This is a genomic window from Desulfoconvexum algidum, from assembly GCF_055382125.1.
Genome location: NZ_AP042394.1, coordinates 4,033,701 through 4,091,371, shown reverse-complemented (window position 1 = coordinate 4,091,371; position 57,671 = coordinate 4,033,701). Strand labels below are relative to the sequence as shown.

Genomic DNA, 57,671 nt, shown 5'->3' with positions numbered 1-57,671 from the left:
TTTTCCGGATATACCTGTTACCCACAATTATGCTGAACTCAAAATCATGCTCACCTCTCTATTGGATTAATTTTGATCTGGTCAATTTAGACAAATCCGGGCTCTGGTAATCGGAGACCTGGTTATCATTGAGGCAAAGACCTGTCTTGTTTGAATCGGGGAAACGACGTTTCTATACGTGTAGAAAGTTTTTTTTGAAGGATTGTCGTAAAAAAAATGAAGTTTCCAGTGGTAAGTGTAAGTGTCTGTATCCGGATGGTTTGAAAAAAGTTAAAGATTAAGGATTTCCCTGATTGACTTCGCCTCTTTAAATTGATACGAATATTTGAATCCAAAAAAAACAGCTGAGTTTCTATTTACATTCGCACATTCCCTGATTGTTATTGTTTTTATGCAGACACCAGAAAAAGAGCGTTTCGTCTTGTTTGACATTAACTTTTATTCAGGAGTTATCCCAATGGGAAATCCCCTCAAATTACGTTAACCATAGCTGGCCTTGTTATTCATTTGCTTTTTTTGCCACCTAAGGGTTCCCCCAATTTATATTGGCTGTTGAATGTGGTTCCAAATGAGCATGATGTAAAAATAGAGTCCTTTAATTTTTATTTTGGGGCACCTCCGCTGTTCTTACAGATTAGTTCCTTTACTTGAAGGGTCCGCTTCATGCTCGGACCCTTCATCTTTTCTGGCGTCATCTTTTTTTTTGGGTCGTTGAAATTAAAAAAAACATATAAAATCAATTGGTTCTTAGTGTGGAAGGGCTAAAATTATAACACATTTTAAGTCAAGGGAATAAAAACCCTTGACTTGAAATGTGTTTTCCCCTATATTGCGTTTCGTTGTTGCGGGGTGGAGCAGTCTGGTAGCTCGTCGGGCTCATAACCCGAAGGTCGTTGGTTCAAATCCTTCCCCCGCTACCAAAACACTTACAAGGCTCTTGGAGATTTCTTCAAGAGCCTTTTTTGTTTCTGAAATTAAAGGTCCCCACACTAAAAATCCAGGACCATTTTTGATCCTGGATTCGGCTTTTTAATTGTATCCTCACTGATTTTGCTAACTTCAATGGCTTTCAAAACGAAATTCTAAGGGCTGCGTTTCCGCTCTTAATGATTAATAGCCGTAGAAAAAATATTTATTACAACCACACCCGAAATAATTAATCCGATACCTATAATTGTGGGAATATTCAGGGCTTGTTTGTAAAATAGAAAACCAACCACCGTGACCAATACAATGCCGAGACCAGACCAAATTGCATATGTAATGCCTATTGGTAAAACTCTGAGGACAAGCGTCATAAAATAAAATGCTGCGCCATATCCAACAATAACAATCATGGTTGGTATTATTTCAGTAAATTCATCAGATGCCTTTAATGCACTTGTTGCAGTGACTTCTGCAATAATTGCTATGGCTAAAAATAAGTATGTCATTTTTTTCTTTTGTATAAAGCTAATAATTAATCAATCCATGGTTTGTTTATCATTCATCTTATTATGATACCAGCTTTTGATTAGGATTAATTGTTTGGCATTGCATTTATCATAATCATAGCCTCAAATTCAATTTTTGTTACAAATTAAACAATTTTTGTTACAAAACCGCCATTGAATTAAAAAATTGGCGTTATATCGGCGCAATCGAACCTGGCACTCTTATTGCTTTCTATAATTAGAATATGTATCAAGGAAATGGCCAACATGATCATGGGAAGGGTTGCAACGCCGGATAAAAAATGGCAATATAATATCATTATTTTTTGTGATGCCGTTTATTGGTATTCCCGTGAATATATGACCCACATTTAATAGGCGGATGGAAATCTGAATGGCCAAATTTAAATATTTTAAAAAAGCGGGCTTGAATATTGATGGAGATATCACCCTTTCTTCACAAGAATTTCGCCTGCTATCCCTGATTGACGAGAACAAGGAAATAGGGTTGATAGCCCGTGAATCGGGCATGGATTTGGATGATTTTAAAAGGCATATATCAAAATTTTATAAAATGGGCCTCATTATACCCGTTGTTAAACAAATAATACGGCGATACAGTCCCGATTTTCTGCAAGAACTCATAGTGATCCTTACCTATCATGTCGGTCCCATCGCAACTATCATCATGGCCGATATCCTTTCGGATATGAACATCAGGGATAAACAAATACCGGAAGAGGACCTGGGAAAACTGCTTTTCAAAATAACCGATGAAATTTCGGATATAAACCAGAAAATTGAATTCAACAATGAGGTAAAAAACCGGTTGTTGCGAACCTGAGAATTAATCTAACATGGGGTTTTTATGATTGTTACCTGCACGAATTGTGGAAAAGAATACACCGTTGATGAAAAAACATTCACACAAAAAACGTTGCAATTTAAATGCCGTGCCTGCGACACATTGTTTATCGCGGAAAAACCGGTCCAAAGTTATGAAAGCATTGAGTATTCTAAGGACATATCTGTATCAATGGAAAAGGAAGGGAAAGATCGTATTAAGTTCGGACTTTACCACAAGAGCATTCTTCTCATGCTTTTTGTCAGCCTTGTGCCGGTGGGATTGTTTTTCGTGGCAACTTACATTGAAACCGGTAATAGGGTAAAAACAAATACCCAAGTTCTAATGCAGCAGGCCACCTCCGGTCTTTCGGACCATATTGACGAGTGGGTGGACAAAAATAAACGAATGCTGGAAACTGCTTCCAAACTTGCCCCGATCACCTCTCTGGATACAGACGAACAGACAACGACCTTGAGAACAATACACGAACAATACCCGTGGATGTATCTTGTCTTTACCCTTGATAAAAATGGGATAAACACCGCAAGGAATGATGGGAAAGCCTTGAAGGATTACTCGGACAGAAAATATTTCATGGATATAAAAAATGGCAAGGCGTTTTCCTGGCAGACACTGATCGGAAAAACCTCCAAGAAACCTGCGTTGGTGATGGCGGTGCCCATCATGAAAGGGGGAGAAGTGGTCGGTGTGCTCGCAGCCGCAATGACCACCGAGGTCATTTCAAAATCAGTTGCAAGATGGACAAAGGGCAAAACCGGATTTGCCTTTCTTGTTGACGAAAAGAATAAGGTGATTGCCCACCAGGTCAAGGCATATGTGTTAGAAGAAAAAATTCTTTCCGACCATCCGGTTTTTTCATTAACTAAAGGGAAAGAATTCGGTTTCGGAGAATTTGTGGACACGGCAGGGGAACATAATCTTGCCGCTTTCAAGAAAAATGCAATGGGATGGAGCCTCGTTGTTCAGCAGGGAAAAAGCGAGGCCTATACAACCTTGAAAAAATTTCAGGAATATATCTTTTGGGTTTTAGCTTTTACCCTGGGGATTGTAACCGTTATTGCCTGGTTTGCTGCCAGGGGGATCAGCCGGCCGATTCTTATAATGTCAGATGCCGCAACCCGGATGAGTCTCGGACAGTTTGATGTCAAGATCGATATCAAATCCAAGGACGAGATTGGAATGCTGGCCAAGTCAATTATCAGAATGCAGACAAGCCTAGCCTATGCCATGAAACGGTTGAACAAAAATTGATTTGCCCGGCTTCACAGGTATAATACAGGAGGATTATCAATGATCCTAACCAATGAGGAAATATGAAAATTATCACCACCCACAAAGGTTCTGACTTTGATGCCCTGGCAAGCCTTGTTGCGGCCAAGCTTTTGTATCCCGAGGCAAAACCTGTGCTGCCCGGTTCAATCAATGCCAATCTCAAGACGTTCTTATCCATTCACAAGGATTTATTTGATTTCTATTCTCCAGCTGAAATTGATTATGATGACGTGGAGACCCTCATTGTTGTGGATACCCATACATGGGAGCGTCTTGACCGGCGGATGGGAGTTTTGAGGGAAAAACAAAACCTTGAGATCATTGTCTGGGATCATCATCTCAATGGGAACATGGAGACCGACCAGAAGACTATCAGGGAGATAGGAGCAACGGTTACCATGCTGATTCAGGAGATAGAAAAACAACGAAAACTGGTAACTCCCATCCAGGCGACGCTTTTTCTGATGGGCCTTTATGAGGATACCGGCAACCTGTCCTTTCCCTCCACCCTGCCGGAAGATGCCTATGCTGCAGGTTTTTTGCTGGACCGGAAGGCAGACTTGAATATTCTGGCCACCTTTTTAAAATCTGCCTACAGCAAACGCCAGAAAGACATTCTTTTTGAAATGGTTCAAAAGGCGGAACGGACACAATTGGGCGGGTTTTCCTTTAGCTTATCCCAGTTGGTTATCAGTGGCCGGATCCAGAATCTGGCCATGGTGGTGCAAATGTACCGGGAAATCGTGAACGTGGATGTGGCCTTTGGTATTTTTCAGGATACGGAACAAGATAAATGCATGGTCATCGGCCGAAGCGGCGTGGATGAAATCAATATCGGCGTGCTCATGCGAAGCATGGGAGGCGGGGGACATCCCGGGGCAGGATCGGCATTGTTAAAGGGCGTCAATCCTGACACCATCAAGGAGATGATCGTAGAACTTGTTAACGGCAACCAGTATTCCTCGGTCAAGTTGTCTGATATTATGTCCTATCCAGTGGTCACGGTGGACCCGAATACCCCGGTGGAAGAGGTGGCCATGCTGCTGAGGGAAATGGGCTGTACCGGCATGCCCGTGGTGGACAAGGAGGAAAACCTGGTGGGGGTAATTTCCCGGCGGGATTTTAAAAAAATCAGAAAGTCAAATCAGATGCAGTCGCCCGTCAAGGCCTTTATGAGTCGAAAGCTTGTGACCATTTCCCATGAGAAAAGCGCTGTTGAAGCAGCCAAGCTCATGATCAAGCATGATATCGGCAGGATCCCCGTGATGAAGGAGGATAAAATCATCGGCATCATCACCCGGTCAGATGCCATGCTTTATTTTTATGATCTTTTGCCGGATTAATTGACCCGTTGTCCCTGGGTCGACCCTGGGTTGTTTAAAGCTTGAGCATTTTTTTTGCCTTGATGGCCAGCTTTTCCCTGAATATTTTTGAATTGTGACGGATATCCACCGGAAAGGCTCGTTCGATAAAAATGTGCTGGATGCCGGCGGTCAGGGGGGTGGAGTTGGCCAGGGTTAGAAGCTCCTGGATAAAGGCGCGTTTATCCCCTATTTTTGTATTGGGTTCAATAAAGACCACGGGGATCTGATTGGCTTTGGGGCCAACCCCGGTAAGGGCGCTTCTGAAAACCTTTTCATGGTTGTTAAAGATGGCTTCAACGGGAATGGTAAACAGCGTCTCCTTTCCCGTGGTCACCCGGTGATTTTTCCTGCCGCAGAACCAGATCCTGCCCTTTGAATCCTGCCACCCCAGATCCCCCATGCGGTGCCAGACGGTGCCGTTTGCATCCGGAATTTTGGCCAGAAGGTCTTCTTCCCGGTTGTTAAAATATTGTTGGGTCACAAGGTTTGCCTGGACGGTTATTTCCCCTACCTGGTTTTCAGGTACCACCAGGGTATCGCTCATTTGGGCGATGGGGTCATCCATGATTTTCAAAAGCCTGATGCAAGTATTTTCGATGGGCCGACCAATGCACATGCCAAAGCCCTGTTCACTTAAGTGTTTGGTCTCCGATAAAATTTCATGGGATCCAATGGATATGATGGGAACCGCTTCTGTGGCCCCGTAGGGGGTATGGATCTGGGTTCCTTCTGCGAGCATGGTTGAAAATTGTTCAATATTGGCGGGGCTGACAGGAGCTCCCGCCGATACCACCCGTCGAAGTGACGGCAGCTTAATTTTGTTTTCCTTGCCGTATTTTCCCACCCGGTTGAGGAGAGCTGGCGAGGCAAACATATTGGTCACCCCGTGGTTTTCAATTGCTTCAATGATTTTAACCGGATTTACCCGGGCCGGCTTGGTGGGATCCATATCCGGGATCACAGCTGTCATTCCCAAGACCGGATCAAACAGGGCAAACAGGGGAAAGGTGGGAAGATCAATTTCATCGGGTTCAATTTGAAAATGGGCCTGGATTTGTTGTATCTGGGCATCAAAATTTCCATGGGTGTAGACAACCCCCTTGGCAGGGCCTGTGGAGCCGGTGGTAAATACAATGGCGGCTGTTTCATCCCAGGTGGTATGGGCTTTGGGGAAATCTTTCCCGGTGGGGAGCATGAGCTGATCAAGGGTATAGCCCCCCCAGAACCAGCGTTTGCCCACGGTCACCCAGTGTTTGACGGTTTGAAAATAGCGCGGTTTCAGGGTCCGGAGCAAATGGGCCCGTTCAATGCCGATGAATGCCTTGGGCCTGCCCTGCTCAAGGCATTGGAGCATCCGGTCAATTCCCATTCCCGGATCCACCACAACCGGAACCGCTCCCACCTTGAACATGGCAAACATGGTAATAAAAAACTCAATGCCCGGGGTGATCATTAAAATAGTCCGGGTTCCCCGGATAATGCCGATACTTTCCAGCCCAAAGGCCAGGCTGTCGGAAAGCGTATCCAACTGACTCAAGGTGATCTGGCTGTATAATACCCTTCCGCTTTTGTCCCGTCCGTCGGGATAGACCACGGCTCTTTTAAAGGGGTAAAGTTCGGCTGTTTGTTTAAGCCTCAGTGAAATATTGGTGAATTTTGTCATAGAAATTTCTTTTTTAATTTATACAAGGTTCCCTGGAAGATGCCTTCCGGCGCTTGGGGCGCATGGATTTTGATTTTTTTTGTCTGCGCCTGGGCTGTTTCTAAAGCGGCCTGGGCCATGTCGGTTAGTTCCTGTTTTTTTTCTTTAATTCGTGCACGGCCCTGGGCCTCATCCACCTGGAAAAGAACATAGGTTTCTTTAATGGGCTTTTCCAGTTTTGAAAATTCTTTTAAGAGGGTGCTCTTTCCCTTTTCCAACACTTTTTTTTCAGTGTCTGTGATTTTTTTTTGTTCCGGATATTTTTGTGCAATGGCCTCAATACGTTGGATCTCTGCGTTAAACAAAGAGACCTCAGCATTAAAGTCCACCAGACCGGCATAGAGATCTGGAAAGTGATTAAAACTGAATTTCAGCATTTCCTGGGGCAGTTTTACATGGGGAAGCGCAATTTCCTGATATACCCTGTTGTCTGGGCCTTTTGGGGTAAAATACAGGGTGTAGACCAAGAAGGACGAGGCCCCAATGGCTATTAATACCATGAACAAGATAAAAATAAGTTTTTTTGTGATGAATTTTTTCTTTTTTTCCAGGGGGGCCTCTTCAACGACAGCACTCTCCTGGGCCTGGTTCTTGCCTTTTGCCCCGGCATTTTTTTTCGCTGGCTCTGGCGGGTGGGCAGCAGTGGCTTCTTCTCCTTCAGTTTCAGCAGCGATAGCAGCGTCAGCAGCGATAGCGTCTTTTTTTTTCTTTTTTCCAAATCCAAGCATAGATGGTGTTTACCTGACCTGGTTCAAAAAGTCAAAAGGGGCATGACTTTTTAGGTTAAAAAGGAGGTGATAAGATCCAAGGTTTCTTTGGGCTTGTCTTCAAACAGATAATGGCCGGCATCTTGAAACACATGGCCGTCTGCCTTTGGAAACCGTTGTCTGAATTCATTTAAAAATGTCAGATCAAAGACAAAATCCTTTGCCCCCCAGAGGAAGAGAAGTTTTTCTTCATTCAATTTTGTCAGGTGTCTGTCCACATGGTCTACAAGGGAAAAGCTTTTGTCATTTTTATCTATCGGTATGTCCTGGACAAATTTTAGGGTGGCAATACGATTTTTCCATGAATTATAGGGGGCAATCAGCCCTCGTTTAACGGCGGGTGAAAGTTTTGTTTCCGATCCCATATAAAGGGCGCATCTTGCAAAGGCATTCAACCCCAGTACCGCCGGCACCCCGAACCAGCCAAAATATTTGATCAGCCACAACCGAAAAGGAAAGGATTTGTCCTTGGGAAGAAGAAACCCTGCGGTATTGGTGATAACAATTTTGTCAATTCTATCCAAATGATCCAGGGCCCAGGCAAGCCCGATCATGCCGCCCCAGTCATGGACGATGAGGGATATCTTTTCATTGGGGGCAAGGTGCTCAATTAGAATATCCAGATCCTTAATTCTTGAGGCCAGGGTATAGTCATAATTTTTCGGGGTTGGTTTGTCGGAAAATCCGCAGCCGATATGGTCCGGGGCAATGGTGCGGAACCGCTTGGATAAATGGGTGATCAGGTTCCGGTAATAAAAGGACCAGGTGGGGTTGCCGTGGACCATGACAACGAGAGGACCCTCTCCCTGGTCCACATAGTGAAGATCATGACCCCGTATGTTTAAAAAATGGGATTCAAAGGGGTAGAGATCTTGAAACCCTCGTGTCGAAATTTGTTTGTTGTTGAACTTTTTTTTTACCATTCCACACCCAGCATATAACAGTTTAGTCCCGAGCCGATCCCCATCAGGGCAACAAAATCACCGGGCAAAAGAAATCCTCTTTCATCGGCAATGGCTGCGGTAATGGGCAGGGAGACCGAGCCTACGTTGCCCAGAAACGGGAAGGTGACAAAGTCTTTTTTCCGGTCTATGTTTAACGCATTGTAAAGCAATTGATGGTGGCCTTCTCCCACCTGGTGACCGATGAATTTGTCGGGTTTGTCATCTGGGAGATTTAATTCGTGTTTAAAGCGTTTATAGGTTTTTATTCCCAGGGCTATTCCGTTCTCCAGAACTTCCTGGGCTTTTGTCCGCATGATGACCCGGGAAGAGGTGGGCATTCCCTTTTCTTCAAAGCCCCAATAACAAAGCTTGTGGTGCTGGATGGCATTCTGGACCACTCCGCCTTTGAGGGCATGGCGTTGGGTGGCAGGATTACCAAGGGTTCCATCGGTGAGGAGGATGGCAGCAGCGCCGGATCCGCCGGTCATGGTGGCAATGGTGTCTCGATAAAAATTAATATCCTTTCGAATATTGATTTCGTCTATGGTACTCTCCACAATCTGTCTGGCGGTTTCACAGGAAACCACAAGGCCTGCTCGTATATTGCCAAGTTCTATCTCATTGGCCACATGGACCATGCCGGTGACCATGCCCAGGCAGGCGGACTTTAGATCATACACATGGGCATCGGGCCCCAGGTTCAGTTTGTCGGCAATGGCACAGGAGGTGGCCGGCTCGAATCCGTCCTGGCCCACCCCGCAAAAGGTCAGGGCGCCGATTTCTTTGGGGTCGATCCCGGCTTCATCAATGGCCTTTTGTCCGGCTGTGGCGGCATGCTCTGCCAGGGTATGGTCCACGTCCCAAAACCTGCGTTCTTTGATACCGGTCAATGCTTCAAGCTGGCCCGGTCCAAAACCGGCTGAATCAAAAAAGGGTTTGAGCTGTTCTTCTATCTCCCTTGATGTGACAATGTGGGGTGCCAGCTCATATCCAAAGGATTCAATATATACATTTGCGTACTTCATCTGTTTCTCCAAAAAGTCTTAAGATCGTCCTGGGTAATGTTGCAAAGCTTCATTCCCATGTCCTTGTATAGCACAATTTGTAAATCATCGGAAAACATATGTGCATCGGCGATCACATAGGGCTCGGGAGAATATCCCATCTCCTTGATTTCTATCGTATACCTTACGGTCCTGGTTTCCCGGGTGACAGGTCCCCGGCATTTTAAATCACTTTCATTCGAAGGGATCACATCATAGTGGACAGCTATATTCTCGCTGACCCAGCCCATTCTCTGGACAAACACCCTCAGGGTATGGGCACAGCATTCATACATAAGGGTGCCGGGCATGACCATGTCATCAATGAAATGACAGGTTAAAAACCAGTCATCGGGATGGATGTCGGCCTCGGCACTGATGGTGCCCATCCCGAATCGGCCTCCCTGGGGGTCCAGTTCAATCACCCGGTCGATGAGGGACATTTTTCCCCGGGGAAGCCATTGGTTTTTCCCCAGCCGGATTCCCTTAAACAGACTGCCAAAGGCGGTTTCAAGATCCCCTTGTCCCAGGGCCTGTATTTTGGCTGCCGGAAAAGCGGTCTTGTCCATGGCCACAAGGGGGGGCAGGGTCCTCTTGGGAGGGATCTCTTTGAGATCTTCTTGTTTAAGAATAATGCCTCCGGAATTTTTGACTTCTTCTTGGGTGAAAAAACCGGCACACCCGTCCCGCATGGAAATAAACAATTGGTTGTTAATATATCCCTTGTAGTGGAAAAAGAAGAGATAGACATCCCCCTGTTTTAAAAACCGATCAATTTCAATGTGGTATTCAATGGTTTCATTGGGGACGGGCAGGGGTCTGTGAAAGGTCACTTTTGCATCCAGAAGCCTGTACCTGCGTTTCCCTTTAACCGCATGGTCAATGCCCAGATAGGCGCATAAAAAAAGGTCTGCCTGGCCCGCTTCAATGGAAATGGAAACCGGTGCGCGGCCCCCGTCAAGATACCAGGCGTTTTCTCGTACATCATGCTGGGTGATGATTTTTCCCCGTTTGAGGGAGAGCATCTCTCCTTGAATATCCATGATCCGGTCCACCAGCATCAGGGGCTCTGCCGGCAATCTCACCCGGACAGGATAGGTGTCAATAATGTCAAAGGCGGGACCCAAAACATTTCCTGCCTTTCCAATGGCATATTCCAGGCATTTGTCCCGGTCCAGAAATACAGGGGCTTTCCCGGGGGATTCCGTGGGGGATTGCCTGGGGGCGGCCGGGGAAATGGGAGGGGCAATAGTGGGCTGCCCAAGAGTTGCTTTAATAAAGTCCCCCCCAGCACCAGCCGGTATGTCACCGCTTACCCCAGCGGCCGCCTGGACCAGGGCTTTAAATTGGTGTTCCATTTGCGCCATATTTCGGCTTGAAAATTCAAGGAAGCGTTCATGGGTCCTGGCGGTGGTTCGGACTGCATCCACAAAAAGGTCTGGGCCTGTCAGGGATAGGGTCGGCGCTGTTTGACCTGCTTTCCCCTGTTGATCTGGAGGGATGGCGCTGGTCTTATCCATTGCGGTTTTTATATCCATCTCCATTGCTATGGGGGGCCGGGATGTTTTAATCTGAAAAGAAAGATGCTTTTGGACTTTTTTTGCTCTGGGGGCAGGGGGGGCATTCAGGTCAAAAAAGGAAAAGGATTGATCCCTTGTGTGATATTCTTCAACAACCGCATGGGCACAGGCCCCGTCCAGGGTTATGGACCCCACAACAGCCATTTTTGTTTTTTTCTGTGTCTGCCAGGCTTGGCTGGATTCAGGCCGGGTAAATCCATGAAGTGTGTTAAATTTTGATTCTGGGGGCAAGGCAGATCCGGGTAAAATTTTGTGGTAGAGGGAAAGGGATGCTTTTATGATGGAAAAGAGGCTGGCAACCCCGCTGGTGTCGCCAATGGTTGAAGCGGCACAAGAAAGGGGTATCGGGGGTTGTGATTTGGTCTGTGATGAGGCCATTTGATGGAGGGCTTGGGCCTCTGCTGTTCCTATATTCCCCATTCCCGTGGAGTGGGTGTCTATCAAAGACAGGTCCGAAAATTTTATGCCGGCTTCTTTTAGTGCCCGGTCGAGGGAATTAGTATATTGATGGGCCAGGGCGTTGTCAGGCGGCTGGAGTTCTCCGGGCAGGGTTGCACCGCCGGATCCTCCGATCCCTTTGATGATACCATAGATCCTGTCTTTGTCCCGGATGGCAGTGTCCAGTCGTTTTAGGACCAGGGCACAGGCGCCTTCCGACGGGAAAGTGCCTGTGGGGTTTGCCGCTCGGTTCAGGGTAAATTCACGAATATCACCTGCCAGGTCCACACATCCGCATAGAAAGGTGTCAGTTTCATGGGTACAAAGGGAATGGACAGCGGTCTCAAGGGTTTTTATGCCCGAAGCCGCGCCTGCGGAAAGGGTGAAGCAGGGACCGCCCAGTTTGAATTCCCTGGCAATTCTGGATGCTACAATTCCGCCAAGGGCTCCCAATGTTCTGTTAAAGTCGAGTTCCGGACCGATTTGGTCTAAACGTTTTTTGTTTAACAGGTCCTTGCTTAATCGATTTTTGTCTTGGGTCTGAAGTTTCCAGCGCAGGAAAAAATCCGTGGCCCCAAAATCAAACTCAATGCCAATGGCACACCCTGTTTTTATGCGGTCGGGCTCGGTTTTAAGGGGCCTGGGGCTTATGCCGGCGTCTGTAAGGGCTCCCTTTGCCGCCTTGAGCATGACCAGGTGCTGGGGCAAAATATCTTCGAGCTGGTTGGGGGGGATATGGAACTCACCAAGTTCTATACAGATTTTGTCCATGAAGGCGGTTTGGGTTTTAGCAAGCTCTGGTGCCAGGTGGCGGGTATGCCGCCATCGGGACCCGGGACTCCCGGTTTCGGGGTTGGTTTTTCCAAAGATCAAATCTTTAAATGATTCCAGATTTTCAGCGTTTTTGGAAAGGGTTTCCATTCCCACAATGGCACAGGGAACCGTTTTAAAGGTGGTTGGTTCCAGCTCAGTTGGTTCCAACTTAGTTGGTTCCATGGCGTTGGGTACAAAATGCAGGTTGGATTTTTTTAAAAATTCTTCCACCAGAATATGGGCGTTGATACCGCCGAATCCAAAGGCAGAAATACCCGCCTTTCGGGGGATTCCAGATCGTTCTGGTTCCCAGGCTTCCACGTCGGTCTGGACCTTTATACGGCTTTGGTTCAAGGGGCTGTTATCCGGGAGGGCCGTGAAATTTAAGGAGGGGGGAAGGCACCCTTTTCCCATGGCCAATACGGTTTTAATGAAGCCGGCAGCCCCGGCGGCTGTTAACAAATGGCCAATCATGGATTTGATGGACCCGATGGACAACAGTTTATCCGGACAGTCATAAAGATCCAGCAGGTGTTTTATACTGGTGGCTTCCACCTGGTCCCCCACAGGGGTACCCGAACCGTGGCATTCCATGTACTGGATATCTGCCGGGGTGATGCCTGCCTGGTTATAGGCCGCTTGCATGGCCCGAATTTGTCCTTCTGATGCAGGTCCCACCAGGTTGCCTTCAAGGTCATTGGATGCGCCTGTTCCTGTGATAACGGCATGGATGGTGTCCTGACAGGCAATGGCATCCTCCAGTCGTTTTAACACCAGGATCCCTGCGCCTTCCCCCACCACAAGTCCGTTTGCATTTTTATCAAAGGGGGCACAGCAGCCGGAAGGGGACAATGCCCGAAGTTGGGTAAAACCCACCTGGGTGTACAATGGGTCCGGTCTTGAAACCCCGCCGGCCACCATGATGTCTGCTTTTTTAAGGCTCAGGTGTTCGCAGGCAAGTTTTATGGCATATAAAGAAGAGGCACAGGCAGCATCCAGGGTAAAACTGCCGCCGTGAAATCCCATGGCCCTGGCCAGAATTGCTGCCGGCGCTGACACTGCAGCAGCCCTTGCTGCATCGGCAGGAGAAAAGGTGATGGGAGAGGTTGCACACATGATTTCCCAGGAAACCATGGAGGCTGTGTCCGTGGGCAGGGCAATGGCGGCCAGGATGACGCCGGTTCGTTTTTTTAAATTCTCTGTGATATGACAGGATTCAAAAGCATTTCGGCCTGCTGCGAGTGCAAAGTGGTGAACCGGGTCCAGGTTTGCCAGAAGATTTTTATCCACCAGGAATCCAGCAGGGTCAAACTTAAAGTGTGTGATCAGTCCGGCTTTGTCTGAAATGGCCCGGTCCGGTGTGTGAGTAGGACAGACCATTGTGCTTGCCGGGGCGACCCATCTTGCCGGCGGTACGGTTATGACAGACTCGCGTTTATCCAGAATATTTTTTATAAATTGGGTTGTGTTCTCGGCCCCGGGAAAGACACCTGCCATGGAGACAACTGCAATTTTGCTCATCTTAAATTTCATAGGAGGTCATATAGTGTAGAACCGGTTCAAATTCAAGGGAGCAATGTAAAAATTGTGTAAAATTATCTATCCGGTCTCAGGGTCTATCCGGTAAAGATTAGAAAAAATCCCTGGACAATGGAGCGCACCAGAAGCAGGGCAGTGAGAAGCATCAGGAGAAGGCCCAGCACGCTGTCTGATTTGCCTTCCTTTCTTCTGTCATTGTATCCCAGAATCCAGCCAAGAAAAATCCCGCCTAATAGCCCACCGCCATGGCCCCAATTATTGATATTGGGGATAAGAAAACCGAAGATTAAAAGGCTGATAATCCATCCCGAGGTTTGCTTATAAACCCGTTGTCCCCATTCCCCTCCCCTGGATTTCCCAAAATAGAGCAGAGCCCCAATAAGGCCGCACAGTCCGGAAGAAGCACCAATGGTCAGGGGAACATTGCCCAGATAGGAGAGATAAAAGCCTGCTGCCCCGCTGATGGTGTATATGGAAAACATCCGGTAAAGGCCGAATTCATGGATGACAAGAGGTGCGACGGTTCTAAGGGCCAGCATATTAAAAATAATATGGAGGAGGCTGCCGTGGAGCCAGTTGGCTGTAATCAGGGACCACCATGCATGAAAATGGTCAATGGGAATTGTGCCCGAAGCTCCGAGGAAATTGAGCACATCTATGGACGGGGTCAGTGCAAAAAAGGGGTTGATGCTCATGCCCATATCCCTGCCGCTGTAGATCAGGCTGATAATGAACAAGAAAATATTGGTGTAAAGGATGCCTTTTAAGAGCAGGGCCGGGGTAAGGAGGTTTTTTTTGGGGGGGAGCATTATATCCACACTTTTTTTTATTTTTTTTATTGGGATGGTAATATGGGTCAATTGAGCCGGATATCATCAATGAGGACGGTATTGAGATATTCTTTGACGGCTCCCAGGGTCAGGGTGAACATTTTGGTGCCGGTAAGAATGGCAATGGCATTGTCCGGGCTGCCGCAAACACCGGCAAAGACAGGTCCCATAATTAATGCGGGATTGGTTGCCTTGGGGTTTTCCTGCATTCCTTTTACATAGACGGCCAGGCGTTCCTTTAAAATATTGAAATAGTCCACCTGGGTACCGGTGGTGGTGTGGGTCAAATCAGAGATGCTCTGGGATATCTCCTGGATCGTTTCCCAGAAATATTGTGTCACAGGTCCTTTGTTCCTATCGGTGATAGCCATGAAAAAAGAAATACCCCAGCCCACACTGAGTATTTTTAAAATTCCCAATTCATATTCAACCGCAGTGATATTCAGGTCATTCCCCGGGGGAAGGGCTGCCATCAGTTCTTTTAAATCTGTCCTGTCTATGGCAAAATTGGCAAGGTTTTGGGCCAGTTTTTCAACCGTAAGGGTGTCTTTATTTTGGGCTTCCATAAGCAATCATTTTCTGTTAAATCTAGTGTTAACTATTATAGGGATCCGTCAATATATGTCTTTTTAATAACAGCCGGAATGGAAAGTGTAAACACAAATGATTCAAATAGACTTAAAGCTGTTTGTCACCCTTGCTAAATATTTCCCCTTGGACTGGGCCCATGAAATCAAAGAGGGGACCACTGTAAAGGAACTTATCCGAGATCTTGGCATTCCCCCTGATATGGTTAAATTGATCTTTATCAATGGTAAAAAACAAGATGGCAATTACCGCATCCAGCACAAGGATCGGGTGGGGATGTTCCCGCCCGTTGGTGGTGGATAGGGCGTCAATACCTGGGAATGGAGAGATTTGCGTCTGGGAAGGCCGGTAATCAAGGGGAAAATATGGTGAATCAAGGGCGGTATGATCGCAATTTTAATACCATAAGCCATGAAGAACAGGCGCTGTTGGCCCGTTCCCATGTGGCTGTAATCGGGCTGGGAGGGCTGGGGGGTGGGGTGTGTGAAATGCTTGCCAGAACCGGTGTGGGGACCCTGACATTGGTGGACGGAGATGTCTTTGATACCACCAACCTGAATCGTCAGCTTTTGAGCCGGGAAGAAAATATTGATACGCCAAAGGCCAGGGCAGCCAAAGAGAGGGTCTTTGCGGTTAATTCAACCCTACAGGTAAATGCTTTCCAGGCCTATGCCGATGAAACAAATCTTGATGGCATGATACAAGGGGCTGATTTGGTGGTGGACTGCCTTGATACCATTGATACCCGGTTTCTTCTCCAGAAAATTGTTCAAAAGGCGGGTCTCCCTCTTGTATCCGGTGCCATTGCCGGTGTTTGCGGACAGGTGACGGTTATCTTTCCCCAGGATTTAGGATATGAGTTGATTTATGGTAAACGAAGGGATGCCCAATCCTCAGGAGTTGAAACCTTGACCGGGAATGTTTCCTATTGCGCCCTTTTTATCGCCTCACTACAGGCATCTGAATGCATAAAGGTGCTGCTCAAGCGGGGAGATATTTTAAGGAATAAATTGTTGATTGCCGATTTATGGAGCAATTCCTTTGACGTCATGGAACTGATCTGACCAAGGTATTATATGCCAATGTATGCCAAAGCTGCCAAAATTATAAAATCAGCACAAAGATGTGTGGCCTTCACCGGTGCCGGGATCTCAGTTGAAAGCGGTATTCCTCCCTTCCGAGGGGAAAATGGTCTGTGGAATAAATATGATCCTGCGATTTTTGATATCCAATACTTTCACCGGAATACCCGGCAGTCCTGGGAGGTGATCCGGGAAATTTTTTATGATCTTTTTGGCCGTGTTCAGCCAAATATTGCCCATTATACCTTGGCTCAAATGGAGGCCAAGGGCCTTGTTTTAGCAGTGATTACCCAAAATGTGGATAATCTCCATGCCGAGGCCGGGAGCAGGAGGATCCATGAGTTCCATGGGTCCTTGAAAAAACTGGTCTGCCTTGAGTGCAAAACTTGTTACAGTGTTTCACAAATTGATCTGAGTACCTTGCCCCCTGTTTGTTTACAATGTGGCGGAATACTGAAGCCGGATGTGATTTTCTTTGGTGAAGCGATTCCAGAACCAGCCAGGACCCATTCCTTTGATGAAACAAGTCGTGCAGATTGTTTTATTCTCATCGGCACTACAGGGACCGTTGCCCCGGCCAACATGATTCCCTGGGAAGCAAAATCAAATGGAGCCCGTATTATAGAAATAAATCCAAGTCCATCGGAATATACCCAATCGGTAACCGATATTTTCCTCCAGGATAAGGCTTCTGTGGCCATGAAAAAATTAATGAAAGAAATAGAACGCTAAATGTAAAGGAGAATTTAATGTCACATGATTGTTTATTCTGCAAAATTGTAAACCGAGAAATCCCCAGTGAGTTTTTATATGAAGACGATACCTATGTGGTGTTTAAAGATATTAATCCTGCCGCCCCGGTGCACCTGCTGCTGGTCCCTAAAAAGCATATCCGCAGTATCAATGACCTGAGCCCGGAAGAGGGGGATATCATTTCCGGGCTGTTCATGGTTGCCAAAGAAATGGCCAGGGAACAAGGCGTTAACGAATCCGGCTATAAACTGCTGTTTAATGTTGAAAAGGGGGGCGGCCAGGAAATTTTCCATCTCCATTTACATTTGATCGGTGGCTGGCAAAAAAAATAAACGGGAGCTAACTTTCCTTGGAGGCAATATGTTTAAAAGTTTTAGTCTTGCTAAAAAAATAACCGGTGGGTTTGTCATTGTTCTTGTTTTACTGATTGTGCTCGCATTTGTGGGTCGCGTAGGACTGACACGTGTGGTGGAAAAAGTCGATTCAGCCAATCAATTTCAGCTTCTGGTGGATCATATTCTGGATGCCCGACAAAATGAAAAACAATTTATCCTGACCAGTGATGCGGCATCCGTTGATATCGTAATGCGAGACATAAAACTTTTGAAAACAGAAGCCAAAAATATTGTCGATACCACAGGGGAGGAGGGGATTAAAAAACAGGCAGAACAGATCCTGAAAACCTCGGATACCTATTCCAAAGCCTTTGACGATTACGTGAACCTAGCCGGGCAGAAGGACACCCTGATGGGGGAGATGAATCAAAAGGCCAATGCAGCTTTGGCCATTACCTCAAGGATACGGGATGAACAAAAGGCGAGCTATGATTCCCTGATGGCCAAGAGTGAGAAGAAAAAGTTCCAGATGCGCCAGCGGGTGATTGTTGCGGAAAGGATAAAGGAAAATTTTCTTCAGGCAAAGGGGTATCGAATGGTGATATCTGATGCTTCGGAAAATAAGCTCTCCACGCTGACCCCGTGGAGGGGATATCACAAGAATATTGAAAGGGACCTTAAGGAAGTAGAACCCTTGATGTTTGAGCCCATTGCCAAGGAGCGACATGAAAAAATCGTTAATGTCCATAAAACCCTCGTTGAAAAGGCAGAGCTTTTTTTTAATGATAAAAGTCAGAAAAATAATCAGGCCCTTATTGATGCCGTCAATGCCATGCATTTGGCCACTACTATCTTTCAGCAGGAGCTGCAGGAATTGCTGGATTTTTACAGTGAGGATGTCCAGATTTTTTCCGGCCAGATGATGGAATTGTCTGCCGGTGCAGATCAGGTGGCCAATATCCTTTTAAAAACCCGGATTCTGGAAAAAGAGTTTATGCGCACCGAGGATGAATCCATCTACCAGGAGATTATTGAAAATATCAGTTCTATTGAAAATGCCATTTCCTATATTAGGGAAACCATTGATGATGCCGATAAAACCAAGCCTCTGGAGGGCATCCAGGAAGCGGTGACTGTTTATATCAGGTCTTTTAAAAGCCATACCGAGCTGATGAAACGCCAGCAGATCGCCAAGGATCAAATGGAATCTACTGCCGCTGGGATTGAGGCCATCTGCCTCAAATCAAAGGCGTTTATGCACACCCAGATGCAGGTCCAGATTGTCAGTTCCACAAGGATTATTACCATTGTCAGCATTTTTGCCCTGGTATTTGGTATTTTAATCGCTTTTGTCCTGACTCGGATCATCATTAAGCCCATAAAAAGAGTGGTGGCAGCCCTGAGGAACATATCCCAGGGGGACGGAGATCTTACCCAGCGTATTAATATTGACACCAAGGACGAAATCGGGGAGCTTGCCCGCTGGTTTAATGCCTTTATTTCCCGGCTCAACAATATCATTGTGGATATCGGAGCCAACTCGGAAACCGTGACCGCTTCTTCCGGGGAGTTGTTATCCATATCTGAACAGATGTCCGAAGATTCCGAAGACCTGGCATCCAGGTCCAATGCTGTGGCAGCCGCGGCCGAAGAGATGAGTTCGAGCATGAATTCTGTTGCTGCTGCCAGTGAAGAGGCATCCACCAACCTTGGAACGGTTGCCGATGCAGCAGGGCAGATGAAGCAGACCCTTAGCGAAGTGGCAATAAATTGTGAAAAGGCAAGAACGGTTTCAGACAATGCCGGTATAAAAGTAAAGAGTGCATCCGAGCGGGTTGAACGCTTGGGAACCTCTGCCAAGGATATCAGTCAGGTCACAGAGGTGATAACCGATATTGCCGAGCAGACAAACCTTTTGGCGCTGAATGCCACCATTGAAGCGGCCCGGGCCGGGGAGGCCGGTAAGGGCTTTGCCGTGGTGGCCAGTGAAATAAAAGGGCTTGCCGCCCAGACCGCCGGTGCGACCTTGGATATCAAGGAAAAAATCCAGGATATCCAGGCGTCCACAGATGATACGGTAAAGGATGTAAATCAGATTACCCAGGTTATCGCTGAAGTCACGGACATTGTGTCGGCCATTGCCGCGGCCATTGAGGAACAATCTGTGTCAGCCACTCAGGTGGCTGAAAATATTGACCAGGCATCCGCCGGGATCGTTGAGGTCAATGAAAATGTGGCCCAGAGCTCCGAGGTTTCCACCGAAATTGCACAGGATATTTCCAAGGTTCATGGTGTATCCCAGGAAATGACCAGTAGAAGTAACCAGATGAAGCAAAGTGCTCAGGACCTGTCAGAATTGTCAGGCAAGCTTCGGAATATGATTGGGGTTTTTAAGGTGTCTGTGGATGAGGCTGACCTGGATACGTCAGTTGGTATATCAGCGGGTACATCAGGTGATCTCAATACCAAAAATATTCCCGATCTGATGCCCTGGGGGGAGAAATTAAAGATTGGTATCAACCAGATTGACGAACAACATCAGGAATTGGTGAAAATGGTCAATGAGCTGCACCGGGCCATGAAAATGAAAATGGGGGCAAAAGAAGCCGGGCAGATCCTGACACGGTTGGCAGACTATACGGTATATCATTTTGCAAATGAGGAAAATCTGTTTGAAACGTATCAATATTCGGATCGGGTTGCCCACAAAGACTATCATGATCGACTGGTGGCACAGGTCCTGGAATTTAAACGAGAATTTGAGGAGGGCAGGGCCGCCCTTTCCATGGACCTGATGCAGTTTTTAACCGACTGGCTGCGGGATCATATTATGAAAACTGATAAGGCCTATGCACCTTTTTTTGAAGAAAAGGGGATAAAATAGAGGAAAATAGTTGACAAGGAGGGGAATGCCTTCTATTTTGACGGACACAAATTTAAAAGTTTATTAAAGTTAAAAAGAGATACACCATGAAAACTGAAACAAAAACAGCACAGTTTATATTTATTTTTGGACGCTTCTTCTTTTTTAGGAGCGTTCATCCGGTGTAGCGCTTTATAACTTTAACGTTTATAAAAGGCCCCGGGTGGACATGCCACCCGGGGCCTTTTTCTGTTTTCAGGCCCTGGGGAAAATCCTTGGGGCCTTTTTTTGTTTTTAGAAGGTATGAATTTTATCGACAAATTAATGTAAGGAGAATGACAATGTTACTTGTTTTAGACGACAAGATTACACGAGACCAGAAAGCCAAGATTACCTCCCTGTTGTCCGAAGACGGGTGTATTACCCGGGAAATCACAGATGCCGGACAACATATTATCGGCATTATCGCAAAAAACAAACGAAGGGAAGAAGATTACAAAGGGCTGGAAGGGGTGGCGGATGTTCGAACTATTAAAACCTCCCATAAGCTTGTCAGCCGGGATTTTCAGTCCGAAGACACCCTGGTCAAAATCGGCAATGTTGTGGTCGGTGGGGACAGGATTGTGGTGGTTGCAGGGCCCTGTGCTGTGGAAAGCCATACCCAGGCCATGACCATTGCAAAGGAAGTTAAACGCTACGGCGCGGTTTTGTTCCGGGGTGGGGCCTATAAACCCAGGTCATCCCCCTATTCTTTCCAGGGGATGGAAGAAGAAGGGCTTAAAATTTTGGCCGATGTCCGGGAAAAAACAGGGCTTGGGGTGGTCACCGAGATGACCTCTCCTGCACAGGCAGACCTCATGGAAAAGTATGTGGATGTGGTCCAGATCGGTGCCAGGAATATGCAAAATTTTGAACTGCTCAAGTGTGTGGGGAAAATGAGCAAACCCGTTGTTTTGAAAAGGGGCCTTGCTTCCACCATCCAGGAATGGCTCATGTCGGCAGAATATATTGTGGCCGGGGGAAACAAGAATGTAATTTTGTGCGAACGGGGGATCCGTACCTTTGAGCCCTATACCCGGAATACTCTGGACCTTTCCGCCATTCCCGTATTGAAACAACTGACCCATCTTCCCATTATGATTGATCCCAGTCATGCCACGGGTATCCGGGAAAAGGTCAGCCCCATGGCAAGGGCTGCCATTGCCGCCGGGGCTGATGCCCTGATGATCGAGGTTCACAATGATCCGGACAATGCCTTGTCAGATGGTCCCCAAAGCCTGTATCCCGAGCAGTTCGGTGAATTGACCCGGGATCTTTATGTAATCGCTCCTGTGGTGGGTAAACAGCTTGATTTTGACTATTTAAAGAGATCCGAAGTGATCCGGCAGATGAACGGCGGGGGAACAACTACGGCCGCATTTATCGGTGAAAATGGGGATTACAGCCACAAGGCCAGCCTGTCTTATTTTGGTGATGAGGTGACCTGCCTTCCCATGAAATCCTATCGGGATATTTTCAATGCCTGTGCCAGCGGTAATGTTGAATTTGGGGTGATTCCCGTTGAGAACTCCCTGTCCGGGTCCATCCATGAAAATTTTGACCTGCTCCAGGAGTATGATTTAAAGATAATCGGCGAAGTCACCCTTCGTATCAAACATGCCCTTATTGCCCATGGGGACGCCCAAAAAAATGGGATACGAACAATATTGGCATCTCCCCCGGCCTTTTCCCAATGTAAAAATTTTATGGATCAGTCCCCCGGAATGGATCCCCAGCCTGTCAAGGCCAACACCAGTGCGGTTCGACAGCTTAAGGACTGTGATGATGCCACCGTTGCTGCCATTGGATCTGCCATGGCAGCTGATCTCTTTAATCTTAAGGTGATCGAAGATTCCATTGAAGACAACCCGAGAAATTTTACCCGGTTTGCCATCATTTCCAAAGAATCCAAGGGCGCTAAAAAGGTGAGCAAAACCTCGATTATTTTTTCTACGGGCAACAAACCCGGCGCTCTGTTTGAAGTGATGAAGGTATTTTCAACCTACGAGATCAATCTGGTCAAACTCGAATCCAGACCTATATTGGGAAAACCCTGGGAATATATGTTCTATGCAGATCTTGAGGCGGATATCCTCAGTGATGCCCTCGCACCCATGATGGCAGCCCTAAGGGAAAAATCGGAAGTTTTGAGAATTCTGGGCCGGTATTAATGTCACCCCTTCCTGGTCAGGCAAAATAGGTCAGGTCCCGGGTCGCCAGGTCAACAGGTTTGATAGGTATCTTGGGTAACGTGGGAGACCCGTCCCGAATGTGGGATAGCGACTTCTTTAAAAAGCCCTGATCGTTTGTATAAACGGTCAGGGCTTTTTGTATTTTCTCCCTGAATTTATGGAATATTGTGAAACCCAGTCGATTTTAAATTTATGCAACCCAGCATGCAAGTAACCGTTTTTATGGGAAAATCAAACCTTATTTGACTGGTGTTTCGCTAAAAATATGAAGGTCCCGTTGCGGGAATGGTATAACCACATTATGTTCCCTGAAAAGTCGGTCAATCTCAAATCTCAGGTTGCTTTCCGTCTCAACAAATTCATCAATGGTTGACCAGAATCTCAATCTGAAATCAAGGGAACTGTCTCCGAAATTGAGAAATTGCACCACCGGTTTTTTTAGGTACAAATCGACCCCCGGCACAAGGTTTGCCGCCTGGATCAATAGTTTTCTTACCAATTGGGTATCTGACCCGTATGCCACACCGATCATCAAATCCCTTCTGATATTGGGATCCTGGTGACTCCAATTGGTAACCGTGGCACTGATGAATTCTGAATTGGGTATAATCAGCGATGAGTTCGTATAGGTCTGCACCAGGGTCGATCGGACATTGATCTTTTTTACCTCCCCCCATATGCCCCCCACTTCGACGACATCCCCCACTTGTATGGGGCGCTCAAACAATAAGATCAAGCCGCTCACAAAATTGTTTGCAATATTCTGTAACCCAAATCCAAGCCCGATACTCAGCGCACCAAAGGCAACGGCTATGGATGTCGTGTTCAGGCCAAAAACGCTTAGGCTGACGAGAATACCAGCCGACCAGATAAGATATACAGATATGGTAATGATCGTTTCCTTTGCGCCGGTGGACAGCCCGCTCTCTTTTAACCCATGATTGGCAAGCAATCGTCTCCATATCTTGGTAAACTGATGGGTAAAAAGGAGAACCAGTATCGAATAGGCCAATCCTGCCATGCTTAATTCAATTTTACCCAGAGTGTATTTTTTGTTAAACATTTCCACAAACCAGCTAAAAGCCGCATCATGGATACCCCATGAAAATGCAATGCCGGTAATCCCAAATAAAATGATGAAAAAATAAACTCCGTTGGACAAAAGCCAATAGAATGGATTGAACAGGCCGGATGAGATCGTGGATTTCGGTGTTATTTTTTCCTTGAGTTTCCGGTCAAGATCCTTGATTGAATAAATCAGCATGATACAGACACAGGCGACCACAATGGATATTCCCCAGGAAACATACCAAAAGGAAGCAAATGATCCGTATCCGGCAATATCAGCAAAAAGGCCTAAAATTACGATTGTTTTTGTCCAGATGCTCAACAGTTTTGTTCCCATCCCCCTGGATGTCGCCTCAATCTTTTCATAGGCTTTCCAGAATAGCATGACACCCCCTAGCAGCAGGGCTTTTGATAAAATTTGAACCGACACCAGGAACAGGGTATCCATAGAGAGGAACCGGTAGATGAATAGATAAACAAATGCATAGAGGCGAATTCCATATACAAAGGCATTCCTCCATCGAAACAGGGCATCAAAGAATAGAGGGCCTTTTTCCCTGGCAATCAGGCGGATGGAATCGGATGAAATCCGGGTCATCAGAATAATCGTTAAAAGGCTTATGAGAAATTTAAACCCATCAGGGGAGACCAAATAGATCTGGGTTTTTGAGATTGCCATGGCCAGCAGGATAGAAAAAATAAGCAGAGAAGACCTTTCAAGGACAATCAGGGGATATCCTGCCCGCTTGCTGATAACATCCCTGTAGAACTCTTTTCTTCTGAGAAAAGAGATCCCTTTGAAGATAGAGATTCCAATTATGAAAAACCCTGCAATGATCATGGCGATTTTGAGATTCATATTCTCTTTGAAAAGTGACCATTTCAAGGAGAGTTGTTTGGGGCTGAACAATTGCCTGGCATCCATGAATGAAAGAGAAATCTCTTTTGTAAGGGTTTGGGAAAAAAAGGTCTTCAGTTCAAATTCATTCCGTTGGAACAACCCCGTCCCTTTTTTATCCTTTATTTCCGTTCTCAACGTCACCTTAATATCCCGAAACGCAGTTAACAGGTCATTGTTGATGTTTATCTCTGATGACAGCAGTTCCGTGATGTTTAGCAGGATTTTTTGCTGTTTTCCCTTGACCTCCCGGTAGGCCTTGAGCGCTTTGAGAACAGGCTCCCTGGAAATTGTCTTTTCTTTGGAAGGGGTCAGTTCTCTGATTCTTTGATCAATTAATAATATTTTTTCCTTTATCGAGGAAAAATGTTGACCGGCTTTATTCTCTCTTTCTTTGATTTTTTGAATCCGTGACTGGATCAAAGATAGAGAGATGTCAACTTCATCAATCCCTTTTTCAAGCACAGAGATCCTTATTTCGGGAACGATTAGAAAATTTCTAAGGGAATTGATCTGGGTTTTGTAAATTTTTTGCTGTTGGAGTTCCTCTTCGTGAAAGTTTTTTTCGGCATCCCGATCCTTGTCCAAAAGATCCAGATCTTTTTTAGCAGATTCAATGGCCTGTTCAAGCTGAACCAGAGAATCTTCATCTCCAGCAGAAGGTTGTTGCTCTGATTGGCTCCACGCTGTTGATGCCAGGCACACCAATAGTATTATTACCAGGATATGATTTGTACTTTTGAGTTTCACAGATTATTCCTTTCCCCATGGGATGGCATCATGGATTGCATCAGCATTTTTTCGTTTTCAAACGGGTATTGTAATTGAAAAAGAAAAAAGAAGAAACCCTATCCAAAAAAAACGATTGTTTCAGTTTTTTTCTTGACAATTTTTGGGAACTGGTTGAATCTATTTGGGTTGTTTTTTAGACAAAGTACAACAGGTGCAAAAACCATCATCCCCCTCCATCAAGGAGTAGCATGCTCAAGGACATTAAGAAAATCATCCAACAGATGGATGTAAAAAAGGACCGGGAAGCCGCACATGAAACAGCCCGGAAGATATATAATCTGGGACCCGAAGCCCTAAATGCACTTGTCGAAATCGGCAGGACGGTAAATGTTCATGAAGCGGAGGTCGCCGTCAGGACCCGATTGATCCGCAGCATTATTTTTTCTTTGGCCTTGTTCGCAAAAAAAAAGTTGTTTTTTAAGCCCCTGCTGTTTAAAAACCCCGGAGCTGTTGAACTGCTGTGCGAATTTTCTGAGCAGAGTTTTAATTCTGCCCGGAATGTCCTTTACCAAATCGGGTTTTCAGACACAGATATTATGAAAAGGGTCTTGATGTCGCTTCCTGTTGTTGATCACAGAGAAAATGATCGTGACATAAGCTTGAGCGAAGCAATTTTGAAAATAAATCACGTTGAACTGGCATCCCCTGTTAAAAAGATAAAAAATAAGGGATATATCCTTGGAAACCAGGACAAGCATGCCCATGGAATTTTCAGAACCGGGAAGAACAAATTTGCCTACAGAATCCGCAGGATATGAGATCCATAGCATCAGCAGACTTCCTTGATTTTATTCGATTGAACTACAAAACCAAGGTTTTCTGATTTATTTAAAAACGATTGGTTATCCAACTTCAAGAGATTTTTTTTCAAGCATAATTTTTAATGGGCTGTTCATATCCAGATGAACATCCCGCTGGGGGAAGGCGATCGTAATGCCTTCTTGTGCAAACAGGTCATCTATCTCAAACCGCACATCACTTTCAATTTGCCGCCGTTCAATCACGCGATTTATATTAACCCAGAAATAAACGTGAAAAATGAGCGCATTGTCACCAAAGTCATTAAAAAGGACAAAGGGTTCTGGGGAGGCCAGCACGCGGTGTACCTGTTTTGCGGCTAGAAGCAATTTTTCCCGAACCTTTTTAACCGGTGAACCATATGAAACGCCCACCACGATATTGGTTCGTATTTTTTTGTCGGAAAGGGTCCAGTTGACGATGTTCTTTTCAAGGAAGGCACTGTTGGGTACCAAAATGTGGATATTTTCGCCGGTACGGACACGTGTGCACCTTGCCCCGATTTCTTCGACCATGCCGAGAATACTTTCGACCTCTATCAGGTCACCGATATTGATCGGACGTTCTCCCAAGATCATAAATCCGGAAATAAAATTATTGATCAGATTCTGGGCGCCGAATCCAATCCCGATGGCCACGGCACCGCCCAGAAATGCAAAAGCTGTCAAAGGAATATTGACCATTCGCAGGGCGAACAGACAAATTAAAAGATAGGTGGTGTAGGACAATAATTTATGAACAGCCGCCGCCGTGGTTTCTTTGAATTGGGACTTGAGAAGGAAACGCGTATGAAACATGGCGAGCATAAATTTGGCAGCAATTATGCCGATTAAGAGAATGATAAGGGCTATCGCCACTTTTCGGAGGGTTACCGGTTGGTTGTCCACGGTCCAGATTTCAATGTTCCAAAAGTCAAGCAAATCCTTTTTGATATCGGTTATATGGTCTTTTAAGGTCAATTTGTCCATATGGCCTTCAATCTCACTGGAAAGGCGTTTTTCAATCTGGTCAGTGGCAAGTATAACCGATTGATACGCCAATCTACGCTCCAACTGTTTGCTCAGGGCATCCAAATGGACAGAAAGGTGCTGCTGGACAGGTTTGGAGATTCCTTCTTCCCCAAGTCTATTTTCTATCGAACTCATCTGCTTTTGCAGGTTAACCAGATAATCCTGCTGTATTTGCAAGGTCTGTCCCAGGTTTTCTATAGTTTTTTCAACGTCCTCTTTAATTTCTTCCAGCTTGTCAAGATCGATAGAGGTATTCCCCTTAATCAGCGTGTATCGTTTTGTCCAGGCGAGGGCCTGGCGGTCCATCAGTAACATTGTTTTTTGATTGAGTTCCAGTGCAAGCTGATAGGTTTTTCGCCATTCATTCCTGGATTTCAAATAAACTTCGGCAATGGTTCTTTGGTTCTCCGTCTGTCCATTCTCAAAATCCTGCTGAGCGCTCAACCATTTTTTCTCTATAATTTTTTGTTCATTGTTCAAGCGCTGGTCTTCTTTTTGAAGCGTGTCCTTTTTTTGCTGGATTGCCGCCAGTTGATGTTTCAAGTCTTCATTATCATAGGCAACATTGGACTTAATATAGGTGGTTTGCTCCTTTAGCAGTGCAATTTGAAGGGCTGTCAGATCATTCTCCAGTTTATATCTTAAGATCTCATTTTCCTGGGCCTGTACAATTGTCTGAAGATACCTTAATTGGATCCTGTCCGTGTCAGCCTGCCATATCAGGTCCTTTTTTCCCGCCTCCCTGGCGGTTGCCAGTTTTTCTTCCTTTTGTCTCAGATTTTTTTTTACGGTTTTAAACCGCTCATTGTGCGCCATGACTTCCTGTCGAAGCAATTCCATGGAGAGGACCATGTTTTTTTGGTTCCTCTGGACCGATGCGAGCTCTCCATGGGCGGAATCGAGAAGGGTCAAGGTGTAAGGCGGTTTTACCGCCATGCCTTTGGCGCGGTAGTCTTCATATCTATCCTTGATGGAAAGTTTGTTTTTTTCAAGTTTATCCAGAGCCGTCAACGAGGTGAGTAAGCGTTCATAGGATGATTTGAGCAACCCCAGATCCAGCAGCCTTTTTTCAACGTCTTCGGCTCTGACGCCGAATTCTTCGTAAACCTGATCCGATAATACTGCTCTGATGACCCCAAGCGTTCCATTGATCCGAGATATTTCCTGGGCTATTTCATCAATTTGCAGCGATTGCGTTGTGTTGTCCCCATTGGCATTGCTTTCTTTTGCAACACTTTCACCGGCCAGAAACAGGGCGTGAATTAAAATACATAAAACAATCAAACAAGCAATCCGCGCAAATTTACATAAAAACATAACCGTTTCCTCGTTTATAGCGGTATCCCGGGCCGGGAAATGCAATTGAAATGAAAAATGTATCCACTCTTTTATATATCAGATAGAGATGGCCCTGTAAAAAAATATGATCAAATCGCATAATAACGATTTCTTCTGATTACGCAATAAATGTTTTTGGTAATTTTTTAAAAGCCGGACACGCTATCCCCTCAATCTGGTCGTTTAAGAATTATAGGCCCCTTCTATTGACAGAAAATAGGTTAATGGTTTATCTTATTAAGAACAAAATCATTAACTGGCGCCGATGATCGTCTATGTCATAATTTCCGAATATGATACGGCCATGCTCATTTTTCGGCCTGGAAAGGATATTTTTTGTTAGATTCCCAATCGAAGTCCGACCAAGAAAAATTTACGCTGATCGGCTGGAAAGAGTGGCTGGTCTTACCGGATCTGGGTATCCCCGCCCTGAAAGTTAAAATTGACACCGGTGCCCGGACCTCAGCCCTTCACACCTTCAGCCTTGAAGAATTCACATCCAAAGGACGGTTGATGGTTCGTTTTGGTGTTCATCCTTTCCGGAAACAGACAACGGTTGAATTATTCTGTGAAGCGCCGGTGGTTGACCAGCGTGTTGTTAAAAATTCGGGAGGCCATTCTGAAATGCGGTATGTCATTGAGACCAATGCTCTTTTAGGAACCTTGCTATGGCCAATCAAAATAACATTGACCAACCGTGATAATATGATGTTCAGGATGCTGTTGGGAAGAACAGCCCTTAAAGACCGGTTTATAATAGATCCTGCTAAGAAATACCTTACAGGACGTGAATTGGAAAAATCATATTCAAATTTTAAAAAAAGGAATCAACAATTATGAAGATCGGTATTCTTTCCCGAAAAGCAACCATCTACTCAACAAACAGTCTGGTTGAAGCTGCCACAAAAAGGGGACATGAGGTATCTGTAATAGATCCCTTGCTCTGTTATATGGACATTACTTCTCATCATCCTGCCATTCATTATAAAGGGAAAAAACTTGAAGGATTTGATGCGATTATTCCGAGAATTGGTGCATCCATAACATTTTATGGGACAGCCGTCGTCCGTCAGTTCGAAATGATGGGGGTATATAGTGTGAACGAATCTGTGGCCATCAGCCGCTCCCGTGACAAACTTCGCAGCTTGCAGCTTTTAGCACGAAAGGGTATCGGCCTGCCGGTAACAGGATTTGCCCATAGCACAAAATTTACCGACGATCTGATTTCAATCGTGGGCGGGGCACCCCTGGTCATAAAAATGATTGAGGGTACCCAGGGGATTGGCGTCGTTTTAGCAGAAACAAAAAAAGCTGCCCAGAGTGTTATTCAAGCCCTGCGAAGCCTGGACGCCAACATTTTGGTCCAGGAATTTATAAAGGAGTCCTCAGGAACAGATATCCGCTGCTGGGTTATCGGCTCTAAAGTAGTTGCCACCATGAAACGCCAAGGGCCGGAGGGTGAATTCCGATCCAATTTGCATCGTGGCGGACAGGCAACCAATATAAAAATCACCCCGGAAGAACGCTCCACTGCAGTCAGGGCAGCCAAAATAATGGGACTTCATGTGGCCGGTGTAGATCTGCTGCGGTCCAATCATGGCCCTGTGATCATGGAAGTGAACTCTTCACCAGGCCTCAAAGGGATAGAAGCCGTCACAGGTTTGGATATTGCGGGTAAGGTGATTGACTATATTGAAGAAAACGCCTCCCCTGGGAAGACCACGACAATTGGTAAGGGGTAATATGCAGACTCCTGCGACCATTGCCAAAATAAAGGTAACCCCGGGGACACAGGTGACGGTCCATATTCCGGTACCAAAGCTGTACACAAATACAGCAATGGCCATGCCTGTCCATGTGATCCACGGGCGGAAGGCAGGACCACGGCTTTTTGTGTGCGCTGCCATACATGGCGATGAAATTATCGGGACCGAAATTATCCGCCGGCTCATTAAGCTCAAAAAGGTCAAAAACCTGCGGGGGACCCTGATTGCCGTTCCCGTGGTAAATGTTTATGCCTTTGAGCAGAATTCCCGCTATTCCCCTGACAGAAGGGATATGAACCGGTTTTTTCCAGGGTCTAAGACAGGGTCTTTGACGTCTCAGCTTTCCGAGACCTTCATGTCCGAGGTTGTCCGGAACAGCCAGTATGGTATTGACCTGCACGCCGGATCAAACCACAGGGCCAATTTGCCGCAAATTCGGGTTGATATTGAAAATTCTGAGGCGCTTAGGTTGGCCAGGGCGTTTCGGGTGCCCGTGGTAATCAAGGCCGCCATGCGTGACGGATCTCTTCGGAAGGCTGCGGCTGAGATAGGCATCCCCACTATACTCTATGAAGCCGGTGAAGCACTTCGGTTTGATGAAGAGGCCATAAGGGCAGGGCTGAGGGGAATAGTGTCGGTCATGACAAACATTGAAATGCTGCGGCCGCTATCCCATCAAACCAGACCGAAAATCGAACCACTGATTGCGGATTCAACCTCCTGGGTGCGGGCACCTGTCAGTGGTATTCTACAAATGGAAGCCCCTCTGGGCGCCAAAGTGGTTAAAAACACGAGAATTGGGATCATTGCCGATCCGTTTGGAGATAAGGAAGTGGTGATACACTCCCCGGTTTCCGGAATGGTGATTGGTCGCCTGGGTCTACCGCTTGTGCACCGTGGCGATGCGATTATTCACATTGCCCACCTGGACCGTCTAAAAAAAATTGATACAACGATTGAGGATTTCAGGGCTGAAATTTCTGAAGACACATAGTCTGAAGAGAACACCTGTAAAAACCGTCAAATCTTCTGGTGACCACAAGAGAGGTTCAAAATGAATAAATATCCCTTAAAATGGATAACAAAGTCATTGGCAGTTGGGTATGCGCCTCGTTGCGAAGATCATTTACAATCAGCATATGCTGATGGGATCAGAGCGATCGTCAATCTTTGTGCTGAGTGTTATGATTTACATGCAGTTGAAAAAGAAGCAAAATTTGAAGTTTACTATCTTCCTGTTGTTGATGAAAGTGCTCCTGAAATTGAAGAACTGGAAATGGTAATTGACTGGATGAGCAGACAAATCGAATCTGGCAATCCTGTCCTCGTACATTGTAGATATGGGATTGGCAGGACCGGTACCGTTGTGTTGGCATTTTTGATTAATGCTGGAAATAATTTTAAGACTGCACAAAAACTGATGAAGCCGACACCCTCTTGGCCTTCCAGCCGTTTGCAAAAAGCATTGATCGACCGTTATATCTTAAAATTGCGTGGGGTTTCAGCAGATGAGAAATTTTCAAGCTCAAAAACGCATTCTATGGGGAAGTATTTCGAAAATTTAAAATCTATTTTAAAGTGGGATGATTGAGGTGATACGTTATTCTTCCATCGATATTCCTATAGACTTTGCGTCATCCTCAACTTTTTTTAATTTTTCTTTTTCTCTGTAGGCTCTTTTCCTTGCTGAGAGTGCTTTCTCTCTTATTTCAAGTGTTTCTTTTATCTCTTTTTGTTTTGCATGGATATCAGAATTTTCTGATACTGTGAGGTTTTCCATTTTTTCTTTGGCTTCTTGAGCTATTCTTAGTGCATATTTTTCTGCAAGTTCAGCCCGTTTTTCAGCCAGCTGGAATTGATCATATATGTGTGAAAGTTCCTTAAATTTGCCTTCTTCCGGTTCAGCGTCTAATTCCATTTTTTGTGCAGAGATAGAGAATGCACATGTCTTTAGGAATGGTACGACAGATTCAACAGATTCACCTGAAAAGAGTTGTGGAACATTGTTCTTAAGTGTAATTGGCAGAAAAACCAAATCGCTTTCTTTGGAGTATTCAATTATTTTTTGAGAGTCTGGTTTTGGAATAATCACCGGGCTGGCATCGATTCGAATATCTTCAAGTATTTGAAGAAGTTGCGTCTCATTCTGATCGTTATCCTGATCATAGTTAGTAGCCAATAACCTTATCTGGGCTGATTGCCACCCTTTATTGCGTGTCATCAGATAGGACAATAGCAGCATGAATCGACTGGTGTCGTCATTTTGCCACCAGACATCTATATTTTTGTTTCCTTTTTCCTGTGATGGGTCTGGCGCCAAGTCTGCGCCATTCGATTTTAATAAGATGATACTGCATCCGGACTCAATTGCCACCTGCATATAGTCTTGATAGGCTGGATAGTTTCCCTTTTTATCGGTATCATTATTTTTCTCTTCCCAATTGAATAATACCGTGTTTGCCCTCACAGGGCCAATTCCATAGGATTGAATGAGTGCAGACAAGCCAACTTCTGCGTCAATGGTCGAAAGCACCAGAGGAAAAGCATGATGTGAATTTTCTAATATTTCCTTTTTAAGTTCTCTGAACTCCTTTTCTTTTTGCCGGGCGATATTCAAACCACTGCTTCTAAATATTTTTACAGCCGATGTTATTCCGCTGCCGCCTTCGATTAATCCAGCAAAGTTTAAAAGGGGTGTCCGGTATAGTTGTTTATTTGATAAAACAAGAATATAAGGGCGCCACTCTCTTGGATGATCAATGTCCTGATCCGCTTCGATGAGACTGTCCCTTACGCGTTGCAATTGGTATGATCTTTGACTGTCGGACCAGCGATTCAGACCTGAAGTTCGTTTCAGATACTGATAAATTGCAAAAAGGATAGCGACTGCTGTAATGCCGATTTTCAAATCAATTGCCAACATGACACCAAGACATGCAAGAGATCCAACAAGACTCAATTTTTTATTATACCACTTAAATCTTGGTCTGAAAGAGGGGCTTAGGGTTGCTGCTTCAAAATAAGTTGCGTAATTTAGCAATCCGTATGAAATTAAAAAAAACATTGAGACAACCCTTGCAATAAGGTCAAGTTGGCCTAATCCTATTGTTAGAACAGCGATCACCAGGGAAAATAGGACCCCCCGCCTCGGGTTGCCAAGGGGACCTTCAATTTTTGCAAACGGTTTTAATACGGGGAAAATTTTATCACTGGCAAGTGACTGCAAAATCCTTGGTGCCCCTAAAAATGAAGCCATGGCTGAGGAAAGGGTTGCAGCAATGACGCCGGCATCAATCAAAAATCCGAATAGCGCCGTTTTGTTCATCGCATTGTAATCCCTCGATAAAATATCAAGAGGGTTGGATGCTGCAAATAAAATTGAAACGGAAAAATAGACAAGGATAGACACACCAACAGCCAAAAAAGTTCCCAACGGAAGGCTTTTACCAGCATCCTTGAGATCACCGGACATACTGACACCTTGTGTGAATCCCGTGACAGCGGGGAAAAAAATTGCAAACAGGATCCAGAAAGGAACAGGATTTGACCCTGTGTTCCAATTATTTAATAACAATTGTGTGTCCCACTTTTGAAATCCACCGACATAAAAAGAAACCAGCGCAAGAATCAAAAAGACCATGACCACAAATTGAAATTTTGTTGCCAGATCAGCCCCTAACCAGGCCAGGGCGAACAAAAAAATTAAGGCGACCAATGCGATGAGCTGTGGATAATAGACGAGCCCATAGCCAGCTAATATGCCAGACACAGCCTCTCCAAAACCAATGCAGTAAAAGGCAATTGAAACAGATTGGGCCAGAAAAAGAACTATGCCGATGGCACCCCCGAATTCAACGCCTAAAGTTCGCGAAATCAGATAATAATCGCCACCGCTTTTTACCTTCATATTTGTAGCGATCGCAGCAAGTGAAAAACTGGTCAACACTGAAATAAGGTTGGCAATACCGATAATGATAAATGTTTTTCCAAGCCCGGCACTTCCAACCACATACCCCATACGAAGAAATAGAATAATGCCTAAGATTGTCAGAACACTGGGTGTAAAAACGCCTGCGAAAGTACCCAGCGTCCCTGTGCTTTTTTTTGCCTGAGCCATGGTTAACCTCAACTGTTGTTATTTAAAAAGTGAATCTCTATCCATAAACCAGTTGAACGTATAAATAAAGCAAATTTCGAATTGAAAATTATCTTCATCTGTTTGAAATGCAACTATGACCCAAAGTATCCTTGATTTTGGTTAACCCAAAGTATATCCTATCTTTATTAATGGGTTTATCACAGGAGGTGTTTTAATGGCACGATTTCTAAAGAGCCGCGAGGAAAGTAACGGTAAAAGCCCTGGATCTCTGATTTTCATTGGAGATCAAAAAGTAGATTCAACTAAAATTCGTTTGATTGACTATGATTCAGCATCCCTGACTGAAAAAGAAATAAAAGACATCCATGCGGCAGCACATTTAAAAACAACACCAACCGTTACATGGCTAAATATTAGCGGCCTTCATGATATTGAGATGATTCAAAATATTGGAAAAATTTTCCAATTACATCCACTTGTTATGGAAGACCTTTTGAATACGGGGCAACGGCCCAAGTTAGAAGAATTTGAAGATTATATTTTTATTGTTTTGAAAATGGTTCGTTTTGATAATGAGACGGAAACAATATTTAACGAGCAATTAAGTCTTGTCCTTGGAAAAAATTTTTTACTTACATTTCAAGAGCAACCCCGTGAAATTTTTAAACCTGTCCGTGAAAGAATTAAAAAATCAACATCGCGTTTCCGGAAAACGGGGACAGATTATCTTGCTTATGCCTTGATAGATACGGTTGTGGATAATTATATTTTCAGTATAGAGACACTCGGCGAAAAAATTGAAGATCTTGAAGATGATATTCTGAATGACCCGGATTCCGATGTTATGGAAAAAATCAATTCATTTAAGCGTGAAATCAATTATATGAGAAAGTCTATTCGACCCGCCAAGGATGCTATTTACAGGATTTCCCGGCTTGACAGTGAATTAATACAAGAGCAAACCTTGCCTTTTTTAAAAGACCTTGAAGATCTTACCAGTCAGGCAACAGAGGCGATAGAGACATACCGGGATCTTTTGACCGACCAATTGAATATTTATAATTCAGTCATCGCAAACAAGATGAATGATATCATGAAAGTATTGACCATATTTGCTGCCATATTTATCCCCCTTACATTTATTGCGGGTATCTATGGAACAAATTTCGAATATCTTCCAGAACTTAAATACAAGTATAGTTATTTTATTTTCTGGGCAGTCATGATCTCTGTGGCCGGGGCTCTTATTGTCTATTTTAAACGTAAGAACTGGTTTTAAAAAATCAAATTCATGTTGTTTTTTGTTTAAAGCGTCAAGGGAAGACAGCTATGTTAAAGAAAGCAAAACTTATTTCAGGATTAATTCTGATTGCAACCGCACATATGCTGATCACATCGCAGTTCCATGCCATTTTCAAAGGGCAGGCGCCATTTTATCCGGGGGGGGGGGGCTTATACCCTGTTCAATGGAGAAATTACCTTTGGGGATATGGCCGCTGCCCTGCTGAAGGGAGGACAGATTCGAACCATGCCCCTGACCGAAAAAATTGGGTTCCAGACCTTTTTAGAAACGCACAAAAAAAGGGCGGTACCCCTTTTTGCCTGTGACCCCGATGGAAAAATTTTTGTATTTGCAGACGGTCGGTTTCCAGAGCCGGAAACAGGCTGGTCCTTGATCTACCTGTTAATCCACGAGAATAAAATACAGGAACCTGCCGATGAATAAGTCATTAAGGGAAACAGAATTTGAAAAACTGGTAAAAAATAAGTTTATCATGTACAACAGCCTTTTTTTAACCCTCCCGTTTCAATCCGTCATACAGACAGGCAACCTCCTTCCCATTTTGAAGGACAGGTGCCGGAAAGGACTTGAATCCGGGAAAGACCCTGCTCAAATTCTTGATGCTTTTTTTAAGGAACATACCGGCCTGGCATCGGAACCGGAACAAATTGATTTCATGTTCCAGGTGATTCAATATGTTGAGCGGCAAATTGTTCTCTATGACAGTGTGGAAGATGCCGCATTTGCGAAGCTGCAGGCTCTTGGTGATAATGTCTCCCTTAAAAGCTGCATCCATTTAGCACAGACTGCGACGCAGAGACCGGGGCTGTTTGACAAATTGTCTGATTTCAGCGTAAGAATCGTATTTACAGCCCACCCTACCCAGTTTTATCCCAGACCGGTTTTGGATATTATCACTGGCCTGCGCACCCTTGTTTCGGAAAACCATACCAATGAAATCGACCGCAGTCTTGAGCAGCTGGGGCTGACCTCCCTGATGAATGTCAAAAAACCGACTCCCTTTGATGAGGCAAAAAATATCATCTATTTTCTTCGCAGTGTCTATTATGATGCCGTCGGGGAGATGTATGCCCGGATTAAAAAAACATCAGCGAACAATGCCTTTGACAACCACCAGATTCTCCAGCTGGGATTCTGGCCGGGCGGAGACAGGGACGGCAATCCCTTTGTGACCTCCCAAACAACAGGACAGGTGGCAGATGAACTTCGCATGACCCTGATGAAGTGTTATTATAATGAACTCAAAGGCCTGGAGCAGAAATTGACCTTCAGAGGAATTCAGGAGGATGTGGCCGACCTGAGAGCACGGCTGTATGCCACCTTGTTTGACCCGTCTCAAATTTTGACGACAGATGAGATATTACAGCCGCTGGCACGCGTCAGAACCCTTTTAACAGGGCAGTTCAACAGCCTGTACCTGGAGGAATTGGATGCCTTTATCGATAAGGTCAAGATTTTTCATACCCATTTTGCATCCCTGGATATCCGACAGAATCACGGCGAACATATTAAAACCATAGAGGCCATTCTCAAACATGAAAACAGGATCAGTGTCAGCCTGGATGAGCTGTCCCCTGATGAGCTGGTTTCAATTTTGGTTCATTCAAGATTTTATGTCCTGCCGGACCAGTTTCAAGATTCCATGGTCAAAGATACCATCCAGACCATGGCTCAGATGCGATCCATCCAAGATAAAAACGGGGAATTTGGATGCAACCGGTATATCATCAGCAATTCTGAAGATTTCTTCTCGGTTTTGTTTGTGTATGCAATGCTGCGGTGGTGTGCCTGGCAGGAGGGTCCCATCCCCATTGATATCATCCCCTTGTTTGAGTCAATGGAGGGCATGGCAAACTCAGAGGCCATCATGCAGTCCCTGTTTGACATCCCTGAATACCGATCCCACCTGGCCCGGCGGCAGAACCGGCAGACCATCATGCTGGGGTTCTCAGACGGAACCAAGGATGGGGGGTATCTTGCGGCTAACTGGTCTATTTTTAAAACAAAAGAACGGCTGTCCCAGGTGTGTGAGCAAAACCATGTCCAGGCTGTCTTTTTTGACGGCCGGGGCGGCCCCCCTGCCAGGGGCGGGGGGAAAACCCACCGGTTTTATGCCTCACAAAGTCATAAAATTGCCAATCATGCTATCCAGTTGACCATCCAGGGCCAAACCATCACCAGCCTGTATGGCACCCGGGATCATTTTATCCACAATTGTGAGCAACTGCTCACCGCCGGCCTGACTCAGGGGCTGTCTAAAACCCCAAGGAATATCTCCAAGACATCAAGACAGATTCTGGACAAATTGGCAAAGATAAGTCATGAGGCCTATACCGCTCTTAAGCATCACAAAATGTTTTTACCCTACCTTGAAAATAAAAGTACCCTGCCTTACTATGCCAGGGCCAATATTGGCAGTAGGCCGGCCAAGCGGGGTAATCAGAAAAAACTGCAACTAAAGGATCTGAGGGCCATCGCTTTTGTGGGGTCATGGAGCCAGTTAAAGCAGAACGTCCCGGGATATTTCGGCATTGGCACCGCCCTCAAATCCCTGGCAGACCAGAAGGGGCTTTTTGAATTACAGGCCCTTTACCAGGCGGTTCCCTTTTTCAAGACCTTGATTTTAAACAGCATGATGTCCATGTCAAAATCTTATTTTGAATTAACCGCCTATACCGGCAAAGATCCAATGTATAAGGAATTCTGGAATATTTTATTTGAGGAATATCAACTTTCCAAAAAAATGGTACTTCTGGTTTCAAAGTCCAGTATTCTCATGGAAGAGGAACCTTTACCAAGGCGATCCATCAAGATCAGAGAGGAGATTGTCCTGCCTCTGCTGGTGATCCAGCAATATGCATTTCAGAAAATTGAAAAAACACCAATAGACCCCAAGCCCTATGAAAAATTAATCCAGAGGTCATTGTATGGCAATATAAATGCAAGCAGGAATTCAGCGTGATGAATATTTTTGAATGGAAAGGCCCCGGTTATGATAGACTTTTCAAGTAAAGTTGACTATAGATATTTTAAAGACCTCATGTCACATAAATAGTGGTTTCATTAAGGAAGACATCGATGGAAAATTCGTTGGCAACTGTTTTAACCTGGGGTGGAATTGTTTTTTGCATTAGCCAGTCTGCTATGTTTTCAGGAATGAACCTGGCGCTTTTCAGCATCAGCCGATTACGACTGGAAGTAGAAGCCTCCACTGGGAATAAAAATGCTGAAAAACTGCTGCGCCTGCGTGAGGATTCAAACTTTATTTTGACCACTGTGTTGTGGGGTAATGTGGGGATCAATGTTTTATTAACCCTTTTGTCCAGTTCGGTTCTGACAGGGGTCAGTGCCTTCATCTTCTCCACCATGGTGATCACATTTGCAGGCGAAATTCTTCCCCAGGCATATTTTTCAAGGCATGCCCTGAAAATGGTTTCGATACTTGCACCTGTCCTAAGATGGTATCAATACCTTTTGTATCCCTTCGCAAAATCCTCAGCCAAATTTCTGGATTGGTGGCTTGGCAAAGAGGATATCCAATATTTTCGTGAGCACAATCTGCGGGAAGTTATCAAAAAGCATATTGAAGCGGATGAGGCGGATATAGACAGAATCGAAGGGCTGGGAGCACTGAACTTTCTGGCCATTGACGATTTAATCATTGCCAAAGAAGGAGAAACGCTCGATCCCATGAGCATTGTGGAACTACCCTTTGAAAACGGAAAACCTGTTTTTCCCACATATAAACAGGTGGCAGAAGACCCCTTTCTTCGGCAAATTGAAAACTCTGGTAAAAAATGGGTGGTGCTGACCGATACGGCACAGCATCCGGTTTCGGTTCTGGATGCGGATAGTTTTCTTCGACACGCCCTGTTTAAATCACCTCGGCCTGATCCGTCCTGGTATTGTCATCATCCCATACTGATCAAAGACGCCTCGACTCGCCTGGGTAATATATTGCACCGCCTTAAAGTTGAAGGAACAAGTTTCCATGACGATGTGATTGATCAAGATATTGTGCTGCTCTGGGGGCACCGCAAGCGTATTCTCACCGGGGCGGATATTTTGGGTCGGCTCATGCGGGGAATTTCAAAAAAGAATGACATTTAAAGACTTAAAATGACTATTTTAGAGGCTATGGCCAAACGATTGGCTGATTATCTGTCCCAGCCCATTGAAAAAGACATCCAGGTGGCGACCAGCACACCAGAGGACCTGGCATCTACCCTGAAAAAAGGGGATGTCATTCTCATTGAAGGAAACAGTCGTATCAGCTCGGCGATAAAGTATCTGACACAATCCACCTGGTCCCATGCCGCACTTTGCATTGGCAATGGGCGTAACTCAGACAACAGGGTTATGGAACCCGTTCTGGTGGAAGCAGATATCAATGAAGGGGTAAGGACAGTTCCATTGTCCATGTATTCAAAGGTTCATACGCGAATATGCAGGCCTGTGGGAATTACTCAAGAAGACATCAATACTGTAGTTGGTTATGCCCTGGCTCAGATTGGAGATACCTATGATCTTCAGAATATTTGGGACCTAGCCCGTTTTCTGATTTCATCCCCTCCTGTTCCGGGTCACTTGAAACGACGACTTTTGGCACTGGGAAGTGGGGATCCCACCAAAACCATCTGTTCTTCAATGATCGCCCAGGCGTTTCAAGCTGTCCGATATCCGATTCTGCCGGAAAGACAATTGGAAAAAACGGACAGCCGGGCATGCAGACACTGCTATCGGGAAATACTTCATATAAAGCATCATAGTCTTTTTGTGCCCAGGGATTTTGATGCCTCGCCATATTTTGAGATTGTAAAACCAACTATTTACAAGGGGTTTAGTCCCTACGAAATGAAATGGTCATCTGAATTATAGGAGGTGAAAACAACGATTGCCGGTCAGATGAAAATCTAAATTTTTATTCTTTAACCATTCAGGGAAAGGTAATTATTATGCTAAACTTTAATCCAACCAAAGCACAGATGGACCTACAGAAAAAAGCAAGGCGGTTTGCCATAGATCATGTACTGCCTGAAGCCTGGCACTATGATATTAAAGATGAAACGCCGGTACATATTCTCAAAGAGGCCTTTACACAGGGACTGTCCCACAGCGATATCCCAAAGACATACGGTGGAAAAGGCTTCGGGATTATTGAGGGGTGTGTCATCTCAGAGGAAATTTCTGCAGCCTGCCCCGGAATTGCCACCTCCATTTTTGACAATTCTTTGGGAATGGAACCCCTTATTCTGAGTTCAAATGAAGGCTTAAAGAAAAAATACCTGACCCGATTTACAAAGGATTTTAAACTGATCAGCTTTGCCACTTCTGAACCCACTCTTGGATCAGATGTTTCAGCGATCCGGTGTATGGCCAAGCCCGATGGAAGCGATTATATTCTCAACGGAACAAAATACTGGGTAACCAATGGCGGAATTGCAGATTATTACAGCATATTTGCAACCATTGATCCAGAGAAAAAGCATGACGGGATCTGCGCCTTTTTTATTGACCGAAAATGGAAGGGTGTAAGAGTCGGTAGACATATTCCGAAAATGGGGCAACGATGTTCCAACACAGTCGGGGTCCATTTTGACAATGTCAGAGTCCCCAAAGAATTTGTACTGGCACCCCCTGGAGAAGGTTTCCTGCTTGCCATGAAAACCTTTAACCGGACACGGCCGGTGATTGGCGCGTTTGCCATAGGGGCTGCCCGGTCAGCCTTTGAATATGCCATGGACTACGCGAAAAAACGCCAAGCCTTTGGTCAGAAAATCGGCAGTAATCAAGCCATCCAATTTAAACTGGCTGACATGTATCAAAAAATTGAGACATCACGACTTCTTGTTTTGAAAGCAGCATGGGAATCTGACAAAGGGATGGACCCAACTCTCACTGCATCCATATCAAAATTTTATGCAACAGAGGCCTGTATCGAGGTGGTTGACCAGGCGCTTCAAATTCTTGGCGGATATGGATATACCAAAATGTTTCCTGTGGAAAAACTCTACCGGGATGTCCGGTTGCTAAGAATTTATGAAGGAACCAGTGAAATTCAGAGAATGGTGGTTGCGGGTTATATCATGGGCGGATATAAACCTGTGATGCCATCTCTTGAGGATATCCCCGTGCATCACGCGGAAAGTTTTTGTGAAGGCCCTTCTGCCAGGCGGAAAAAAGTAAAAATATGGCGGTGCAGGATCTGCGGTCATGTCCATTATGAAAACAGTCCTCCTGAAGAATGCCCCTATTGTTTTTTTCCAGGTAAGGCATTCAAACAAGTAGGAGTTGACATGAAAAAGGAGTCGTCTTAATCCCAGGCACCCCCCCCCATATCGGTTATCCGTGTATCCGGTTTCTGCTGACCGTATGAACAATCTGCAGCAGGACAATGATATGATGCCTGAAAAAACATTCTGTTTTACGCTGATGGCTCTACGGCCTCTTTTCAAATGGCTGATCATGAGCTGTCCGTTTAAAGTAACAAAGTTTTTTATTTTTTTGTTGATCGGCTTTAGCGGTCCTTGCTAATCAGGCAAAACAGGTCAGGATGACCGGGCCAGGGTGACCGGGCCAGGGGGGGGCAGCCGGGTTTAATTTTTCAAGGCCATGGCACCGGTTATTTCCTGGAAATTTTCAAGGGCTAATATTTCCTGTGTCGTTCCTGCGGCCTTGATCCGTCCCTGATCACAAATGCCTACCATGCTGTAGAGAAGGCAAGTGGAGAAATTTCAGTACAACTTAAAGAAATTATATTGGATAATGATGATTTAAAAAACAGTCCTTTGCAATTGGGTAAATACGTTATGCTATCCGTTTCCGATAATGGAATTGGTATTCCTAAACGATTAAAGATAACTTTTTTTTAAATTAAATATCAACAGCTTTGTTAAGAAAAGCATTTATTGAATGATTAAAATAGGTTATAGCATCGGAAGGGGGGAGATCAAAAAAACTTTTACCTTCTCGATCAAAATTCCTGATAGATTCATTTTCAATCATTGTGCCAATGAGCGGAAGATTTGTTTTTGAAATGACAGCATCAATCTCTTGCTGATCCTGCATTCTGTTAAAAATAAGACCCGATTTTTCAAAACTGCATTTTTCCCTTGCAACTCTGTGAATTGTCCCTACAACATTTCTCCCCTTTAAAGAGGCGTCGGAAACAAGAAGGAGGTGGGTAACCATCTCCATAACCCTACGGCTTATCTGCTCGACGCCTGCTTCGGCATCAATAACAACAAAATCAAAATTACCTGCAAGATCTTTTATGATGTCTTTTAGCAGAGCATTTACCTGGCAATAGCAGCCATCACCTTCAGGTCTGCCTATTGCGAGGAAGGCAAGATTTTCTTTTTCTTCAACGGCATTGAAAATTTCATAATCGAGTAATTTGACAAGCTCATCCCGGTTTGTCCTATCACCATTTTCAAGGCGTTTGATTAAATTGTTTCTAATATCATCAATAGTTTTATTGACGTTTATGCCAAGGGGAAACGAAAGTCCTACCGCCGGGTCTGCATCGATGGCAAGAATTTTAGCCGATGAACTTTCAGACAGCATTTTTACAATAAGGGCGCTGACACAGGTTTTCCCGACGCCGCCTTTTCCGCATACAGCAATTATAACGGGGTTATTTTTCATAGGCTATTTTATCCCTGAGCTCTCTTAACGCGTCGGCTTCATTACAAATATCGCTGTATTCACACTCACTACAGTCATAGCTCATTTCATTTACCATTTTGGCCATGGCATTTAGAGTACGTAAAGATCGGTTACCGATATCAAACAATTCATCTACATCGTTATTTGATGACGTGATAAAGATAATCTCAACCGATTTCACATAATCAAGAGCGTTTAATTCATTGATAAGGGAACTGCCTAATATTTTAAATGAAAAATGTTTCGAGACAGCATCTTTGCTTATCCGGCACCATTCAGCCATATAATTCGATGCTGATTTCAGCATAAATCCACTCAATGACAAATCAAATTTTGATAAAAACATCTCGCGGGTTCTGTCAGCAGCATTATTTTCATCAAAATTCGCAACTTGTGCAATAACAATTTTGCCGAAAGGAAGGTTTGGTGTGGATGCTTCACAGATATCAGCGCCTATCAGAGTGATGTCTCCATCATTGACAAGCGATGGGTCTTCGGTCCATGTTTGAAATGAGACCGATGCATCGTCCGGGTTACCAAGCTCCACAGAAAGATCCGGCAACAATACAATTCCTGATTTATCTGATTTTGGCCATGAACTAAAAGGGTCCGCTTTGAAAATCCGATAGACATTTGAATTTTTCTTTTGATCAATATAGTCTCGTATCTCATCAATATATTTTTCTAATAATTTCATTTAAAAAGATGCCACCATCATAAAAAAAATAAAGCGCATTAAATTTGTGCAGCAATGATTGCCGCCCCCACCGCCCCGTTTATCTGGGGGTCAATATTCTCAAGCGCTTTTACAGGAACGCCAATCCCCGAGGAGAGCGCTTCAAAAACGCCGATGTTTTTGGCAACGCCCCCCGTCATGATGACGTCTTCTTCAATGAGAAGTGTTCGTGCCTGTGATGCCACACGGCTTCCAAGGGAATGATGGAGGGCATTCAAAATATCGGCAACCTCTTTTTCTTCATTGACGAGTGAAACAACTTCAGTTTCTGCAAAGATAACGCATTGACTGGAAATCGTGAGCTTTTCAGTGAACCTCTTTCCGATGGCTCCCATATCATCCAGATCGACCTGAAGTGCATCCGCCATGATTTCCAGAAAACGGCCGGTCCCCGATGCACATTTGTCATTGTATGTATAGCGGATTACGCGTCCGTTTTCATCAATTTTAATGGCTTTGGAATCCTGGCCGCCAATATCGACAATCATTCTGGTTGACGGGTTATTCCACCATGCACCCCTTGCATGGCAGACAATTTCCGACGCAAGCTTATGGGCAAAGGGAATTTCCTGCTGCCCGTATCCTGTCCCGACAATTTTACCGATTTTATCCATCGAAAGCCCGGCCCTTTCAAGAACTAGTTTCATAACAGTTTTGGCAGACTCAATGGGGTCTAACTTCGCCGGGATTATAGCGCTTTCAATAATTTTATTATTCTCAAAAATCACAGCTTTAGCGGTGCTTGAACCAATATCACATCCTGCTGTTATCATATTTTTCCCCCGTTTTTTTCTTAGCCATTTGCTCTGCAAAGAGTGCTGCGCCGATGGCCCCTACAAGCTGCGGGTCAGCCTTTTTAATTTGCTTTATTCTGCAGCCGAGCAGTTTACTCAAGGTTTTCACAACCCCCGTGTTTTTTGCAACGCCGCCGGTCATGCAGATATCATTTTCAATTTTTACGGAATTTATCAGCATCGCCACTCTATTTGCCATAGCCGTATTGATTCCCGCACAGATATCTTCCACAGGTTTTCTTGAATTGATGTGTTTAATAACGTCCGCCTGGGCCCAGACAGTACAGATTGATGCAAAGGTGATCGGTTTAGTCGATTTTGCAGACAGCTTTCCAAGCTCTGAAGACTCGATATTCATTACCTTTGCCATAACATCCAGAAAACGGCCGGTGCCCGAGGCACATTTATCGTTGGTGATAAATTTTATCAAATTGCCATCTCGATCAAGCTTGATGACTTTGCAGTCCTGACCACCAATATCAATGATGGTCCTTGCCGAAGGAATTAACCATTGTGCGCCTTTGCCGTGGCAGGAGATTTCTGAAATCGCCTTGTCGATAAAGGTGATTTTTTCACGTCCGTATCCGGTTCCGACAGTACTTATGATATCACTTTGGAGAATCCCTGTTGCATCGAGCAGTTTTTCCATAACGCGGGTTGCCGACTCAATGGGTTTGGGCCCTGATCTTATCAGTGCGGACCCTGCAATTTTTTTGTTTTTAATAATGACTGCTTTTGTCGTCAGTGAGCCGACGTCAAACCCTGCAACGATATTCATAATAACCCCCTGATCTGATAAAACTCTTCAAGTCTTGTTTCTGTTGCTTCCCAGGTTTCAACCCGTGTATCGAAGCTATCCGCATGAGATATATGTGTCGGGTACCCCATTGCTTCAAGATCACGTGACAGCAGTTTGATATTTGACCATGTGTTTCTGCAGCCGGGAGTCCCGTTATACAAACAACAATCGGCGCTGTATTGTTTTGCAAGGGAAAGGCTGTCTTCGAGCCACATGTTGGGTGCATCATAAGGTCCTCTGATGGTTCGTGTCATCGGCATTCGGGCGTTAATATCGGCAAGGCTGTCAATCATTGTATCAAGACTTGTTGTGTCAATCTTATATGTTGTTCCGGGAACGCCTGTCGTATAAGGTGCCGCCTCATTAAATGTTCGTGAGAGAATATTGCCCATATGGGATATGCCCTTTTTTTGAAACCACTCAAACATTGAAATACCAAGGGCATAATTATCTATGTAGACCAGAAATGTCCTGTTTTTCTCAACACCGTTTTTTAAACCGGAACGCCCGTTAACAGCATTGTCTCTTACTATTTCAGTCATTTCTCCCAATAGTTTTGTGAATTTTTTCTTTCCTGAGTAGGTGTAGCGGGCAGCGTAGATCATGATATGGTAAATGCCCGGAACAGGATTAGGGACAAGACGCTGCATCTCATCTATTTCGCTCATTAGAGCATCCTGTTTTTTCTTCTCCTCAAGCACTTCTCTTAGTCTGTCAATATCAAATTTACACCCTGTATTTTCCTGAAGAAAATTGATCAGCTCCCGGTAATCTTTATGGTGGTATTCTCTAACCTCTTGGGTTGTCAGTTCAGACGGATAGTCTAAACCGTAATAGGGTATATTAAGATACTGGGCGGCAAAGTTATAGGCATTGGCATTGGTGTCGCAGACCCCCCCCATGTTCAGGGCAACCAGATTTATTTCTGCGCCAAGGCCCGCAAGGTATGCCCCCATTGCTCCTCTTTGAGACGAACATCCCGTTTCTGAAAACCCCAGTTCCGTACAATAGTCCATGAAATCTGCGGAACCCCTTTTCCAGAGCATCGATGTTAATGCCGTGCCTATTTCAAGGGTCACCGGAGCCAGATTATCGATGGCATAAAAAACGGAAGGGTCAAAGCAAAATGTTGTCATTACAACTTTTTTACCATTTTCTTTGGCATTGATGATGTTGGAATAATAATCATTAAAAAGATCAAAAAAAGTAACGGCAGGCTGGCCGGTTGCAAGAACAGGTTCTAAAAGTCCGCTGACGTATGGCGTATATTTTAACACATTTTTGATCTCACCCGGCGTTGAACTCCCCAGGTTTCTGGCAACTCTGAATGTGGCTGCAAAAAGCTTGTCCAGATTGTATTCTTTAAGTTCAGGTCTCATACTTCGCCTTTTGGGGTCTATTATTGTAATCGTTTTTCGTGCAGTTTATTCAACCTGCAGTTTATTCAAGTTGTTCAATAAATGCATCGACTCTCATTTTCAACCTGCCGGTTTCGGTTAAAGGGCCATGTTCTCTTTCGACTCTCAGGGACGGGATATTCTCTCGGTCAAGATCACGTTCAAGCAGGCCGTTTTCCGAACCGTGAAGATCACAGAATCGTATGTTTTGCATAATGATCCCATCGGCCTTTGTTCGTTTAATTTTTTCGATAATCATTCCTGCCCGCTCTTTGTACCAGCCCATCATACGGGGGCAAACAGACCCCGACAGATATTTTGCTGTAAGGGCGCTCAAGGGCTCCTCGTCTTCGCTGACGATATCATCCTCATTTCTGACACCGAAACAGACATTTTCGCCAACGACAATAGCATCAGACTGTTCGATAAGAGAGATCAGCTCAAAATCATCACAGACGCTGCCGCCTAAAAAGAGCTTTTTTTTGTCTTTGGCTAAATTGGTTTTTCTTTTGCGAACGGTATCGATCAGTTCTGCGAGATTTTTTTTATAAATATCTGGTGGCATGACGGTTCCTGCAATGATTGCACAATAAGCTTCCGTCCCCGAAATTCTAACCGGATCTTCGCGTCGCAGGCGTTCAAGATCCCATAAAAGTTTACGGAGGTTGTTCTGATTTTTGATAGCGGTTTTCAGTTTTTCATCCGTAATTTCAACATCAAACTGATTTTCAATCGCTTTTATCAGTTTTTTTACCTGATTTTTATACCAGTCAAAGGCATGGCCATCAGGCTTATGGGGAACATCGAAGTAATGAAACCAGGGGGGTGCTGAACCTTCTATATCTTCACCCATTTTACGCCAGCAGTCATCGAGCCTGCGGAGTGAGTCACAGCCATTGGATATGACAGCTCCGTCTAAAAAATGATAATTTCCTGTTCCGGCGAGCTGAAGAATCGCTTTTGGAAAACTGCAGACAAAGGGACCATAATAAGCGTCTGAAATCTCCATGCTTCCGGCGGTTATTCCCCGCAGGCGAATCGGAAGAATTCCAGCGGCATAAAAAGGCTCCACCGGCATAAAGGAACAGGTATATCCAACAATTTTACCACCACTCGCTTTCCACTTTTGAACAGTCTCAATCTCGATTGTTGTGGCGGCTTCAAAAAAAATGTCCTTCATCATTGTTTCTCCCTGCCGGTGATAAACTGACAAAGCATTTCTCGTACCTCATCAATCTGGTCATCATTTTCATCGCCGTCCGGTGATAAACACCCGATAATCTCTTTAATCAATACAGGGGCTGTGGCTCTGATAACCGGTTTGAGGGACGAACCGACATCACCCGATATCCAGGATATTGATTCACTGATTTCATCAATGTCTATAGTTGCTGTAAATTCGTCTATTGATTTTTTTAGTAGCTCAGGAGAATGCGCGTTCAATAAATTTAAGAGGTTGGACGTTGCATTGACAACTTCCGCAAAATCATATCCATTCCATTTTGAAATACCTGTTGCAAGTGCTTTAGCGGCATCTTCTTCATCCAGGTCTTCAATCGTTTCGAGCTTGTGTTTAAACAACCTGATTTTTGAATTTTTTTTGGCGGATAGATTCTCAAGACTGCCTGTAAGCAGCTCAGGCGTCTCCCCGGCTATTTGTTGAACCGTTTTTTGGAGAACTTCTCGACCATCCAACACTGCTCTTCCGGCCTTCATCATGACCACAGGATCTATTTTTTCAATCATGATTCTCGATTTTCTAAGGAGCTCCGTTGAAAACTGAGGAACACCGGCTTCACCGATCAAAGCGCTTCCCGTATGCACCTGCCGTATCATTTCATTTATATTATTGATAAAGTTTCCAATTGTTTTTCCGTCCATTTCTTTCAAAAAGGACATCAGAATATCAGCCAGGATATCCGCCGGGAGATCGTTAAATCTTTTAATAATGTCTTTAAGAAAAAATAAAAGATGATTTGAAACTCCGGGGAAAAATGAAAGAAGGGTCACTAATTTTGCCGGAAATTCAAAAGCGAGGTCATTTGCCCCTTTTAATATTGAATCAATATCTTCTTTAGAATGGTCAAAGGCATTTTTGAATTCACTGAAATCAGTATGCTCAAGGAATGTTCTTAACTTAAGGATAATAGTGTCTGCTAAAAGCTTCGGGTTGTTTTTGTGAAGGGAATTCAGTGTCCGTGCAAGTGCGGTGAGCGTTTGCGCTGTTTTCTCAGTGTTAAAAGAGGAGAAAAAACAAGACAGCATTTCAAGCTGTTTTTCTTCCGGATTGTTTTCAAGCGAAACAACCATTGCATGAATTATTTCACTGATATTATTAAAAATCGTGGGCAGCGTTGAACTGATAAGCGCTAACAAATCCGGGTGTTTCAAAAGAGACAGGAGTTCCTCTTTTTCATGGTCATTTTTTTCATGGCCATTGGTATTGTTCGAAAAATTTTTTTTAACGACCCATTTTGCAGGTTTCGAAGCAAACTTTTTTGCAGTACTCCCTTCCCCCCAGAGGTTAAGGACTTCAGTTATTCCGGAATCTACAGCATTCATAACCTCTTTTGTTTGTAAAATTTGTGCAAAATAACCTGCAAATGAAAATTTTTCTTCGGGTATACCCATGGACTAAACTCCTTATGCTTTTTCTAGGGACAAAGATGCTTGGCCAGACGTTTACCAAGGCCTAATAAGGTTAAAGTCGGCGGCAGACCCCATGCTTCCGGTATAACGGAACAGTCACAAACGTAAAGATTGTCATGGCAGGTTTTAAGATCAGAATCAATTATCTCTCCAATTTTAACCGTACCGCCGGGATGCGCTGCCAGTTTCCAACCGCTGAAGATACCTTTTGCTCCGGCATTTTTAAAAATTGATTTTGCTCTTTGATACCCGTGGTTAAATTTTGCATTATCTTCGATGGAAAGGCTTTTTCTGACGCCGCCGTTCCAGGTTATTCTGCCGCCGAGATCATCTTTTGCCTTAATCATCATCATCAGCGTTTTTTTCTTTGAAAAAGCCCGGTGTCCACGAAATTTAAGTGCACTATGCGCTCCATAAAGCGGAGTGGGAAAACTAAGGTCGGTCATAAGATAACCCTCATCTTCCATATGGGTACCTGCCGCCATTTGGGGCTCACCTTCAGAGGAAAGGGTGTCCACAGTTCCGAATACCATAATCAGAGGATCATAGAAAAAATCATAGCCTGCATTATAAATCCCGCTTTGTCTGAGTATAACGGGGGAACCTATCCCACCTGCCGCAACAACAATTTTATCCGCAAAGACCTGATGCATTTTAAATATTTTTTTGTATTCAACACCCACAGCAATTTTATTTTTAATAATGATTTTTGTGACTTTGGCACCATTAATAAGCTCAGCGCCTTTATCCGTCGCCTGCTCAATAAAGTTCCTTGCTGTCCATTTTGCGCCATGGGGGCAACCGTAGCTGCATTTTGCACAGCCTAACCGGCATTTATCCTGATAGATGAATTTGTTCAGCTTTTTCCATTCATAGCCAAGATCAAGTGCACTATCCATCATCAGCTTTGCCGCAGGTCCTATCAGATCATCAGATAGGGGAGCGATTGGAAGTTCTTCTTTCAGTGCATCAACTTCATTTTGAATATCGATGTCATAGGAATTAAGGATCTCATGGGGTGGATCAAAGGCCGTTGCGCAATAAAAATTGGAGCTTCCACCCGTACAGGTCCCACGAATCATTCCCAATAATTTTTTATCGGTGAACAATAAATTTTTTCCCGGTATACCCGCACTGGATATGAACTGAATAAGCGACCCTTTTACAGGGGCATTGCTTCCCCATTCCAGAATTAACACTTTGTTACCTTTGTCCGTTAATTCTTTTGCAACTATAGCTCCGCCGGGCCCGGAGCCGATAACTATTACATCATAATGACTTTTCTGCATTATGCCACCTCATACTTGGTGTTGTATTTAAGCGTTTTTCCTGAATAAACGATTATCGATAATCGTTTATTGACGTTTAAGCAGAATTCTGATAAATGTCAACTTAAAAAATAATTTTTTAAAAATATAAAATGGACACGGGTAATGGCTTTAATTATCAATGCAAATCTTTCAGACAAAGTAACAGAATATATTACCAATAAAATTATCAAAATGGAGTACAAACCCGGGGACCGAATCGTTGAGTCGAAAATAGCGAAGGAACTCAAAATCAGTCACAGCCCGATTCGGGAAGCTCTGCGGTTGCTTGAAAGAAGCCAGCTTGTTGAACATATCCCAAGAAAAGGCGTTTACGTTACAGAACTTGTGGAGTCCAATGTTGAATCGCTTTTTGAAATTATGACGGAACTACTTGTTCTTGTCGGGAAAAAAACCATTAAAAAGGCAGATGACAACGATATCAAACAAATCACGTCCATAGTTGAACGTGCATTCTCCGCTGCAAAAGTAAGCGCTAACGAGGACTATTATAACAACGTTATAGCATTTGGTATTTTTTGTCTTTCAGTATGCAAAGATACATTACTCGAGCAGATAATATTAGAATTATTACCCAGTATTCAAAGAATTCTTTACCTTTCATTCACGGCCCACGAAAATAATTTATCGGAAGGTGCCTTATTGTTAGTAAAAGGAGCAACCGCCATCAGTGAAAGAGCTGTAGATCAAACAGAGATTCTATTAAGAAAATGGCTGTCACTTGAGATGGTAAATGCAATTAATGGATTAAAGGCAGGGCATTTATTAAAACACTCACCTATAACCGCATAAATTTTAGTTTGAGGTGATTTTAAATTCCATATATACATCTGCTGTTTCATAGTCTATGTCATCTGGTAATGGGGCGTGTTCGAACCCAAGTGATTCATATAGACGAATGGCAGTGGACAATCTTGAGTTAGAAACGAGGTTAATTATCTCCGCTCCCATGTCTTTTGCTTGTTTAATTGATTCAATTGCAAGACTTCTTCCGATCCCTTTGCCTTGAGCATTTTCGGAAACAGCTAATTTTGCAAGTTCAAAAATATTTTTACTCTTAACAATGATTGCGCAGGTGCCAACGATTTCGTCATCAACAATTGCCATCAATATCCTACCGCCTGGATTTATAATCAATTGAAATGGATTGTCGAGATATTTTAAGTCAGCAGGCTCAAGTAATTTGTAGTTCTCAAGCCATTCCATATTTAATTGTTTGAATTCTTTGATATATTTTTCTGCAAATGGAATTATTTTAACGGTTTCGATGTGGTTCATCTCAAAAAAAATGTCCTTGCTAAATGTTTTGATTATATCAAAAATAGGCTGGGAAAGTTAAATTATGACTGAATTTGAGTATAGGACATCTGTAATCCCTCAACTCAAAAGGGTCCCTTTGGCAGCCGGGTTTAATTTTTCAAGGCCATTGTACCGGTTATTGCCTGGAAATCGCCACGGTTCACAATTTCCTGTGTCGTTCCTGCGGCTTTGAGCTGCCCCTGGATCAACACCAGAATTCTTTGGGCAATAAGGATGATTTCTTCTATGCTGTGGCTTACATACAAAACCGGTATGGATAATTGGGTGGAAAGGGTCTTGATAAACGGCAGCACTTCATGTTTCCTTGCCTGATCAAGGGATGCCAGGGGTTCATCCATGAGCAGAAGAGAAGGGCTTGTCAGAAGGGCTCTTCCAATGGCCACCCGTTGTTTCTCCCCCCCGGATAATTTTGCAGGTCTGCGATCCAGAAGCGTTGAAAGGTCCAAAAGATCAATCACCTGGTCCAACCCAATGTATCGTTCGCCCGGGGGGATCAATTTCATTCCATAGGTCAGGTTTGACATCACTGATAAATGGGGGAAGAGTCTTCCCTCCTGGAAAACATAACCAAACCGCCTTCGTTCAGGGGGCAGGTTAATATTTTTACCAGAATGATAGACAGATCTGTCCCCAATGGTGATATGCCCACGATCCGGTTGGGTTAATCCGGCGATCATATTGATAACCGATGTCTTGCCGGAACCTGAACGACCCAGCAGGGCTGTGATTCCGATATCTTCACAGGCATAGCTCACCTTTACCTTAAAATCTTTATATTGTTTTTCAATATGGATATCAATCACAAAAAATCAGTCTCCCCTGACCCTCTTTGATACTTTGTTTGACAAAAAATCAGCGCCCATGAGGGCAAAAAATGCCGTCACCACCGAGATAATACACAGCCTCATGGCTCCGGTCTCTCCATCGGGCACCTGGGTCATGGTATAAAGGGCCAAGGGAAGAGTCCTTGTTTCTCCGGGAATGTTGGATACAAAGGTGATGGTGGCCCCGAATTCACTCAAACTTCTTGCAAAGGCCAGAATCATGCCGGTGAGAATCCCCGGCGCGATCAGGGGAAGGGTTATGGTGAAAAAAATATGGATCTTACCGGCACCCAGTGTTCTGGCAGCATTTTCAAGTCCTGAATCAACAGCCTCCAAAGAGAGCCTTACCGCCCGGACAAAAAGGGGAAACGCCATGACGGCTGAGGCCAAGGCCGCCCCCTTCCAGTCAAAGGCAAAGCTCATGCCGGTATACTTAAATAACAGGCTGCCGATAAGCCCCTTGCGTCCCATAAGAATCAGGAGAAAATATCCTGTTACCACCGGGGGAAGGACAAGGGGCAGATGTATTAAACTGTCAACCAGGGCTTTGCCAAAAAAATTTTTCCTGGCAAGCAGCCAGGCCGCAAGGATGCCAGGAACAAGGGAGACAAAAACGGCCCATAAAGAGACCTTGAGGCTCAGGGCCAAGGCCTCTATTTCAAAGGAGGTCAGTGTAAAAAAATCCATTAGTTGACGGAGAAACCAAATTTTTCAAAAATCTGTCCGGCGTCGGGTGATTTTAAAAATTCCAGGAAGGCAAGGGCGGTTTGGGTACCATTCCCCTTTACAATGGCCGCCTGATAGGTGATGGGTGGATGGGAATCTTCAGGGAACACGCCTGCCACCCTTACCTTGTCTGTGATGGCCGCATCCGTGGCATAGACAAGCCCCAGGGGAACTTCTCCCCGCTCAACAAAGACAAGGGCTGTGCGAACATCCTTGGCCCTCACAACCTTTGAGGCGATTTCATCCCATGCTCCCAGGGTTATCAATGCCTGTTTTCCATAAATGCCGGCGGGCACATGGTCAGGGTCCCCCATTGATATTTTTTCATTGCCCAGGACGTTTAAAAGGGAAAACCCCGGGTGGATATCAAGCGTTAAATCACTTGCTGACGGTGTGATTAAAACGATGGTGTTTCCAAGAATATCGCAACGGGTGCCTTGCTCAACAAGATTTTTGTCATCAAGATAGCTCATCCATTTGGGATTGGCAGAGATATAAACATTTGCCGGAGCCCCGGAAGCAATCTGTTTTGCAAGGGTTGAAGAAGATGCAAATGAAGGGATAAATTTGCCCAGTTTTTTTTGGGTGAACAATTGGCCGATTTCATCAACGGCATTGGTGGTGGATGCTGCTGCAAAAACAAGCACTCGTTTGTTTGGGTCCGCGTTTGCTAAATTAAACCATCCAAGGGCCAAGATCATCAGCAATAGGCAAATAAATGGAATCGTTTTTCGGCCAAGGGTTGAAAATGTCATGATGAAATCATCCTTATGTCTAAAATGGTTTAAAGTATTCACTGTCAGGTAGCGTTTCTTTTATAGTCACCATGTTTTGTCACGTCAAGATGTATTTTTTAAAATACATTTCATTTATATTCTTTTCATCCGTCCTTTGTGTTATATTTGTTTGTCAACAGCCGGACAAATATACGTCAGGGGAACCCAAACATAGGATAAAAAGAATGAAACCAGCCAATGATCCGGATATCATTTGTCGACTAAAGGAGATTCGAACCGGTAAAAAAATCACCCAGACCCAGCTTGCAGACTTTGTGGGGATTAAACGACAAGCCATTTATGATTTGGAAACGGGCCGCTATCTGCCCAACACAGCCATTGCACTTCGTCTTGCAAGAAGTTTAAACTGCCGTGTCGAGGATATCTTTTGTGAAAAATCCCAGGAGAATCACCCCATTGTTCTGGTGGACCCCGGTGAAATCGATTCCAGGGTGAGTGTTGCCAAGGTACGCAACACCCTTTACGCATATTCCCTTTCCAGCACCTATTCCATCATGGAAGAAATGAGGGCAGCCGATGGGCTTCTTGAGCCCGGCAATAAACGGGTAACCCTGCTCAAATCCAATGAGGAACTGGAAAATACAGCGTTGTTGCTGGGGTGTGATCCGGCATTTTCAATCCTGGGGCACCATGTCCAGAAAAGCCGGATTGATGCGGCAGTTCACTGTAGATTTGCGTCAAGTGAAAAATCCTTGCGTCAATTGGCTGCCAGCCAGGCCCATATTGCCGGAATCCACATGCACACAAGCGGATCCATTGACGGCAACACGGAATTTGTCCGCAGTTCATTGAAAAATTTTAAAGGCCTTCTGGTGGCATTTTCCACCTTTGAAGAAGGGGTGATGGTTGCCCGGGGCAATCCCCTTGATATCCGAAATCCAAGTGATCTTGCCCAGAAAAAAGTCCGGTTTGTAAACAGGGAAAAAGGGGCGGCACTAAGAGAATTGCTGGATGACTGCCTTGTTCGACTCAATATTCCTTTTTCCGCAGTGAATGGGTACTATGAAACGGTTGGAACCCATTCCCAGGGTGCCCAGAAAATCATACACAATATTTGTGATGCGGCACTGGGGCTGCCTGCTGTTGCCACAGCCTTTAACCTGGATTTTATTTCCTTTGCCCAGGTACGATGCGATCTTGTAATCCCTAAGGACCTTTTAAATCACACGGGTGTCAGGATGGCATTGGATACCCTTCAGATGAAGGCATTTAGAAAGGATATAAATGGTCTTCCGGGGTATGATACTGCATGTTCCGGAAAAATCATGGCACGCTTTTAAGATCCTATTTTAACGGTCCGATTTTAAGGCCCGGTGTTAAGGCCCGGTGTTAAGGCCCGGTGTTAAGATTTGCGGCTAAAAACGCCTGCTGCAATGGTGGCGCTGATGATGACAACCCCCCCGGCAAGGGTTCGAACCCTTGGGACTTCATTCAAGAGAAAAAAAGCAAAAACAATTCCATAAACAGGTTCAAGGCCTGCGATGACACTGGCGGTCTGGGCCCGTATCTTTGTCAGGGACTGGATAAAAAAGGTATGGGCCATGGCCGTGAAAACCACTCCCAGCAGAATCAGGAGGGGAAGATCAGACAGGTCCGGGGCCCGGGGGCCTAGTACCAGAATAGGGGAAATCAGGATTGGCAGGATCAGAAAAAGGGCGGCAAAGAGGTTCTGATAAAAGGCCACGGCAATTGGGTCCGAGATCATTACATTTTTTCGGTTGACCAGGGCCAGAACGGCAAAGCTCAGGCCTGAGAGAATGCCGTAAAATCCGCCCAGGGTGACATTGTTGGAAAAATCTACATCTGGGATGACCAGCAAGATACCGGCAAAAACCGTGATGGCGGTGGTAATATCTCTCTTTTTTAAGGGCTCTTTAAAGAAAAAAGGTTCCATAAAGGTCACAAAGAGGGGGAAACTGGAGAAGGTGACAAGCCCCACCGCTACCGAGGATATCTGGATGGCCAGAAAAAAGGTTACCCAGTGGCAGGCCAGTAAAATCCCCTGGAGGATCAAAAAGAGGAAAGCGGTTCTGTTAAAGTTGAAAAGCGGTGTACGGGAGAACATCTTTGCATATACAAATAAAGCCAGGGCGGCAAAAAACGTCCGGCCCAATACAATGATAAACGGGCTGCAGGACAAAAATTTTCCAAAGAGTCCTGCAAACCCGAATAAAAATACGGCCAGATGGATTTTAAGCATCAGCTAGGTCAGCTCGATTAGCGGGTCAGCTGCCGGTATTTAATCCGTGTGGGCTGGTCCGCCTTGATTCCCAGCCGGGCTTTCCGGTCCTTTTCATAATCTGAATAGGATCCTTCAAAAAACAGGGTCTGGCTGTCGCCTTCAAAGGCCAGTATATGGGTGGCAATCCTGTCTAAAAACCAGCGATCATGGCTGATGACCACGGCGCATCCGGCAAAGTTTTCCAGGGCCTCTTCCAGGGCCCGCATGGTGTTGACATCCAGGTCGTTGGTGGGCTCATCCAACAGGATCAGGTTAGCTTCTTCCTGGAGCATGGTGGCAAGATGTACCCGGTTTCTTTCCCCACCGGAAATCTCTTTGACCCTTTTTTGTTGGTCCGATCCGGAAAAATTAAATTTTCCCACATAGGCCCTGGCATTTATTTCCCTGCCGCCCACCAAAAGTTTATCATTGCCCTTGGAAATCACCTCATAAATGGTTTTATCCGGATCCAGGCTGTCCCGGTCCTGGTCCACATAGGCAATTTTAACGGTTTGGCCCAGTTCTATTCGTCCGGAATCCGGGGTGTCTTTTCCCGTGATCATCTGGAACAGGGTGGTTTTACCCGCCCCGTTGGGACCCACCACACCAACAATGGCACCCGGCGGGATGATAAAATTCATGTCAGCGACCAGCAGTTTGTTCTCAAATGCTTTGGAAATGTTTTCTGCCACGATGACCTTGGCCCCGAGTCTTGGTCCCGGTGGAATAAAGATTTCCATGGTCTTTTCCTGGTCGTTGACATCTTGTTGGAGCAGCTCGTCATAGGCCTTGATCCTTGCCTTGGATTTGGATCGGCGGCCCTTGGGGGACATTTTGATCCACTCCAGCTCCCGTTGAAGGGTTTGCTGGCGCTTGCTTTCGGTTTTTTGTTCAC

48 protein-coding genes and 1 tRNA gene (2 of these 49 cut by a window edge) are annotated in these 57,671 nt (G+C 44.8%); 24 read left to right on the top strand and 25 right to left on the bottom strand.

The genetic code is table 11. The annotated features are described in order from the left end of the window. Positions 1–70, top strand: partial view of a bifunctional phosphoserine phosphatase/homoserine phosphotransferase ThrH gene (thrH, locus tag ACZ45G_RS18600; protein ID WP_464171990.1) — the 3' portion only. It extends 533 nt beyond the left edge of the window; only the last 70 of its 603 coding nucleotides appear in the window; its start codon lies beyond the left edge, outside the window; the stop codon is at positions 68–70. 773 nt (positions 71–843) lie between these two features. Further along, a tRNA-Met gene (locus ACZ45G_RS18595) sits at positions 844–920 on the top strand. A gap of 183 nt (positions 921–1,103) precedes the next feature. Here ACZ45G_RS18595 and ACZ45G_RS18590 read toward each other — a convergent pair. Next, positions 1,104–1,433, bottom strand: coding sequence for a DMT family transporter (locus tag ACZ45G_RS18590; protein ID WP_464171989.1), 330 nt, complete (start codon positions 1,431–1,433; stop codon positions 1,104–1,106). A gap of 394 nt (positions 1,434–1,827) precedes the next feature. Here ACZ45G_RS18590 and ACZ45G_RS18585 point away from each other — a divergent pair, with 394 nt between their 5' ends. From ACZ45G_RS18585 to ACZ45G_RS18575, 3 genes are all read left to right on the top strand, one after another. Then, the gene (locus ACZ45G_RS18585; RefSeq protein ID WP_464171988.1) at positions 1,828–2,277 is read left to right on the top strand and encodes a DUF8082 domain-containing protein; all 450 of its coding nucleotides are present in this window, start codon (positions 1,828–1,830) and stop codon (positions 2,275–2,277) included. Between the two features lie 24 nt (positions 2,278–2,301). After that, on the top strand, positions 2,302–3,552 hold the full coding sequence (locus tag ACZ45G_RS18580; RefSeq protein WP_464171987.1) for a cache domain-containing protein: 1,251 nt from the start codon (positions 2,302–2,304) through the stop codon (positions 3,550–3,552). Between the two features lie 62 nt (positions 3,553–3,614). Next, positions 3,615–4,916: a CBS domain-containing protein gene (locus tag ACZ45G_RS18575; protein WP_464171986.1), complete on the top strand. Its 1,302-nt coding sequence runs from the start codon at positions 3,615–3,617 to the stop codon at positions 4,914–4,916. Positions 4,917–4,950: 34 nt separating this feature from the next. On the opposite strand, the gene ACZ45G_RS18570 is transcribed toward ACZ45G_RS18575, so the two are convergent. The 7 genes from ACZ45G_RS18570 to ACZ45G_RS18540 form a co-directional block, all read right to left on the bottom strand. Further along, the gene (locus tag ACZ45G_RS18570; protein ID WP_464171985.1) at positions 4,951–6,600 is read right to left on the bottom strand and encodes a fatty acid CoA ligase family protein; all 1,650 of its coding nucleotides are present in this window, start codon (positions 6,598–6,600) and stop codon (positions 4,951–4,953) included. Further along, positions 6,597–7,367, bottom strand: coding sequence for a hypothetical protein (locus ACZ45G_RS18565; RefSeq protein ID WP_464171984.1), 771 nt, complete (start codon positions 7,365–7,367; stop codon positions 6,597–6,599). Before ACZ45G_RS18565 ends, ACZ45G_RS18570 begins: the two co-directional genes overlap by 4 nt. Before the next feature lie 50 nt (positions 7,368–7,417). After that, on the bottom strand, positions 7,418–8,329 hold the full coding sequence (locus ACZ45G_RS18560; protein ID WP_464171983.1) for an alpha/beta fold hydrolase: 912 nt from the start codon (positions 8,327–8,329) through the stop codon (positions 7,418–7,420). Beyond that, positions 8,323–9,375: a 3-oxoacyl-ACP synthase III gene (locus ACZ45G_RS18555; RefSeq protein WP_464171982.1), complete on the bottom strand. Its 1,053-nt coding sequence runs from the start codon at positions 9,373–9,375 to the stop codon at positions 8,323–8,325. The genes ACZ45G_RS18560 and ACZ45G_RS18555 overlap by 7 nt, the downstream gene beginning before the upstream one ends. Then, entirely contained in the window at positions 9,372–13,745 is a 4,374-nt protein-coding gene (locus ACZ45G_RS18550) for a beta-ketoacyl synthase N-terminal-like domain-containing protein (protein ID WP_464171981.1), read from the bottom strand. Before ACZ45G_RS18550 ends, ACZ45G_RS18555 begins: the two co-directional genes overlap by 4 nt. Before the next feature lie 95 nt (positions 13,746–13,840). Further along, complete coding sequence (locus ACZ45G_RS18545) at positions 13,841–14,572, bottom strand: rhomboid family intramembrane serine protease (RefSeq protein ID WP_464171980.1); 732 nt, start codon at positions 14,570–14,572, stop codon at positions 13,841–13,843. A 47-nt stretch (positions 14,573–14,619) separates the two neighbouring features. Continuing rightward, on the bottom strand, positions 14,620–15,159 hold the full coding sequence (locus ACZ45G_RS18540; protein WP_464171979.1) for a hypothetical protein: 540 nt from the start codon (positions 15,157–15,159) through the stop codon (positions 14,620–14,622). 97 nt (positions 15,160–15,256) lie between these two features. On the opposite strand from ACZ45G_RS18540, the gene ACZ45G_RS18535 reads away from it, so the two are divergent. The 6 genes from ACZ45G_RS18535 (at position 15,257) to aroF (ending at position 22,424) form a co-directional block, all read left to right on the top strand. Continuing rightward, complete coding sequence (locus ACZ45G_RS18535; RefSeq protein ID WP_464171978.1) at positions 15,257–15,484, top strand: MoaD/ThiS family protein; 228 nt, start codon at positions 15,257–15,259, stop codon at positions 15,482–15,484. 62 nt (positions 15,485–15,546) lie between these two features. Continuing rightward, the gene (locus ACZ45G_RS18530) at positions 15,547–16,245 is read left to right on the top strand and encodes a HesA/MoeB/ThiF family protein (protein WP_464171977.1); all 699 of its coding nucleotides are present in this window, start codon (positions 15,547–15,549) and stop codon (positions 16,243–16,245) included. A gap of 18 nt (positions 16,246–16,263) precedes the next feature. Beyond that, positions 16,264–16,995, top strand: a complete 732-nt coding sequence (locus tag ACZ45G_RS18525) for an SIR2 family NAD-dependent protein deacylase (protein WP_464171976.1) — start codon at positions 16,264–16,266, stop codon at positions 16,993–16,995. A gap of 17 nt (positions 16,996–17,012) precedes the next feature. Then, positions 17,013–17,348: a histidine triad nucleotide-binding protein gene (locus ACZ45G_RS18520; RefSeq protein ID WP_464171975.1), complete on the top strand. Its 336-nt coding sequence runs from the start codon at positions 17,013–17,015 to the stop codon at positions 17,346–17,348. A 28-nt stretch (positions 17,349–17,376) separates the two neighbouring features. Next, positions 17,377–20,235 carry a bacteriohemerythrin gene (locus ACZ45G_RS18515; protein ID WP_464171974.1) on the top strand — a complete coding sequence of 953 codons (2,859 nt, stop codon included), beginning with the start codon at positions 17,377–17,379 and terminating at the stop codon, positions 20,233–20,235. A 320-nt stretch (positions 20,236–20,555) separates the two neighbouring features. After that, positions 20,556–22,424, top strand: a complete 1,869-nt coding sequence (gene aroF / locus ACZ45G_RS18510) for a 3-deoxy-7-phosphoheptulonate synthase (protein ID WP_464171973.1) — start codon at positions 20,556–20,558, stop codon at positions 22,422–22,424. Between the two features lie 259 nt (positions 22,425–22,683). On the opposite strand, the gene ACZ45G_RS18505 is transcribed toward aroF, so the two are convergent. Then, on the bottom strand, positions 22,684–25,161 hold the full coding sequence (locus ACZ45G_RS18505) for a mechanosensitive ion channel family protein (RefSeq protein WP_464171972.1): 2,478 nt from the start codon (positions 25,159–25,161) through the stop codon (positions 22,684–22,686). 230 nt (positions 25,162–25,391) lie between these two features. Between ACZ45G_RS18505 and ACZ45G_RS18500 the strand changes: the two genes are divergently transcribed. After that, the gene (locus tag ACZ45G_RS18500; RefSeq protein WP_464171971.1) at positions 25,392–25,961 is read left to right on the top strand and encodes a hypothetical protein; all 570 of its coding nucleotides are present in this window, start codon (positions 25,392–25,394) and stop codon (positions 25,959–25,961) included. A gap of 84 nt (positions 25,962–26,045) precedes the next feature. Here the strand turns inward: ACZ45G_RS18500 and ACZ45G_RS18495 are convergent, their stop codons facing one another. Beyond that, complete coding sequence (locus ACZ45G_RS18495) at positions 26,046–28,328, bottom strand: mechanosensitive ion channel family protein (RefSeq protein ID WP_464171970.1); 2,283 nt, start codon at positions 28,326–28,328, stop codon at positions 26,046–26,048. A 357-nt stretch (positions 28,329–28,685) separates the two neighbouring features. Here ACZ45G_RS18495 and ACZ45G_RS18490 point away from each other — a divergent pair, with 357 nt between their 5' ends. Genes ACZ45G_RS18490 through ACZ45G_RS18475 form a run of 4 tightly spaced genes read left to right on the top strand, consistent with a single transcriptional unit; the run spans position 28,686 to position 31,706 of the window. Continuing rightward, entirely contained in the window at positions 28,686–29,189 is a 504-nt protein-coding gene (locus ACZ45G_RS18490) for an ATP-dependent zinc protease family protein (RefSeq protein WP_464171969.1), read from the top strand. After that, positions 29,186–30,091 carry a 30S ribosomal protein S6--L-glutamate ligase gene (rimK, locus tag ACZ45G_RS18485; protein ID WP_464171968.1) on the top strand — a complete coding sequence of 302 codons (906 nt, stop codon included), beginning with the start codon at positions 29,186–29,188 and terminating at the stop codon, positions 30,089–30,091. The genes ACZ45G_RS18490 and rimK overlap by 4 nt, the downstream gene beginning before the upstream one ends. A 1-nt stretch (position 30,092) precedes the next feature. Next, the gene (locus ACZ45G_RS18480) at positions 30,093–31,109 is read left to right on the top strand and encodes a succinylglutamate desuccinylase/aspartoacylase family protein (protein WP_464171967.1); all 1,017 of its coding nucleotides are present in this window, start codon (positions 30,093–30,095) and stop codon (positions 31,107–31,109) included. Positions 31,110–31,169: 60 nt separating this feature from the next. Then, positions 31,170–31,706: a protein-tyrosine phosphatase family protein gene (locus ACZ45G_RS18475; protein WP_464171966.1), complete on the top strand. Its 537-nt coding sequence runs from the start codon at positions 31,170–31,172 to the stop codon at positions 31,704–31,706. Between the two features lie 9 nt (positions 31,707–31,715). On the opposite strand, the gene ACZ45G_RS18470 is transcribed toward ACZ45G_RS18475, so the two are convergent. Beyond that, positions 31,716–34,232, bottom strand: coding sequence for an amino acid permease (locus ACZ45G_RS18470; RefSeq protein ID WP_464171965.1), 2,517 nt, complete (start codon positions 34,230–34,232; stop codon positions 31,716–31,718). A gap of 196 nt (positions 34,233–34,428) precedes the next feature. Between ACZ45G_RS18470 and corA the strand changes: the two genes are divergently transcribed. The 6 genes from corA (at position 34,429) to ACZ45G_RS18440 (ending at position 41,834) form a co-directional block, all read left to right on the top strand. After that, positions 34,429–35,493, top strand: coding sequence for a magnesium/cobalt transporter CorA (gene corA / locus ACZ45G_RS18465; RefSeq protein ID WP_464171964.1), 1,065 nt, complete (start codon positions 34,429–34,431; stop codon positions 35,491–35,493). 126 nt (positions 35,494–35,619) lie between these two features. After that, positions 35,620–35,940 (top strand): hypothetical protein, encoded by a 321-nt coding sequence (locus tag ACZ45G_RS18460; protein WP_464171963.1) that lies wholly within the window; start codon positions 35,620–35,622, stop codon positions 35,938–35,940. Then, a complete protein-coding gene (locus tag ACZ45G_RS18455; RefSeq protein WP_464171962.1) occupies positions 35,933–38,479 on the top strand; it encodes a phosphoenolpyruvate carboxylase in 2,547 nt (848 codons plus the stop codon). The genes ACZ45G_RS18460 and ACZ45G_RS18455 overlap by 8 nt, the downstream gene beginning before the upstream one ends. A 116-nt stretch (positions 38,480–38,595) precedes the next feature. Beyond that, positions 38,596–39,627, top strand: a complete 1,032-nt coding sequence (locus ACZ45G_RS18450) for a DUF21 domain-containing protein (RefSeq protein WP_464171961.1) — start codon at positions 38,596–38,598, stop codon at positions 39,625–39,627. 9 nt (positions 39,628–39,636) lie between these two features. Continuing rightward, a complete protein-coding gene (locus ACZ45G_RS18445) occupies positions 39,637–40,395 on the top strand; it encodes a YiiX/YebB-like N1pC/P60 family cysteine hydrolase (protein WP_464171960.1) in 759 nt (252 codons plus the stop codon). Between the two features lie 77 nt (positions 40,396–40,472). Further along, positions 40,473–41,834 carry an acyl-CoA dehydrogenase family protein gene (locus ACZ45G_RS18440; RefSeq protein ID WP_464171959.1) on the top strand — a complete coding sequence of 454 codons (1,362 nt, stop codon included), beginning with the start codon at positions 40,473–40,475 and terminating at the stop codon, positions 41,832–41,834. Between the two features lie 556 nt (positions 41,835–42,390). Here the strand turns inward: ACZ45G_RS18440 and ACZ45G_RS18435 are convergent. The 8 genes from ACZ45G_RS18435 to ACZ45G_RS18400 all read right to left on the bottom strand — a co-directional run bounded on the left by ACZ45G_RS18435 (position 42,391) and on the right by ACZ45G_RS18400 (position 50,849). Continuing rightward, positions 42,391–43,164: an ATP-binding protein gene (locus tag ACZ45G_RS18435; RefSeq protein ID WP_464171958.1), complete on the bottom strand. Its 774-nt coding sequence runs from the start codon at positions 43,162–43,164 to the stop codon at positions 42,391–42,393. Further along, positions 43,154–43,882, bottom strand: coding sequence for a hypothetical protein (locus tag ACZ45G_RS18430; protein WP_464171957.1), 729 nt, complete (start codon positions 43,880–43,882; stop codon positions 43,154–43,156). The genes ACZ45G_RS18435 and ACZ45G_RS18430 overlap by 11 nt, the downstream gene beginning before the upstream one ends. A 38-nt stretch (positions 43,883–43,920) precedes the next feature. Beyond that, the gene (locus ACZ45G_RS18425) at positions 43,921–44,694 is read right to left on the bottom strand and encodes an acyl-CoA dehydratase activase (protein WP_464171956.1); all 774 of its coding nucleotides are present in this window, start codon (positions 44,692–44,694) and stop codon (positions 43,921–43,923) included. Continuing rightward, positions 44,675–45,493 carry an acyl-CoA dehydratase activase gene (locus tag ACZ45G_RS18420; protein WP_464171955.1) on the bottom strand — a complete coding sequence of 273 codons (819 nt, stop codon included), beginning with the start codon at positions 45,491–45,493 and terminating at the stop codon, positions 44,675–44,677. The genes ACZ45G_RS18425 and ACZ45G_RS18420 overlap by 20 nt, the downstream gene beginning before the upstream one ends. Then, entirely contained in the window at positions 45,490–46,893 is a 1,404-nt protein-coding gene (locus ACZ45G_RS18415; protein ID WP_464171954.1) for a 2-hydroxyacyl-CoA dehydratase subunit D, read from the bottom strand. The genes ACZ45G_RS18420 and ACZ45G_RS18415 overlap by 4 nt, the downstream gene beginning before the upstream one ends. 61 nt (positions 46,894–46,954) lie before the next feature. Continuing rightward, positions 46,955–48,094, bottom strand: coding sequence for a 2-hydroxyacyl-CoA dehydratase subunit D (locus ACZ45G_RS18410; protein ID WP_464171953.1), 1,140 nt, complete (start codon positions 48,092–48,094; stop codon positions 46,955–46,957). Continuing rightward, on the bottom strand, positions 48,091–49,542 hold the full coding sequence (locus ACZ45G_RS18405) for a hypothetical protein (RefSeq protein ID WP_464171952.1): 1,452 nt from the start codon (positions 49,540–49,542) through the stop codon (positions 48,091–48,093). The genes ACZ45G_RS18410 and ACZ45G_RS18405 overlap by 4 nt, the downstream gene beginning before the upstream one ends. A gap of 23 nt (positions 49,543–49,565) precedes the next feature. Beyond that, entirely contained in the window at positions 49,566–50,849 is a 1,284-nt protein-coding gene (locus ACZ45G_RS18400) for a GMC family oxidoreductase N-terminal domain-containing protein (RefSeq protein ID WP_464171951.1), read from the bottom strand. 144 nt (positions 50,850–50,993) lie between these two features. On the opposite strand from ACZ45G_RS18400, the gene ACZ45G_RS18395 reads away from it, so the two are divergent. After that, entirely contained in the window at positions 50,994–51,680 is a 687-nt protein-coding gene (locus tag ACZ45G_RS18395; protein WP_464171950.1) for a GntR family transcriptional regulator, read from the top strand. Positions 51,681–51,683: 3 nt separating this feature from the next. On the opposite strand, the gene ACZ45G_RS18390 is transcribed toward ACZ45G_RS18395, so the two are convergent. From ACZ45G_RS18390 to modA, 4 genes are all read right to left on the bottom strand, one after another. Next, entirely contained in the window at positions 51,684–52,166 is a 483-nt protein-coding gene (locus tag ACZ45G_RS18390) for a GNAT family N-acetyltransferase (protein WP_464171949.1), read from the bottom strand. A gap of 131 nt (positions 52,167–52,297) precedes the next feature. After that, the gene (modC, locus tag ACZ45G_RS18385) at positions 52,298–53,011 is read right to left on the bottom strand and encodes a molybdenum ABC transporter ATP-binding protein (RefSeq protein WP_464171948.1); all 714 of its coding nucleotides are present in this window, start codon (positions 53,009–53,011) and stop codon (positions 52,298–52,300) included. A 6-nt stretch (positions 53,012–53,017) separates the two neighbouring features. Beyond that, the gene (gene modB / locus ACZ45G_RS18380; RefSeq protein WP_464171947.1) at positions 53,018–53,719 is read right to left on the bottom strand and encodes a molybdate ABC transporter permease subunit; all 702 of its coding nucleotides are present in this window, start codon (positions 53,717–53,719) and stop codon (positions 53,018–53,020) included. Next, positions 53,719–54,513, bottom strand: coding sequence for a molybdate ABC transporter substrate-binding protein (gene modA, locus ACZ45G_RS18375; RefSeq protein ID WP_464171946.1), 795 nt, complete (start codon positions 54,511–54,513; stop codon positions 53,719–53,721). Before modA ends, modB begins: the two co-directional genes overlap by 1 nt. Positions 54,514–54,719: 206 nt before the next feature. On the opposite strand from modA, the gene ACZ45G_RS18370 reads away from it, so the two are divergent. Continuing rightward, complete coding sequence (locus ACZ45G_RS18370) at positions 54,720–55,835, top strand: substrate-binding domain-containing protein (protein WP_464171945.1); 1,116 nt, start codon at positions 54,720–54,722, stop codon at positions 55,833–55,835. A 62-nt stretch (positions 55,836–55,897) separates the two neighbouring features. Here the strand turns inward: ACZ45G_RS18370 and ACZ45G_RS18365 are convergent, their stop codons facing one another. Then, entirely contained in the window at positions 55,898–56,755 is an 858-nt protein-coding gene (locus ACZ45G_RS18365; RefSeq protein WP_464171944.1) for a DMT family transporter, read from the bottom strand. Positions 56,756–56,772: 17 nt separating this feature from the next. After that, on the bottom strand, positions 56,773–57,671 hold the 3' portion of the coding sequence (gene ettA / locus ACZ45G_RS18360; protein WP_464171943.1) for an energy-dependent translational throttle protein EttA. It continues 784 nt past the right edge of the window; 899 of the gene's 1,683 nt are visible here — the last part of the coding sequence; its start codon lies beyond the right edge, outside the window; it ends in the stop codon at positions 56,773–56,775.

Coding starts and splice junctions, on each gene's coding strand:
- ACZ45G_RS18590 (WP_464171989.1), bottom strand. CDS start 1,433: ATGACATACTTATTTTTAGCCATAGCAATTATTGCAGAAGTCACTGCA.
- ACZ45G_RS18585 (WP_464171988.1), top strand. CDS start 1,828: ATGGCCAAATTTAAATATTTTAAAAAAGCGGGCTTGAATATTGATGGA.
- ACZ45G_RS18580 (WP_464171987.1), top strand. CDS start 2,302: ATGATTGTTACCTGCACGAATTGTGGAAAAGAATACACCGTTGATGAA.
- ACZ45G_RS18575 (WP_464171986.1), top strand. CDS start 3,615: ATGAAAATTATCACCACCCACAAAGGTTCTGACTTTGATGCCCTGGCA.
- ACZ45G_RS18570 (WP_464171985.1), bottom strand. CDS start 6,600: ATGACAAAATTCACCAATATTTCACTGAGGCTTAAACAAACAGCCGAA.
- ACZ45G_RS18565 (WP_464171984.1), bottom strand. CDS start 7,367: ATGCTTGGATTTGGAAAAAAGAAAAAAAAAGACGCTATCGCTGCTGAC.
- ACZ45G_RS18560 (WP_464171983.1), bottom strand. CDS start 8,329: ATGGTAAAAAAAAAGTTCAACAACAAACAAATTTCGACACGAGGGTTT.
- ACZ45G_RS18555 (WP_464171982.1), bottom strand. CDS start 9,375: ATGAAGTACGCAAATGTATATATTGAATCCTTTGGATATGAGCTGGCA.
- ACZ45G_RS18550 (WP_464171981.1), bottom strand. CDS start 13,745: ATGAGCAAAATTGCAGTTGTCTCCATGGCAGGTGTCTTTCCCGGGGCC.
- ACZ45G_RS18545 (WP_464171980.1), bottom strand. CDS start 14,572: ATGCTCCCCCCCAAAAAAAACCTCCTTACCCCGGCCCTGCTCTTAAAA.
- ACZ45G_RS18540 (WP_464171979.1), bottom strand. CDS start 15,159: ATGGAAGCCCAAAATAAAGACACCCTTACGGTTGAAAAACTGGCCCAA.
- ACZ45G_RS18535 (WP_464171978.1), top strand. CDS start 15,257: ATGATTCAAATAGACTTAAAGCTGTTTGTCACCCTTGCTAAATATTTC.
- ACZ45G_RS18530 (WP_464171977.1), top strand. CDS start 15,547: ATGGTGAATCAAGGGCGGTATGATCGCAATTTTAATACCATAAGCCAT.
- ACZ45G_RS18525 (WP_464171976.1), top strand. CDS start 16,264: ATGTATGCCAAAGCTGCCAAAATTATAAAATCAGCACAAAGATGTGTG.
- ACZ45G_RS18520 (WP_464171975.1), top strand. CDS start 17,013: ATGTCACATGATTGTTTATTCTGCAAAATTGTAAACCGAGAAATCCCC.
- ACZ45G_RS18515 (WP_464171974.1), top strand. CDS start 17,377: ATGTTTAAAAGTTTTAGTCTTGCTAAAAAAATAACCGGTGGGTTTGTC.
- aroF (WP_464171973.1), top strand. CDS start 20,556: ATGTTACTTGTTTTAGACGACAAGATTACACGAGACCAGAAAGCCAAG.
- ACZ45G_RS18500 (WP_464171971.1), top strand. CDS start 25,392: ATGCTCAAGGACATTAAGAAAATCATCCAACAGATGGATGTAAAAAAG.
- ACZ45G_RS18495 (WP_464171970.1), bottom strand. CDS start 28,328: ATGTTTTTATGTAAATTTGCGCGGATTGCTTGTTTGATTGTTTTATGT.
- rimK (WP_464171968.1), top strand. CDS start 29,186: ATGAAGATCGGTATTCTTTCCCGAAAAGCAACCATCTACTCAACAAAC.
- ACZ45G_RS18480 (WP_464171967.1), top strand. CDS start 30,093: ATGCAGACTCCTGCGACCATTGCCAAAATAAAGGTAACCCCGGGGACA.
- ACZ45G_RS18475 (WP_464171966.1), top strand. CDS start 31,170: ATGAATAAATATCCCTTAAAATGGATAACAAAGTCATTGGCAGTTGGG.
- ACZ45G_RS18470 (WP_464171965.1), bottom strand. CDS start 34,232: ATGGCTCAGGCAAAAAAAAGCACAGGGACGCTGGGTACTTTCGCAGGC.
- corA (WP_464171964.1), top strand. CDS start 34,429: ATGGCACGATTTCTAAAGAGCCGCGAGGAAAGTAACGGTAAAAGCCCT.
- ACZ45G_RS18460 (WP_464171963.1), top strand. CDS start 35,620: ATGCCATTTTCAAAGGGCAGGCGCCATTTTATCCGGGGGGGGGGGGCT.
- ACZ45G_RS18455 (WP_464171962.1), top strand. CDS start 35,933: ATGAATAAGTCATTAAGGGAAACAGAATTTGAAAAACTGGTAAAAAAT.
- ACZ45G_RS18450 (WP_464171961.1), top strand. CDS start 38,596: ATGGAAAATTCGTTGGCAACTGTTTTAACCTGGGGTGGAATTGTTTTT.
- ACZ45G_RS18445 (WP_464171960.1), top strand. CDS start 39,637: ATGACTATTTTAGAGGCTATGGCCAAACGATTGGCTGATTATCTGTCC.
- ACZ45G_RS18440 (WP_464171959.1), top strand. CDS start 40,473: ATGCTAAACTTTAATCCAACCAAAGCACAGATGGACCTACAGAAAAAA.
- ACZ45G_RS18435 (WP_464171958.1), bottom strand. CDS start 43,164: ATGAAAAATAACCCCGTTATAATTGCTGTATGCGGAAAAGGCGGCGTC.
- ACZ45G_RS18430 (WP_464171957.1), bottom strand. CDS start 43,882: ATGAAATTATTAGAAAAATATATTGATGAGATACGAGACTATATTGAT.
- ACZ45G_RS18425 (WP_464171956.1), bottom strand. CDS start 44,694: ATGATAACAGCAGGATGTGATATTGGTTCAAGCACCGCTAAAGCTGTG.
- ACZ45G_RS18420 (WP_464171955.1), bottom strand. CDS start 45,493: ATGAATATCGTTGCAGGGTTTGACGTCGGCTCACTGACGACAAAAGCA.
- ACZ45G_RS18415 (WP_464171954.1), bottom strand. CDS start 46,893: ATGAGACCTGAACTTAAAGAATACAATCTGGACAAGCTTTTTGCAGCC.
- ACZ45G_RS18410 (WP_464171953.1), bottom strand. CDS start 48,094: ATGATGAAGGACATTTTTTTTGAAGCCGCCACAACAATCGAGATTGAG.
- ACZ45G_RS18405 (WP_464171952.1), bottom strand. CDS start 49,542: ATGGGTATACCCGAAGAAAAATTTTCATTTGCAGGTTATTTTGCACAA.
- ACZ45G_RS18400 (WP_464171951.1), bottom strand. CDS start 50,849: ATGCAGAAAAGTCATTATGATGTAATAGTTATCGGCTCCGGGCCCGGC.
- ACZ45G_RS18395 (WP_464171950.1), top strand. CDS start 50,994: ATGGCTTTAATTATCAATGCAAATCTTTCAGACAAAGTAACAGAATAT.
- ACZ45G_RS18390 (WP_464171949.1), bottom strand. CDS start 52,166: ATGAACCACATCGAAACCGTTAAAATAATTCCATTTGCAGAAAAATAT.
- modB (WP_464171947.1), bottom strand. CDS start 53,719: ATGGATTTTTTTACACTGACCTCCTTTGAAATAGAGGCCTTGGCCCTG.
- modA (WP_464171946.1), bottom strand. CDS start 54,513: ATGACATTTTCAACCCTTGGCCGAAAAACGATTCCATTTATTTGCCTA.
- ACZ45G_RS18370 (WP_464171945.1), top strand. CDS start 54,720: ATGAAACCAGCCAATGATCCGGATATCATTTGTCGACTAAAGGAGATT.
- ACZ45G_RS18365 (WP_464171944.1), bottom strand. CDS start 56,755: ATGCTTAAAATCCATCTGGCCGTATTTTTATTCGGGTTTGCAGGACTC.